This is a genomic window from Rossellomorea sp. GAMAL-10_SWC, assembly GCF_049568075.1.
Lineage (GTDB): Bacteria > Bacillota > Bacilli > Bacillales > Bacillaceae_G > Gottfriedia.
In genome coordinates, this window is record NZ_CP144911.1 from 1,960,826 (window position 1) to 2,018,496 (window position 57,671).

The window sequence follows — 57,671 nt, forward strand, 5'->3', positions numbered from 1 at the left end:
GAGTCGGTTTTAACGAGATATGTGCATCTACTTTATTCTTATGAATGGCTTCGATGACTTTCAGAATTTGTTCTCGAGCCTGGATTGCTTCTTCCTTTTTAAAGACAAATTCCCCTAAGTTATCGACCGTACATGAGATCCCATGTTTATTTAGCTCTTTAATGCTTTTAATTACTTCTTCAATATTTGTACCAGCTACAACACTTTGCGCCCCCATTTTTAAACCATACTTTTTAGCGGCACTGTTAAGAAATTGGTTTTGTGATAAGGCCATAAAAAAATCTTTCAATATCATATTGATTCCTCCCATATTTTACTGCTACCTAAATCTAGTTAAAACATTTCTGATGTCGTTTTTGCTTGCATATGAAGAATGAGGTAATCTGGTCCGCCGGCTTTAGAATCTGTACCGGACATATTGAATCCACCAAACGGCTGATAACCAACAATGGCACCCGTACATCCCCTGTTAAAATACAAGTTTCCTACATGGAATTCTTTTCTAGCCCGCTCTATATGTTCGCGATTGTTTGAAATCAATGCACCGGTTAAGCCATAGTCAGTATTGTTGGCAATTTCCATCATATGATCAAAATCACGTGCTTTACAAAAAGCCACAACTGGTCCAAATATCTCCTCCTGCATTAAGCGCGCCTTTTCATTAAGATCAGCAATAATGGTAGGTTGGATGAAATAACCTCGAGAATCATCACCTTCTCCGCCAGCCATTATTTTACCTTCACTTTTTCCAATTTCAATATAATTCATGATTCTGTCAAATGCCGCCTGATCAATGACAGGTCCCATATATGTTCCAGCCTCTTCAGGGCTACCGACGGTTAAGGTTTTGGTTAATTTCACTGCTTTAGCTAATACTTGATCATAAACATCATGATGAATTACGGCTCTCGATCCCGCAGAGCATTTTTGGCCAGAAAAACCGAAAGCAGAATATACAATGGATGCTGATGCAAAATCCAAATCTGCATCTTTATCAATGACCATTGTATCTTTTCCGCCCATCTCCGCTATCACTCGCTTTAGCCAAATTTGCCCAGGATGCACTTTTGCTGCTCGCTCATAAATACGGCAGCCAACCTCACGTGATCCAGTAAATGAGACAAAACGCGTTTTTGGATGGTCTACAAGATAATCGCCAATTTCCGCACCACTTCCAGGAACGAAATTCAGTACTCCTTGCGGAAGCCCCGCTTCCTCCATCACTTCCAAAAATTTCGTAGCCACAACTGGTGTGTTATTTGAAGGCTTAAGAAGAACGGTGTTCCCAGCCACAATGGCAGCTACAGTTGTTCCAGCCATAATAGCGAGCGGGAAATTAAAAGGAGAAATAATCACCCCAACCCCCAGTGGAATGTAATGAAATTGATTTAGTTCACCTTCCCGACTTTGCACTGGTACACCATTTTGAAGCTTGATCATTTGGCGTGCATAAAATTCAAGGAAATCGATAGCTTCAGCTGTATCGGCATCAGCTTCTTTCCACGGCTTTCCTGCTTCCTTTACAAGATAGGCAGAAAATTCATGTTTACGGCGGCGCATGATCGCAGCCGCACGGAATAGGATATCAGCCCGTTCTTCCGGTTGGAAATTTTTCCATGACTCAAATGCTTCCAATGCGGATTGCATTGCTTTTTCCGCCAAATCTTTGCTTGCTTTTGAAACAACCCCTACCACTTCATTTTTATTAGCAGGGTTAAATGATGTGATTTTGTAATCCGTTATAATTTTTTCCCCGCCAATGGTTAGGGGATATTCTTTCCCAAGCTGTGAGTTTACAAGATCTAATGCTTGATTAAAAGCGTTTATATTCTCCTCTTTTGAAAAGTCTGTAAAAGGTTCGTGTTTATAAGATAGCATGTTTTTCCCCCCTCAAATTCTTTGTTGCTTTATTTAAATGCAATTTTTGTGCCAACTTAAAAGACTACTTTATACTTGATTTTTCAAAAATTGTGTAAAGTATATATTTACAAAAGTGTAAACGGGGTGTAAAATATAAACACTTTTGTAAACCATTAAACAGTGATAAGGTGATTGGTTATGTTAAAAGAAAAAGTTTCACTTCTGTCCATTTCCCTTCCTATAGATGAGGAGATTCATACAGAAAAAATAAAACAATTCTCTGTCGACACCTTGCTCTCAGAGGTTGAAGAAATAGTTCTAGACCAAGATATTGTTCTTGTTGATGAAGCTGGAAGACAAGTGCGCATGGTCCCCTTTACTACATTAATAAATGCTATTTTTCAAGAGTGGCAAAAGCTTTCAGGTGTTTATCAGACGCTTCTGCGTGCCGTAGATAATGCCATTACAATAGTAGACAGCGATGGAAAAGTTGTTGCATGGAATCCTAAGGCAGAAGATTTGTATAAAACTTCTGCTGAAGAAATGATCGGCTCTAAAATTACAAATCGCTTTAAAGAGGATTCAGTAGTTTTAATGTCCACAATGAAGGAAGGAAAAGGGGTTATTCGGCATTATAACCAGCCGCAGGAAGATGTCCATGTATTAATTAACACCTTACCAATATTCATCAGGGATAAGGTGGTAGGGGGGATTTCCGTTGAAAGTGATATTACAGAAATTGTAAAACTAAATAATGAACTTACAACTACTACTGCATATATTCAAGATTTGGAAAATCAGATTGGGAACAAGGATATTATCGATCCCTTCCACAAAATAAAGGGAAGAAGCCAATCGATAAAAACTTCCATTTCTTTGTCTAAGAAAGTCGCCCATACAGATGCAACAGTCGTGATTACTGGTGAGAGCGGTGTTGGTAAAGAGTTGTTTGCACAGGCTATTCACAAAGCAAGTCCCCGTTCAAAAGGGCCATTTATTGATCTTAACTGCGGGGCCATTCCCTCGGCGCTTTTTGAAAGTGAATTATTTGGTTATGAAAAAGGTGCATTTACAGGGGCAATAAAAGAAGGGAAGCTAGGAAAAATAGGGACAGCAAAGGGTGGAACATTATTTCTCGATGAAATTGGGGAAATGCCATTAGAGCTTCAAGTAAAATTGCTGCGTGTCTTGCAGGAGAAACAATACTATCGAGTTGGCGGAAACCAACCTATTCCAATAGATGTGCGAATTCTTTCAGCAACAAACCGGGATTTGGAGAAAATGGTGGAAGAAGGTTTATTTCGTGAAGATTTATATTATCGGTTAAATGTGGTTACGATCCCTATCCCGCCCCTCAGAGAAAGAAAGGAAGACCTTCCCGAACTTGTCCAATTATTTTTAAAAGAGTTTTCCATCAAATACCGGAAGCCGGTTCCAGTCATTTCTCCGGAAGTGATGGTAACATTCATGCATTTTCCTTGGAACGGCAATATCAGGCAGCTAAGAAATATAATTGAGCGAGTAATGATATTTACAGATGATAATATAATCAAATCTGAACAATTGCCAAATGAATTTTTTAAAAGACACACAAATTCTCAATCGCCTATTCTCGGAGAAGCAGAATTACACGAAGGGGATGAAAAGTCACTAATAATACATGCCCTAAAAGTAACATATGGAAATAAATCAGCTGCTGCAAAAATGCTTGGTGTTTCCAGGGTGACACTTTATAACAAAATGAAGAAATATGGGCAGTTATAATGAGATGTAATTTTTAACAAAAAAAGTGATCGCCCAATAGAAATTTAGCGATCACTTTTTTCAAATAACATCTATTTTGTAGGAAAGTTATTTAGCTCTTTATTTTGGGGAGTACCAGTGGTTGTCACCACCCCCAGTAAGGAATAGCACCCAAGAGTGACGCGGCACTTCCACCTCTACCCTATTAAATTGAGGATTCTTTAAACCACTATGCTATCTTTTTGTACAAATTATTGTTGTGATAACAAATATTGGGCGTCTCTAAGTAAATATTCTGCAGCCTCAGTTGTGATGTGTTTACCACTTTGAGCCTTAACTTCATTCAAGAAGCCATTCAAAGGTATAATCTGCTTTATAAAAACGATCAATTATACGTTATTTATGTGTAATTTATCAACAATTAATCTGCTACACAGACTGACTATGACCTGTCGATATTTCCATTTCCACATTGTTTTTTGATTTCCATAATATAAAGAGTGAACAAATTACAAACAATATACAAAGTAAATAAACATTACGATACCCTGCTAATTGTGCAAACAGACCTCCGCCTAAATTTCCTACTAAACTTCCGATTGTGGAGCAATTCGCATAAATCGATGCAGAAAAGCCGGGTGAATTTGGTAGTAGGTCGTTAAAATAGCTTATACCATTACCCATTACGATAGCAATGTATGTTGCCTGTAGTAGCTGTGCAACGATTAACTCCCATGTATGAGTTGATATGCTTAAGGTTAAGTAATAGAGCAAACCAATAAAGCAACCGTAGATCATCAATGCATGATTTGAGATTTTTTTAGAAAGAACTCCCAACACAAGCATAATTGGAATTTCTAAACCTGCACATATACTTACGACTAATCCAACATCTGTATTTGTACCATGTAATTCATTGACGATAAAAAGAGGTGTGTTGATCCAATTTATCGAACTAACTGCAAATAATAAGATAAAAGCAATAAACGGTAGTCTAAGTTGTTTTCGTTTAGCGGCTGTGACTTTTGTCTTGCTTTTCTTTTTTATATTGTTCTGAACTGGCTTCCTCTTTTCTAAAAAGAAGAATACTAGAAGAGTAATCATTACATAAATGCTAGATGTTCCCCAAAAAAGTCCATGATAACCTTTTGCTCTTAAAATTAAAGTACCTATTAATGGTCCAATTAAAAATCCTAAAGAAACAAGTGATCGTAAAGTTGATAATGCTAAAGTCTTGTCTTTAGATAAACTTGTATTTGCGGACTCTTGTGCGGAAGCAAAAATTTGTGGCATGGCCGCTGCACCTAATCCATTAAATAAAGCAACAAAAACTAATAATAAATAGTAGTTATGAAATATTAAATACGATGCATAACCTATTGCTGATGAAATCATCGCAATCATAATAATCCATTTTCTGTCAATCCCTCGATCAGAACGTTCAGCAATAAATGTATTAACTAAAACACCACTTAATGAAATCACTGCCATGAAGATACCAAATGCTCCAGAGCTCATCCCTATATATTTTGTAGAATACAGTGATAAATAAGGAGTTGTGATTGAAAGTCCGATCCCTACAAATAATAAACAGATGACAAATAAACTATACCCCTTAATGGCAAATAGATTTTTTATCCGACTAACCAAAATTCAGTCCCCCTTACCATTCTAAATTTTAATCGATTAGTTAAAATAGACAAATAAAAACAACCTTGGATAATGTAACATACTCGTACATTTAACCAAGGAAAACGTTGCTTATTTAGATGTATTTAGATTTCTATACTATTATAGTACATTTGACTCTTTAAAAATATATTTTTCAAATGCATAAGCAACACCATTTTCATCATTACTTAATGTAACAACATCACATGAGAGCTTTACTTCTTCTTCAGCATTCCCCATGGCTATTGATAATCCGGCTATATAAAACATAGGTAGATCATTTTTTTCATCTCCAATAGCTATTGTATTTTCTAATGGAATATTAAAATATTTAGCCATTGCTTTTAAACCATACCCTTTATTTCCATTTAGATGTGTAATCTCAAGATTAAAAGGTGAGGCACTCGTAACAAAAATATCATCTATGAATCTTAATTTTTTTTCAAGTCTCTCCATTTGTTTTGGTTCAAGGGTTAAAATAAGAAACTTTTGAATCGTAAAATCCTCATTATCAATTATTTCATGAACTTTGTTAAAAAACGAATGCCCATATACATTTGGAGGTGTAGTAAACATTTTGAAGTGTCTGTTTAAGAAGTATTCTTTCGGAACACGCCCAGATGAAACAACCTGTTTAAATCGTTTATCCCAATTACTTGGGGCAAATATTCCCTTATTTGTAGAAATATTGTACGGTAAGTCTTCATTCTCAATTTCTGAGGCGATTTTTTGTATTTGAGTTCTCCCTATTGAATTTAGTTCAATTAATTTACCGTTCACATATAATGCCGTCCCGTTATGACCTCCAACTGGACAATTTAAGCCATACTTTGATAGTTCATCATTTACTGAACTTGGTGAACGCCCGGATAAAATCATCACGATATGTCCTGCTACCTGAGCTTTTTTAATCGAGTTTAACGTTTCTTCACTTATTATTTTATTACTGTTGAGTGTAGTACCATCCAAGTCTAATGCAATCAGTTTCATAGGAATCTCTCCCTTTATGGGTTTTAAATTTATTACGTAAAAGGTGAAATGATAATATTATAGTTTTGAAGATATGTTTGATATACTTAATTATGCGTTAAAATAAGCAGTGTTTAATAACACATACCTCCTAAATAATTGCCTAATCCTCTCAATTTTACAGATCCGAAAAATTTAAATGTTTCTATAAATATAAAGTAAGCAAGGAGGAATATATGTCTGAAATTAACGTTTCTTATCTAAGCGAACTAATCCAAATTATTGATCGCAATACTAGTCTTGAAGGTGTTAACGACACGTCAATTAACTCGTTATTTTTCATTCGAGAGTCAAATATTACTGATCCTAAATACAGGGTCTACAAGCCATCTCTATGTATAGTTGTTTCTGGTGTAAAGGAATTATTACTAGGAAATGAACGTTTTAAGTATGGCCCTGGAAATTATTTAGTAGCATCCGTTGATTTACCTGTTACTGGCCAAGTTATTGAAGCTACACCGAACGCTCCATATCTAGCTTTAAAAATTGAATTTAATCCAAGTCAAATCTTAGAAATTTTAACGGATACTGAATTTCCCACTAATTCAATGAAAAATGCAAAACGAGCGATTTTTGTCAACGAATTAGAAGGTTCAATTTTAGAAGCAGTGATTAGATTGGTCCGTTTAGTAGATTCAGCTGAAGATATTCCAATTCTTGCACCAATTTTTATAAAAGAAATTCTCTACAGAGTTTTGCGTGGACAGAATGGGAGTATCTTGCAACAAATTGCCATCGAAGGTAGCACTACTAATCGAATAAGTGAAGTCATTGAACAAATTAAAGCGAATTTTTACAAGTCTTTACGAATTGAAGAGCTTGCAGAAATAGCAAATATGAGTGTTTCTTCCCTACATAGACATTTTAAAGATGTAACTGCAATGAGTCCTCTACAATTTCAGAAGCACTTAAGATTACAGGAAGCGCGACTTCTCTTACTATCCGAATCTTCAGATGCAGCAGATGTAACATTCCGAGTAGGGTATGAGAGTCCATCCCAGTTCAGTAGAGAATACTCTCGATTATTTGGTTTTCCTCCAAAAGAAGATCTTAAACGAATGAGATCGAAATAATAGCGTGATTCATATTTTTACAATTTAATAAACCCAAGATTATTAGTGGTTATATCCCCCAAACTTTAAATAGATTACTAAAGAGGTGAAACGTTTCGTAAATTAATTGTTTATCAAAATGAATTCAATTAAAGAAGTTCCCCTAACGTGCCCATTCATTAATCCTAAATTTGTATATATTAGGTATACATACGAAAATTTAAATTTAGGAGTGTTAACATGGCTTCAAATAATAAGTTCGATGATTTTTTATTTGGTCGAAATAATGAGAGAAGCATTCATAAAAATGAATCGAATAGTGAACATGTAAAAGTAATTGTTAAGGGTTCTCGTCATAAGAATCGGAAAAGTGTTATTGCCAATCTCCCTCCAGTACCAGTCGTTTTGAACCCTATTCCATACCAGATTACGCCAATTGGAACGATTCCAATTTATTTCAAAAAATGTTAAAAACCAAAGTAGCACCTAGCTTTCTTTTTTGAACTGTAACTTTAATAAAAATGCAAAAGCCTCCGTTTTTATTAACGTAGGCTTTTTTTATTCACTAGGTATCAATCATAATATGAAACCAGGGTCAATGAACTTTATATTCCAAGTATAGGGTATATTTAATTGATCGATTTTTAAGAGGTAAGTATTTTGCTAGCGTCTATTTCTTGGTCTACCCCGTTGATCGTTTAAAACCGATAATACGGCTTCTTTAATTTCCTGATAACTAGTGCAACGACATATATTTGAACTAAGCCATTCTTCGATGACCTCTTCAGTTGCGTCAGGATGCTCGGTTACAAGTGCATGAGCGTTTAGGATAAAACCCGAAGTACAATACCCGCATTGAAAAGCCCATTTTTCCACAAAAGCACGCTGCATTGGATCATCATGTAAGCCTTCAATTGTTGTTAGTTTCTTTCCGACTGCATCAACCGCTAACATCATACATGTTTTTACTGGTAATCCATCCGCTATTACCGTACAAGCCCCACAATCACCGTTTTCACAGCCACGTTTTGCTCCTGTTAAGTCTAGTTTTTCCCTTAAAACATCTAAAAGCGTATCAGCCATTCTAATAGTCGCCGTTCGTTGTTCTCCGTTTATATCAAGATTTAATTTCTGTATCACGCTCTCACTCCTCCCAAATAAACTAATCCATCTAGAAGTAAGTTCCTTAAGACAAAAATACGATATTCCCTTGAACCACGTATATCACTTATGACCGGTGCTGGTATTGCAAGAATGGCCTGATTAATCCGCTCCAGGGCTGATAGATTCGTGTTATTTAAAGCTTGCTCCATCTCATAAGAACGAAATGGATACGCACATAATCCACTAATTGCTAACCGGTATGCGCGATTAACTTTTAATAATTCAAGTGTAATAAGAGGATAATCAACCTTTTCACTTTTCCTTTTTTTATCAATAAAGAAAGGAAACTTTCTATATATTCCATCAGATTTGGTTTGAACTAAAAATTCTCCCCGTTTTAAGCGTAGTTTTTCATTAAAAATTTCTTCTACTGGGTACTCTTTGACTCCATCAATGCCTGCTATCACTAATGTACTATTAGAAATCAGCAATGGAAGAATTGCTTCACGATAGATGATGTCACTAGCAAGATTACCGCCAAAAGTAATTTGATTCCTCGAAGTTCGATCAGCGATTCGCACACACGCCTCTCCTAGTAGAGGGAAAATTTTCGATTCAAATACTCTTGTTAATGTATGGGCTGCTCCAACGACCACGGAATTCTCCTTAATTTCTAGGGCATTACATTCAGGAATTCCTTTTATATCGATTACTGCCTTCGTATGAATCAGATTCAATCTTCCTAAAGTAGTAACCTCCGTTCCACCGCTAAAATAGATAGGTTTCTTTCCTTTTTTATCGAGTTTAACAAATAAATCTACTGCTTCCTTGATTGTAGAAGGTCGATAATAATCAAAATTGAAGTGGAGCATTAATACACCTCCCCAGCTTCTAGCCTTGATTTCCATATAAATTCCGGAGTTAATGGCAACTTTTGTAGTGAAACATTAGCAGCAAGAGATAAACTATTTGCGACCGCTGAAGGCATACCCATTAAACCGTGTTCTCCTAGACCTCGGGACCCATATGGAGCACCTTTTACTGGGTTTTCAACGAATCGAACAATATACTCTGGTTGCTCTCCAAAATGCATAACTTTATACGATCGAAATTGTGTCGTTAAGACTTTCCCTTCGTCGTCAAAAATAAATCCTTCCCTCGTTGCAAAGCTAAGTCCCATATTCATCGCACCTGTTATTTGTGTCTCCGCGCCTTTATAATTTAAAATTTGACCTGCATCCGAAACAGTTACTGCTCTTAATAACTTAAATGTATTATCCCTTCTGTCAAATTCAACTTCCACACCTTGTGCGACCACACCCCACTCAGGTCCTTGAACACCTTTTCCAGTAACTGGATTCATTTCTGTTAAGCCAGGAATCATATATGTCCCTCTTCCAACAACCTGATTTCCGGCTACTTTACCATTAGGATAAATATATCCAAGCGCTATCTCAGAAAAATCGATTGAAACAGATGGGTCCGTTCTTTTAAATACTTTTTTATTAGCCACATCTAATTCATCTTTCGGAACTTTAAGTACAATGGATGCAGTCCTTTTTAATTGTCTAATGGCATCATCACATGCTTTAAGCACTGCATTTCCAGACATATATGTTGTACGACTAGCAGCAGTTTCCCAATTATCAGGAGAATCCTGGGTCTTTACTTCCATTTGAATAAACACTTCATCTTCGTCCATGTTCATTTTTTCAGCAACCATTTGAGTTAATACGGTTTTAGTACCTTGCCCAATTTCTACAGCAGCACTAATAATATTAATACTTCCATCTTTGTTAAAAGTTAAAATAGTCCCCGCTCCCACTCCAGGAGGTGGATCCCCATTCTTCCAAGCACAACTAATTCCTTTTGTACGGACAAAGCGATCCGAAATTTCAATTCGTTGTCCTCTATCCCAATTCATTAGTTCCTTTAACTGCAACAAACATTCCGTTATATCTCCTAGATTACTTTTGTTCAAAAGTACTTGCGTAGGTGAAGTATCACCTGGCCGAATCGCATTTAATAGACGAAATTCTAAAGGATCTATCCCGAGTTTTTTAGCCATTATATCCATCGTTCGTTCTACGCCAAATGCAGCTTCTGTCCGTCCAAATCCCCGAAAATCAGTTACATACGGATGATTTGTATACATACATAATGAATCACACCAAACGTTATCTATTTTATATGGTCCAGTACTGTCAAATGCTGCAGCCTTCGTTATCGGAACAGACCTTTCAGCATATGCACCACCGTCAAATAAAAAAAAGAGTTTTAGAGCTTGTATTTTACCATCATTTGTACATCCCATCTTAACTGTTGCATGTAATCCGATATGAACTGGAGATGTAACAATATCTTCCTCACGACTATTACGAAGCCTAACTCTTCTTCCACCAACTGACTTAGAGGCTACATATGCTAGCGGTTCTAATTGCACACTTGTTTTAGCACCAAACGAGCCCCCGACTAACGGGATATTTACAAGTACTTTCCCTTCTTCAATATTGAATGTTTCACTAATTAAATCTTTCATTTCAAATGGTTCTTGGGAAGCAGAGTGAATTATAACCTCGCCGGTCTTTTTAATTTCTACATCCGCACATCTTGTCTCGATTGCTGTATGATCAGATTGGTTAAATGAAAATTCTTCTTCTACAATGACGTCACAGTTAGCAAAGCCCCGATCAATATTCCCTTTTCGGATTCCTTGTATGTTTGCTATATTTGTACCAGGTATAGGCTGGATTCCACCAGACGTACCTGTTAATCCAGATGATTCATCAATTAAATATTGTTCAACATTTTCATGTACGAGGGGAGCATCCTTTTCATATGCAGCTTCAGGTGAATTAACGACAGGAAGGGGTTCGTATTGAACACAGATTAAAGTAGATGCTTTAATAGCAATAGCTTCCGTATCTGCTATGACCATGGCAATTGGCTCACCATAGTAACGTACTTTTTCAAATGCAAGCAATGGTCGATCTTTTATCGTTGTACCTAAAAGCAGCGGATAGTCCTTTCCAGTAATGATCATCTGTACACCTTTGACCTTCCGCGCTTCCTTTGTATCGATATCACCTAAAATTGCATGGGCATGGGTACTCGTTACGAGTTTAGCATGTAGTGTGCCAACCTCTTGAACATCATCAATATACTTAACTCTTCCGGATACCTTATCCCAGCTTTCTTTTTTAGGAACACTTTTCCCAATAACTCTATAATGCTTCACACTTTCCCCCTCCTTTTTACCACTATAGAATCCTATTAATTGTTGTACATAAATAGAACTAATTACATGGAGTATGAATGGTAGAGAAAGGCTAATTGAAAAAAGATATATCACTTACTACATATCTTTTTCCAGTATCTTCTATAATCCGATTCGATCCCCTTTTTCAAGTCTTTGAATCTGCCTAGAACCGACTTCAGCTAATTCTTGAAATTGTAGGATTGTTTGACGCATTTTTGGCAAAGCTTCTTGTTTAAATATACTTATCGATTCAAACGCTGATATGACGTTTGTGAATGAAGTTTTTAGTGTTTCAACAGAAACCGCTGACTCCATGGCTTGCTTTTGAATTGCAACTCCTTGCTCCTTTAATAATCTAGAAGTACCTTCAATAATCGTATTTGTTGTTTGATTTAAAGCAGTGATTTTTTGTAAAACGATTTTTTGATTATATAAAGCACTTGCTACCGTTACAGCTGTATTCAGCGCAGAAATCGTTACCGTTTTTGCACGTTCAACACCACGAATTAATTCACGGTTATTCCGAATAACAACCTCATATGACATATCTCCTTGGTGATTGACAACTAACATTTGCTGTAGGTCCATGACTCGTTGTCGTAACGGATAAAGAACTTCTTCTGAGATGAATTTAATTTTTTCTTGATCTTCGCCTTCGATTTTTGCTTTTTCAATTTGGTTTTCAATTGACTCATCCATTAATGTTCCAAGTTGGATTTCCTTTTCTAGTGTTTTTGAAAGCATACGAAGTGATAATTGTTCATGCTCTAATGTCGTATTATCATTTTCAAGAATTTTTTTCCCCTTATCAAGTGACATTACGATATCTGCGATTGCGACATCTGCTTTTTCAAATCTTTGAAAATATGAACGAATAGGATTAAATAACTTACCTAAAAATCCCGATTTTGCAAAATTAATTGCACTAGGATCTAAATCCTTTAATTGAACTTGAAGCTCTGATAATCCTCTTGCAACTTGCCCACCTTCGTCTCCACTTTTAGCAAGTTGACCAAGTGAAACCTTTAGAAGAGAATTTTTATTCGAAGAAGATTTCATCGTTTGTAATCCAAATGATTCGATTGATTGAAGAATTTCTTTTCGTTTTTCGTACGTTTCCTTTGATACAGTGTCTAATTCCATAATCATCGCTACATTTGCATCCGCTGTTGCCTTTAATTTCATTAATTCCTCTGGTACAGGCTTTACTTGTTCTTCAATTACTGCCTTGATTTCCTCTTCATTTACAACTTGCATAGAAAATGACATTCTTAAATCCTCCTACTAATTAAAGTTGAACATTAAAGAGATTACGAATTTTATAGATTACGTCATCTGAATCAGCATTAATATTTGCAGCTTCGTTAATATTCGAAATACTTTCAAGCGCTTTAATGTTAGCGTTATAACCAATCGTATAAATTGGAATTTTATATGCTTTTATAATTCCTTTTACATTCTTCAATGAATTCCCATGATTGGTCTCGCCATCGGTAAGGACAAAAATGAGCGGTCTTACATTTGGATTTTTTTTCATTTCATCTTTTAGCATATTAATTGCTACAAGGATTCCATCGTTTGTTGCTGTATCTCCACTTGCATCGAGGCTAGATACGGCACCAACAAATTTTGATTGTTGATTTGCATCATATTTTGCAATTGGAAGATTGATTGTAACATCGGCAGAATATGAAATTAAGCCAATACTATTATCTCTTCCTAAATATTTTTGACCTTTAAGGAGTGATTCTTTTAGCTCATTTAATGGTTTACCATCCATACTACCTGAAACATCTGCTACAAAAACCGCAGCTATTGGATTTGAAGTATTTTTCTTTCCTTTCCAAAGTTTCTGTGCAGCACTTAAAGTATCCCCATCAATCGTTTTAAGCTCTGATTTGTAATTATTCAACCCATTAAACCCATCTTGTTTCGCAAGTGATTGAAGATTAGTTTGACCAGTAAATTCAGCAAACTTTTTCAAAATATCCATTTTCTCTTTTGGTAAGTTCCCTAAAGCATAAAGTGGACTGTCGTGACGCACTCCAAATGGTATAAATTCGTAACTATTTTTTAAATCAGGTGAATTAACAAATGTTTGATATTCTAAGACAAATGCATCTAGAACGCCTGATTCTGCTGCATCACTCATTTGTAGAGTCGTAGAAGCAGTGAATGGCACATTTGCTTGAAAGCTTTCAAACCCTCTCACAGCAGTATCGCTTAGTAAATCTTTTGAATCAAAGGAATTTAAAGTAGTAACTAAAAAATTTAGTCCCGTTGAACTAGTAAATGGGTCGGTATATCCCATTGATAGTTCGTTTTTTGTCATTGCCTCGATGACGGTTTTCGGATCGACTTTACTATACTTTTTCATTAACTCATTATATTTTGTCTTTGAAATGACAATACCAGGAACATTCCCAACTAATCGCGAGGAAATGGTTTCTGTTTGAACTCCACTTGCTGTAATCATTTGCCCCCAAAGTTCATTTGACGGTGTAAAGGCATCAGGAACATATTTACCTGATTTAATAAAGTCTGTTGCAGTACCAGATGCAATGTTTCTTATTTTTACAGATACTTGCTTACCATCTAGATTGAATTTTGCATCATTAAACTCATTTGCGACTTCGTTTAACCAGCCATTTTTTCCATCACTTGATTTTTCCGTAGATGAAAAAATTTCAACAAAACGATCAGTCGTATTGTCTACAGATACAGGAAATTTTGAAATATCAGGGAGTTCACTTGCTACATCAGCTGTATTTAAGTCAATTTGACCTTTTATTGGTTTTGCTTTCGAAATATTTATTTTTGAGATCATTTTAGCTAATTGCTGATTTTTATTTTTATCAGTAATTTTCACAGCTTTATCTTCCGAAGTCATATTAATTCCAATATAGACAAGAAGAAAAACTACAACGATCACTGCAATAGATGCAAAAAGAAACTTCTTCATTTTTATCATCCTTTCATTCATTGCCTATAATATTTTGTTTGTTGAATTAACGAATCGATTTCTTTCATACATTCCATTTTTTCAATATCATCAATTCCTATTTCATCTAGTCTTGAAATTTCTAAAATTAATTTATCAATATTAACAAGAATCTCTTCATTCATTTCAATTGCTCTTTTTACGAATTTGATATATTCATTAAAAAGATTTGTTTTTTCTTGAATTAATGACTTTGAGTATCGTAATCCATCTTTCCCCTTTATTTTTTTATAATCAAGTTCATCAAAAGTACTAACCTTGTTTAGAATGTTTCTTATTCTTAAATAAAATAATGTCTCAACCTCGTCCACAACAGATGCAAACTTGTTGTATGTAATTTCGGTTGGAGAAAATCGATCGGTTAATAAGTTATAAAATACGCCTTTTTTCTTTTTCATTCGTTCGATTTGCTCAATTGAAGTAATAATATCTTCTTTTAGTACTTTACTATTTTTATATCGACTTAAAGCAAGAACGAAATCTTCATTTGTTTTTAGCTGCTTAATTGGCTTATCTTTAACAGGTTTGAAATATAGTTGAAACATATTAAATAGAAGTACTAACAAATTCGCAATTATGAACGATACCCCAAATGCAGTTTGAAATGCACTCGCATTAATTAATTGGATTCCGATTAATCCTGGAGAGAATACAATCACATTCAAAATCGTAATGAAAGCGATTAGCCCCACTAATTTTAATCCCTTTATCATCCTTCACTCCTCCGCTATACTCTATTTATGCTCTATTACTCATTTATATTTATCATTCTGATGTTTTAGTTTAATAAAATTACAGAAATAATGACTTGGCTTAAAATTTTTTCATATGATTCTTTTTTAGCAAACAAAAAAACGACCGCTAAGCAGTCTTCAGTTTGTAAGCAAAGTACTAAAAGCTTGATTGATTATTAAAGTAAAATAACTATTCTCTACATTTCTTCCCAACCCCTTATTTAAGACATCATTTCCATTACTAAAAACTACCAAATATAAAAGTAAAAACCGCATTTCGGTTATTTTCGAATTGCGGTTTTATTATTTTTAAGATTCTTTTTTTATTTTATAGTTAACTCTAAACAAACCATTCTTAACTCCAAAATGATGATACTAGATAAATCAAAAAAATCTTCATCTTTAGGCTAATCATTACATCTTTTCAATTAATTTATCTACGATTGTATTTATTCTCTTATTTTTTTCCTCAATCATTTTTTGTTGTGTCTTTAAAGTTTCTCTATTCTCGTCAATTTTCTTTCTATTCTCATCTATTTTTTCAAGTGCATGATTCAAAAGTTCAGTTCTTATATCTAAAATTTCGAATAAACGGTCCATACTAGTTTTGATATCATGTAGTAATTGTACTTCTACTGGCTGTGTTAAAGGGGTACTTTCATTTATTCCTCTGCTTTTTTGAAATTTATAAATCGAAGCAGACACATTTACTTCTTTATTTTCTTCAATTACATTGCTTTCTAACCATTGAAGTTTAATCATGATTACACCATCTTTTAAATAGCGATCTAATACCTCAAATTTACCGCTAGCAGTCTCATGTACAGTTCCATTAGCATATTTCCTCGAAGGTTTAATTCCATCATTATTCATAATTTTTCCTCTCATTATTAAAAATATAACGATTCCCACTTTTCTTAACGTTAATTTAATTAAGTTTTACTTTTTTCAACCGGCATTTGCAATAAATAAATAGTAATGGACGATCTTTGGAAAAGTGGATTAGAAAGCCACAAAAAAATAAAGAAAATTCAAGTAGATGTACTTACTTATCGTCCTACTGATTCAAATAAGGAATTATCCTATTCAACTGTTAGACAAAAAAATGGAAATCTTTTAATGGATAATTTTTTATACTTATACTTGGAAATAATGGGATAAGCCTATATATAATGAACGATTAAAAAAATCATATTATAACTTGAAAGATACTTTCAAAAAGCAGATCCTATTAAATAAAACAACCAAATTAATGCCCTCGATTTTTCGGGGGGATTAGCATTCTCATTTTTTGTAAATTTTTGCATTAAGAATGTTCTTACATTTTCTAATCTTTTGTTTAATTTGCATATTTTCAAAGAAATATACTTCTGTACCTGACCAAATAAATACCCAACACACTATGCTTAATATGCCTCCGATATAGGCATGACTTTTTTGAAGCTTTAAATAAAACAGGCCAATGATAATACCAAAAACAAATAAAATAATTGTCTTTTTAATATTTCTAGCATAAATTCGTTCATCAGTTTTCATTAGAGTAGAAAATGAGTTCAACGTTGCAGTTTTTAATGAATTTTCATTAAAATTATTTTGACCAACAAATAGTAGCTCTATATTTTTTCTTTTAGCACTAAGTAGTTTAGATAATATAAAATCTTCTAAATCAGAGCTTAAGTGTAAATAGTCATCGCTATAATAACTTGCATATGGATTATCCGAATCTTTTAAAAAAATATTAATATTTATTTTATCTTCCATTTTAATACTCCTTTAACTTTATTCACTTGAAAAAACGCATTGATATTTTCTCAATGCGTTTTAAATTTAAATTTAATGAGGATTTTTAGGGTTAGGGACGATCGGATTTACAATATTATCTCCACTCTCGTTTCCTGGACCTGGCGTTGGATTACCTGGCTTCGTACCTTCTCCTGTCCCGTTTCCTTGCCCTTGCTCATTACCAGTTCCCTGTCCATTTCCGGTTCCTTGTCCATTTCCAGTTCCTTGTCCACCTTCATTTGCAGGTGGAGTAGTTGGTTGTTCAGTTGAAGATAAATCAACAGTAACTGTAACAGGTCCACTCTTACCTTCAGGACTAGAAGCAATAATCGTTATTTTTACAATATCTCCAGGGACAATTCCATTAATACTTGTTGCTGTACCCTGAATTCTTTGAGTTTGTCCCGCTGCACCATTTACAGTATAACTGACTTCAAATGACGTTTTTTGAAGCAGATTTGCAGGATACGTCCAATTTAAAGAAATATTACTTGTAACAGGGTCATAATTTGCCTTCACATTTTTTGCAGACTCAATCACTATATCTTTAGGAATATCATCTACTTTTTCTCCTCGAATGTATAATTCGTTTCGAATTTCTTCAACTGATGAAGGTTTTCTAAATATAGCGTTTCGATCTCCATTGGCCGCTAACATATCTCTTGCAATGAATTTGGCAATATTCGTTGAACCTTTACCAAGAAAATTATTCTTTTTATTCTTTTCATACCCTGTCCAAACAGCCATTGTAACATCAGAAGAATATCCAATAAACCAACTATCTCGAGTTGCGTTATCCGGAAATCCGTATTTTTGTTTTACTTCATCAGAGTAATTTGTCGTACCTGTTTTCCCTGCCATATCAAGACCTGGTACATTTGCTCTCTTACCAGTACCAAGTGGTGTTTTTACTACATCACGAAGCATATCTGTTACCATATATGCAGTATAATCACTCATTACTTGTTTAGGATTAGTTTCGAATACTTTTTCAGTTTTATCAGGATAAATAATTTTTTTAACAGAGTGAGGCTTATTAAAAATTCCACCATTTCCAAATGCAGCATAAGCTCCTGCCATCTCCATTGCTGATACACCTGTGAATCCTCCTATAGAATAAGATTCATAATATGTATTTTTCGAAAAATTAAACCCTAAACCATTCCCAAATTCTCTAGAACGATCACTTCCTACAGCCTGGAAAGTCTTTAATGCTGGAATATTTCGAGAATCGACTAATGCTAATCGAATTGAAATATTACCTTTATATTTTCGATCCCAGTTTCTAATAGGTGTACCATTAGAATATGCATAGGGTTCGTCAAGAATTTGATGATAAGTTGACCATTTTAAATACTGAATAGCTGGACCATAATCAAGAATAGGTTTAATTGAAGATCCCGGCTGTCTTTTAATATCAGTTGCAAAGTTTAAACCACCAGAACTTGTATTTCTACCTGCACCTACTGCTCGAATTTCACCCGTTTTCGTATCTAATAATACAAATCCAGTTTGAAATTCATCACTTGGATAGAAGTTATTACCTCTACTTAATATTTCATCTGCTTTATCCTGAGCTTTTGGATCTAATGTTGTTTCAATCGTTAATCCATCAGTATAAACATTTGCATCACTGTTTTTTTCTACTTCATTTACGACTACATCGATAAATGAATTGTATTTTGTCCCACCAGACTCATGAACCTTTACTAATGATTTCATTGAAATTGCTTTTGCAGTTGTATATTGTTCCTCTGTAATATAGCCATATTTTTTCATTTGACTTAAAACCGTATTTCTACGGTTTTGTGACTCAATAGGGTGCTTTGCAGGATTATAGCTATTTGGAGCCTTCACCATACCTGCTAAAGTTGCTGCTTCTGGTAAGGTAATTTTAGATAAATCTTTACTAAAATAAGTTTCACAAGCTTTGGCTACACCATATACGCCTCGCCCTTTAAGACCATTTGAAAAGTAAACTTTATTTAAATACATTTCTAATATTTGATGTTTGGAGTATCTTTGTTCTAATTTAAATGCTAAGTACATTTCCTGAACTTTACGCTTAATTGTTTTTTGAGAAGATAAAAATGAGTTCTTTACTACTTGCTGGGTGATTGTACTTCCACCTTGCGATCCAAAACCTCCAGTAATATTCGCTAAAACTGCACCGAATACCCTTCGAATGTCTACGCCTTTATGTTTATAAAACCGCACATCTTCAGTAGCAATAAATGCGTCTTCTACAACCTTAGGAATTTCACTGTAGGACACCTTTGTACGTTGTTCTCTACCTAACTCTGCTACAACTTTGCCATCCTTATCAACAATCGTCGAAGATAATGGTACTTTGAGTTTTGATTCATCTAATGCGGGTGCTCCGCTAACTAAATATGAAAATATTCCTACACCAATCAGTATGAAAACAATTACGATTGATAATAATGTTACAGTAATTTTTTTCCATAAGCCTTCTGGCTTATTGGAAATTTTAGAAGGCTTTTCCAGCCGTTTACGTTCCTCTCGCGAACGATATTCATTTGCCATTTTAGTTCGCCTGCCTTTTTAGTAAAATAGAGCTTTTGGGGCAAAAATTATACTTTTTATTTAAACTTTATAAATAATAGTATTTTCTACACGCTCTACTTTCATGTACTGAAGAATATCTTTCTCAAATAAAAAAACAGATAAACCGCTCTTTAAGGTTCATCTGTTTCACAAAATCTAATTAGTTATTTAATTTGCATTTGAAAACGTCTTTTCAATAAAATCAATTACTTTCTTCGTATATGGTTCCGGTTCTTCTATAAATGTTGTAATATGTCCATGTTCTGTAAGCCATAATGTTTTTTCGTTTTCATTAGGAATTTGTTCATAAATCATTTCACTACTACTGAATGGTACTTTCAAATCATTCTTTCCATGAATTAATAAATAATTTGTAGAATTTCCTTTTTGAACTGATATAACTGGAGATACTTCTTTTGGGTCGATCTTTAATAAATGTTTCATCGAACGTAAAATGATTGAAGTAAACGGTTTTTTAGGTAATTTTGACCAAACGCTTAAATTAGCTTCCAAATAAGTTTGTAAATCATGAAATGGGCTATCTGCAATAACTCCTTTAATTTGCGGATGAAGACTACCAACCAGTAAACAAGTCGCCCCACCCATACTCCATCCAAGCAAAACAATTTCTTGTTGATTTCGTTGGTTAATCACATATTCCACTGCCGACGATAAATCATGCTGTTCATAATATCCAATTCCTGTTGTTCGTCCACCTGATTTTCCACTATTACGGAAGTCAAACATCAATACATTATACTCTTTTTCATGGATTGATTGCACTATTCGAAGACCATTAATCTTTTTTTGACTTCGTTCATCTGTGTACCCGTGTGCAGTTATGACAGTTTTAGTTGTTGAATGTTTTGATGGTATCCACCATCCTCTTAGCACAACTTGATCAAGATTACTCTTAAATTCAACCTCTTCAAATTGCAAATTGTAATCTTCAGGCGTTTGTTCTGTTTTTCGTCTAAATGGATGCGTTAATATTAAACCGATTAATATCGGTATTAGGAAGAATAAAACCGGCGACAAAATTAACATCCAAATTATAAGCTTATTTATTTTTTTCCGTTCCATCTTGCACACTCCTTTTGTCTGTTAGCCAAATGGAAGTTCTTCTAATTAAAGTATGAATTATGTTAGACTTTGTTAGTCTTAATAAACTTTTATTTATGTATTAATTGTAACTTTATAAGTTCCTGTTAATCAATAGAAAAGGGGTGCCAAATTTCAGTTTACCGAATTTTTTGGCACCCCTTTTAATGAACTTTATAATTACTTAAAAAATTTACTTATGTGCTAATTTTGTGATGTCTTCCATTATACAATCTTGTGGTCCTTGTTTACATGTTAAAATAACTAAAGTTGTGATTGCGACTAGATAAAATAAAAGCATTGTACAAAATCCGATCACAAAAATCATAAGATTACCACCTTTTTGTTTGTTATGACTTTCACAAGTTAAATTTAGCAAATTAAGGTTAGAGTAAATTCTCTATCTTATGTATTTTTTGTGACAAAACTCACAATGTATGATCAGATGGAGACTGAAACAATAAGTTGCTATATAGTGTAATGGCAACGATTGCGCTAATTCGCTTTATCGTTGCCATCATCAATATATTACAGCTAAAAAGAAGTAACTGTCCTTCCCCAAGGACGTATTTGTCAGCCATATCAATACGGGTGTTGTGCTTAAGTTTCGTGTTACCAACACCAAACTCTTATTTATTTTACCCATATTATATAAGAATTTATCATTACTTCTATCAACTTATAAGTGATTACATAGCACTAAATTTATATTTAGACAAAGCTTTAATAAAAAAATTATTTCTAACTAAAAGAATTCATCTATTAAATCTAATATTAAAATTCGTACCATTTTCACTAGTTGTAAAATCAATCGTTGCGTTATTTCTCTTAGCATTTTCGAATTTAAATAGTAACATCCTTCGGCCATGTTATTAAAAACTTCATGTAAGTCAACATGATTAATAATTGGTTTTCTTCATTTAATGGTAAATTACTATTTGAAACCAAAGTCATCATACTCCTTCCTTTTTTGATGACTAAAAATCTAACCTACCCAGTGTATTTTAGAATATCATATTTCTGATTTTCGGAAATGAATTCCAGTCTTACTAATCAGTTAATAAAAACAATTAACAAATTGATTTCATCAAAATATATAAAGGAAATAAACAAACAAAACAAGGACAGTTTATCTGTTTTATTATTAATCACCAGATTGATTATTATATTCGAAGGAATTGCACCATAAAGAAAATTAAAAATTATCTCTAAACGCAAAAAATCCCCTCATATTTCCACTATTTACTATAGGGGAAATATAGAAGGACAAAATTTAAAATTAGTGTTATTTATACTTAAATAATTAAATCTTATTTATCATTGCAATTGCTTTTTGGACCGAGCGTATAATTCCTGTATATCCAGTACACCTACATAGATTACCCGATAATGCTTCTTTGATTTCATCCTCTGTTGGATTTGAATTTGTGTCGATGAGTGCTTTTACAGCCATAATCATACCCGGAGTACAGTATCCACACTGATACCCTCCTTCTTCTAAGAAAGCTTTCTGTATAGGATGGAGTTCTACATCTGCTATCCCTTCAATTGTACAAATTGAAGTATTATTTACTTGATAAGCCATCATTAAACATGAATTAACTAGTTTATGATCCATATGGACAGCACACGCACCACATCGACCAATTTCACAAGAAATTTTTGTTCCTGTCATTTTTAACTGTTCTCGTAAAATGTCAATAAGACGCGTTGTTGGAGCAACATATAGTTGTTTTTCCATATTATTTATTTTTAAATTAAGTTCAAGCAAATGAATAGGTTGATCTTGATCATATTTATTCATACCCATTATCTGATCTCCTTGAAGTTATTAATTTCAATAAATATTCTGGTGAAATTGGTAATTTATTGATCCAACAACCTGTTGCATCAAAAATTGCCCTAGCAATTGCAGGAGCAACAGCAACTGTTCCGATTTCCCCAACTCCTCTAGGTCCAAATGAATCTTCTTCATCAAGTTTTTCAATTGGTTCTACATTTAATTTACAAGGTACATCACAAATTGTTGGTATTAGATACGTATCAAAGTTATCAGAAACATAAACTCCATTTTCCATTAACGAATCTTCCATCAATGTATACCCTAAAGCCATTACACCTCCACCTTCTATTTGTCCTTTATACCCTAAAGGATTAACAACTGGTCCAGCAGCAACTACCTGGTCTAGATCAAGTATCTTAATTTTACCTGTAAGGATGTCAATCTCAATTTGTGCCAAAACAGTTGAGAACGAATAAAGATAGTGACTACCTCCGACAGATGCATCAGGACTTGTTGGAAAATCAAAAGAAGTTTGAACGATTATTTCTTGCTTTTGAGGCATTTTTTGAGCAAGTTCTTTATAAGACATAATAAATTTATCTTCTCTACCTTTACCTTTCAACCAAATGCCATTCGGTCCCATTTTAAGAATATTCATAGGTATTCTAGTAGCTTTTTGGGCTAAAACAAGAATCTGATTGTTAAATGAATCTTTCATTCTTTTTAGAGAATGCCACACCATGCTTGTAGCTCTAGAAGCTGTTGAAGAACCACTAATTGGCACTAGTTCAGTGTCGCCTATAATAATATTAATATCTTGGATTGTACAATTAAATTCTTCAATTAATAATGTTTGGATAACAGCGAGTAAACCTTGACCACATTCTTCAAATCCAAATGCCGCTTCAATTTTACCTTTTCTCGTAAACGATATCCGACCTCCAGCTGGATCTATTCTTTCATATCCAAGTCCCCCACCATGCATTGTAAGGGCAATTCCTTTTCCATATAACTTCCAATGCTGACAAAGATCTTTTTCATTATGATTATTTTGTATAAGTCTTTTAGATATTTGATTTAATACATCATAAGCACCATTTGTTGGTACAATCTTTTGACCTAATGGCCCTAAATCAGTTTTTTTTCTTAAATTTTTAAAACGAAATTCAATTGGATCCATTTTTAGTTTTTCAGCAATTCGGTCTATTTGTCCCTCAAGAGCAAACGTTATTTGATTTCCGCCAAATCCTCTAAATTCACCAGCAACTCCATTATTTGTAAATACTGAAAATCCTTCAATTTCGATATTAGGGATAATATATGGTCCAGGAGCATGCTCGATAGCAAAATCTAAAACAGCGGGACCTAATGTTGCGTATGCACCTGTATCGGCAATAATTTTTACTTTATGTGCCACAATTTCCCCATTTACATTTACACCCGTTTTCATTGTAATTTTCATTGGATGACGCTTTATGCCAGACTTAACAGATTCACTTCTACTTTGGTGAATTTTGACTGGACATTTAGTTTTTAATGCTAACAATGCTCCATATGGTTGAATATTTAGCTCATCTTTCCCTCCAAATGAACCACCCATTGGGCTGGAGATAATTCGAATATTTTCTTCTGGCATATTTAGGATTCTGGACAATTGAAAACGATCTTTAAAACCATGCTGTGTTCCAACATATACTGTTAGATTCCCACATGTTTCAGGAACTATGATTCCTCCTTCTGTTTCCATATAGGCATGCATTTGTCTAGGTAATTCATATGTTTCTTCTACAATCGTACTACATTTACGAAAGCCTTGGTAAACATTACCTTTTTGATATTTAGCTTGATGTAAAATATTTCCTTGTTCATGTAATTTAGGAGCGTCTTTGCGGAGAGCCATTTCAGGGCTATCAATAACAGGTAGCTTTCTATATTGGACTTTAATCAATTTCAATGCTTGTTCAGCAATTTCTTCTGTATCAGCGGCAATAGCAGCAATTGCATCACCGACATATCTTACTCGATCTTTACAAAAAACGGGTTGGTCAGGGAATATTAAACCAAAACCATTTAAACCAGGGATATCCTTATAAGTAACAATCGCTTTAACCCCCGAAAGTTTTTCAGCTTCATCAATTGATATAGATAAAATCTCTGCATGCGGCTCAGTGCTTCTTAATACTTTTCCATATAACATGTTTGGGAAGGAAAGGTCTGTTAGATATTTCATTTCACCGTTCACCTTTCTTAAACCATCCGGACGAACTCTTCTTTCTTTTTCTGTTGGAATCAAATTTTCACTCATTGTTCACCTCTTATTTACTAACTATTTTAGTAATCTCGTTAACAATAATATTAGTTGTAATCTCCTGTTTATAGTTTGAGGATGTAAAATGGTCAGAAGGAGGTTCGAATTCCTTTTTGATTGCTTGAGCTATTTCCTTTAATTGATAAGATGGTAGGTATAACTTTTTAATCATCTCTTCGGTGTCTACTAGCCTCTGAGGTGAAAAAGAGCTACCACTAACAGCTAGGTAAACTTGTTCAATCACCTTTTTTTTGCCAATTTTGAAATAACCAGATATACTCACAATACTTTGACAAAAACTCTCTCTTAATCCTATTTTTTTATAGAAATAATTTTCACTAGCTTTCTTTGTTTGTACAGGTATTTTAACGTTCACGAGAATGGAATTTGATAGATATTTCTCATCTTTTATACATTCTGTTAACTTTATTTCTCGCATATGATGTCCATCATATAATATAAGACTCGCATCAAGTACTAATAATGCAGGAATGACATCACCATTACCATTTGCAATATTTCCCCCAATTGTTGCTCTATTTCGAATAGCTGGAGATGCAATATTGCGAATGGCTTCAACTAATATTGGGACATTTTCAAGGAAAATTGGTTTACTCCTACAACAATCTAAAGTGGTTAATGCTCCAATTAGGATAAAGGTTTGACGATTATTTTTCATCAACTTATACTCCTGCAATTCTTTTACGTTTTCAATACTTATTAGATTTTTAGGATACTGTACTCCCTTTTCCCAATAAGTTTGTAAAAGAGTTCCACCTGCGATTATGCATGAGTCATTAAGGAATTCCTGTTTTAATTTGTATGCTTTTTCAAGTGTATCTGGAATCCATACAGCAGGATAATGAAAGTTTGCATGTCCTTGATTAATCACCATTAAGCTCAATTCCTTTCGCTACATCATACGCTTCTTTTGTATCGATATCGAAAAAATCCCACTTATTCTCAAATTCAACTAACAAACCTTCTAATTTAGTATGATTCCGAATAATTGCTCTTGCCCCTTCATCTCCATGTAACATGTATAAGTCAGGTATCATATTTGGCGATAGGATGATTGGGGGTCTAGGAACACCTTGAAAGCTTGCTGCTAAATAAGGAATTGTTAATTTGTCACTAATACGCTTTAAATAAGTTTGATGTAATTCATTAATCGTTTGGATCGATAAAAAAGGTTGATCTGCGAGAAGGATCATGACCCCTAAAGGCTTTGTTTTTAGGGCATGAGTTAAACCACATTTTAATGAATATGATTGTCCCTTGTTAGCATTTGTACATGGAACATGTGTCCATGAATCTTTATAAGGTTTTTGAAAAAGATCTTTGCTAATCCAATTTAGTGAATCATCTTCTTTTGTTACGACAAAAACATGGTCAATATTAGAATTGATAAATTTCCGTAAACCGAAACTTCCAATTGTACAATTACCTAAAGGAAGTGAAATTTTATTCTGCCCCATTCTTTTACTATTACCTGCAGCAAGTAAAATTGCAATGATTCTACTATTCTTCATGCTTAGATATCTTCTTTATTCTTTGTCGCTGAATTAATTCACTAACAATACTGATTGCAATCTCTTCTGGGCCCTCAGCTCCAATTTGTAGGCCAGCTGGACTATTTATTTCTGTATCTATTTTTTTACCTTCCAAAAGTCGTTGGATTCGTTTTTTCCCACCAAGAACTCCTAAATACTTAAGTTTACTATTTAAAATATGATTTAATATTTCTTTGTCTTTTTGGAATTGATGGGTAATGATGATAGCAGAATCAGAAGCAGTCAATTTAAGTCTTGGTATGATTTCACTCGGAAAGCCCACTAGGATTTGTTCTGCGTCTGGAAAGTATTCGTTAGAACATAGGTCCGCACGCCAATCGGTTATAGTTACAAAGAATCCTGCTAAAGATGCAAGTTTTACTAAAGGAATCGCATCCTTACCTGCACCAAACACGAATAATCGAGGCTTTGGATGAAAAGTATGTAAATACGGATTAGTTTCAAGCGGTTCAATCTTTCGTAACCCACTTTTTTGATTAGTATAATGTAATTCATTAAGTACACTTTTAATCTGATCTAATTTTCCTTCATTACAATTTCCAAAAAAGGTGTTTTCATCTACTAAGAATAAAGTTTCAACGTCATTACTATCATCCGACAAAATTTTCATTATCGATACACTCGTACCATTTAATAGGAATGTTTTTAATTTAGTTAGTAAATTAAACATAATTTCATCAATTGGCTCCAAAAGTACAGTAATAATTCCGTTACACCCTGCTCCATTGCCCCATGTTAAATCGTCTTCTGCACTCATGTCATAAATAACAGTTTGAGGTGTTTTTCGTTCTCTTGTTTCTTGAACTCGATATGACAAATCTGCTTCAAGGCAACCGGCACTTAGTAAGCCAACCTCTTTCCCATTCCCCTTAAATAACATGGAAGTTCCTTCTTTCCGGTACGCTGAGCCTTCTACATGAATAATTGTAGCTAGTACATCACCCTCTTTAGCTGATGTAATCTCATTTAGTATCTCATGGATACTTTCCATTAGATCACTCCTAAATATAAAATCAAAATCCAAGCGGCATTTTTAGTAAATATTAATATATAGTTCTATGATGAATGTGTTATGTCTCCATTCAAAATTAATTAACATAAGAAATAAAACAACAAAAAAAGATTAACCACAATCTATGGTTAATCGATAACTATAATTAAGTTAAATTAAAAAAACTTAATACAAAATTATTACTTTTTTATACCAAGCGCATTCCTTCCGATATTAGCTAGTACAGTTTGTCCATCTATTGTTGGATGTATATCACCCTGTCTTACATACGTTGCTTGTTTTTCATCAAACGCAGAAAAAGCATCAGCTATTTTTACATTTTTGTATTTACGTGCAATGCTAGCAATTTTAGGATTAATGATGAATGATAATAATTGATTTGATAGTTTATGCATCGGTTGATTATTTACTTGAAATGGATTATAGATATTGTACAAAACAATCGGAGCATCGCTAAGTTCACGAATTTCCTTAATTATTTTATTTAAATTCCCTGTTAATTTCGGCATCATTGAAGTAATTTTTCCAGGAAGTTGTTCTAAATGATTACTTTTTTTCAAAGTATGTAACAAATCATTATTACCTATATCCAAAGTAATATAGTCTGCATGTTTTATTGATTGTCTGAAATTGGTATCATATTTTATTGCTTGTAAAAGATTAGCTGTCGTCCAACCTGGAACGCCTAAATCACGAACTTCAAGGTTTGCGTTTTCACCAATAAGAAAAGGGAACGCATAATCTGATGGTATACTATTCGTAGTACCTAAATTAAATCCAAATGTTATGGAATCTCCAAGACCTACAAGATCAATCTTTTCATAAGTATTAACTTTATCCTCTTTTGCAAGTGCTGTATTTGAAAATAAAGAACCTGCTAAAGCAAAAGTAAGAAATGAAATAACAATTTTACTTCTTCTCAACAAATACGCCCCCTTAAATAAGTGTATTAAGATACTAAACTTCTTTTTATCATAAGTAAAAAGTAGTAATTCAAGACTTAAGTTACTAATTTTCAGGATTATACTCTTATTAACTTTACCTTTTTTATAGTTATTGTGTTTTAATTATTTGTCTAAAAGATCAAAAACATGTAACCATTTACTTAGTTTTGATAATTATAGAAGGATTTTTAGAAATAAAGAAGCTAACTGTTTTAGTTAACTATTTATCATGCTTTTGAAAAACAATCTTTTCAATTAATTTTCAAATTTTCGTATAAGGAGTAGAGTGATGTCTTTCCATTATAGGATGCTCGCTTTTCCTTATTGACTGTTTTATATTGCAATACAAAAAAGCTAACTGAACTAGTTAGCTTTTTTTGAATTAGCTTGATCCGATATAAATTAATTTGAAACTTCTATTCTCGGTTTAAATCTCAGCTACCTTTGAAGGGTTATTTAGTTTATATTTAACTTCTTTGTTTAATTTCTTATCTACTACTTTTCCATCAAATTGATAAGATTTACCTACCTCTAATTCAGCTGCTTTTAAAGTTTTACTCAACGAACACCAAGCATTTCCAATTATTAAATCCTGATCTCCTTTGACAGCTATGTTTTCCCAAATTACGATTTCTTCTTCGCTATCATTGAAATGATTATATTTTGTACTAAATTCTTTAACAGTGCCGTTAAAATGTGATTTATCAGTTGGTAAAGTAATTGAAACTTCCTCTTTCTTTTCTACTTTTTTCTTTGTAGTAGCTTTAGAATTACTTTCTTTCGACTTTGTTTCTGATTCTGTTTTCTTCTCTTCACTGTTCTTCGTATCACTTTCACCAACAGTGTATACTTTCTTAAAGCTTGGAGATTGCATTTCTTTTAAATAAGCAGGATGAATACATGTTAAATTGCCATCTTCAAATTCAATAATAATTGTATGATACTCATCCGTAACTCCATAAGTTTCATAACCAACAAGCTTTACATTTACTTGAAAGTCTTGCCCTTTGAATAAAAAATCATGTTTTGGATTTTTATTAAATAAACCCCAAGATCGTCCTTTTTCTAAATAATCCTCATCAGACAAAAATTTTGTAAATTCTCCTTTTGGAGGTATGTATTTTATTAACTCAGTTTTTTTATTTTGAACTATATTTTCTGTCATTTTATTTACTCCTTTGGGCAATCATTTTTATTTCCAGATTTTAGTAGTAGTTTTATTCGTTATATGTAGAAATTATAGTTTAGTTTGGAACTTTTTGTCCATCTTATCGTTAAAAGAAATATTTTTAGGAATATATTTCGGTACGTGAAATTTTATATTTGAATAGCTGTTCATTAAGTTTTATTAAGAATATTGAATTTTTAAGTTCTAAATTTGTTTTGCACATAAATTACGGTGAGTGAAATTTTTCCACTCTTATTTAACTAAAATACAAAAAACGCCGATTTTTTAACCGACGTTTTTAAAGATTAAAATTCCACCTTATCAAAATGATAACAATTTGTTAAATATGACGTATTTGAATTTACGACTAGCTTTTGGCAATAGTCTTCTAATACTTTTGGTCCAGTAACAAATTTACTCATCGCAAATGTACCTTTTCGATATCGGTCTGTTCGATCCCTTGAACTATCAAATCGATAATAAATTAATTTTCCATTATATTGATATTCTGTAATGACTGGATCACCTTTTGAAGTAAATTCTACAAATCGAATAAAGTCAGGCTTCTTATTTTTTACGTTATTAATAAATTTTTGAATTCGTTCATTATGGTTAGTAGTTCTTCCTATTATTAATATATCTCCATTTTTTAGCGCATCTTCTTTACTATAGGATGCCGGGATTTTGTTAGTTGCTTTTTCTCCGTAATTCTCGATTTCTTTTTTTAACATTTCTTTCGTAAATACACTAGCCTCTGCCACCATGAAATGATCGAAGGAAAAACCAAGAAAGATTAAAAGCATAAACGGTACGATTGATTTATACATTTTGCCCTCCAATAATACAATTAATAATATTGGTTAGTTTTTCCATTCCATTCTAACTTATGCAATTGAGAAAAAAATCCATCTTTGCTAAGAAAGGTGGATTTTTATTTAGGAAGAATAAGAGCTATATGAACTTGAATGTCTACGATGGTGGCGTACGGACGATGAGGAGTGTCTGTAATGATGCCTTGAGGATGAGTGATCATGACGTCTTTTATGTTTTCGGTTACGTCGATGGGAACTTCCAAATAAAGATTTAAAAAAGCCTAGCTGGAGAGTTTCTCCTTCAAGAGAAAATCGACCGACGTCAACAATTCGAACTTCTCCATCATTTGATAACATTAAATTATGATTATGTAAGTCGAATGCATTTAAACCTGCATTTTGAGCATCAAAGATCGCTTGATTAATCTCTGTTTCATATTGTTTACGTAAATTTTTACTGTGTCCATCTAATTGATAAAAAGTTTCACCAAATATTCGATCACTTACCATAAAATCATTCGTATATGCATGGACTTTAGGATAGTATATACTCCGCTTTAGAAGGTGAAGTTTCATTCCGTCATCTCGACTTTTGCCATCTTCCTTAAATACTTTTATTACATAATTATCTCTAGTATAAACATCTCCATCTTTTCCGCTTGCTAAGTATTCAAAATGATCTGCATGTTCACCATATAAAGTAAAATCATGAATTTCTTGCAAGAGTGATTGTTTCATTCATAAGCCCCTTTCAACTTGAAAATATTCTAAGTGATCAAGATTAAAATTTTCTTTACAAATATATTCTTTAAAAATATTCTTTTTACCTACCAGCCATTTGATTTACAAAAAAAGTTTTTCTTTAGTGGAGTACTTTGTATTAGCTAGGATTTTTGGGGATAATACCCTATTAACAGAGGAGATTGTTCATCAGTAATTTATGTATCAATCGACATACAAAAAAGTGTTGTACAAAAAGGAGTTAGTAAATATGCATGAAATAATTATGAGCTTAATCGCAGGTTTAATTGTTGGAGTTGTATTTACTCTCATTAAATTACCAATTCCGGCACCACCTGTATTTTCAGCAATTTGTGGAATTATAGGTGTGTGGGGAGGGATGAAATTAGTTCAGCTATTTATATAAAAAAACACCTTACATTATTTAATGATATTTTTATATTGATTGGAAACAATAAAATTGCAAATTAGAAATTTTTTTACGATTTTGTAGTTTGGAGGAAAATAAATGTCATATATTATCGCAATCATTGGCATTATCTTGATACTTATTATTTGTTGGCTAATGTCTAATGATAAAAAGCACATTAACTATAAAGCTGTTGCAATTATGTTAGTGGTTCAATTGATTTTAGCTTGGTTTATGCTAAAAACCTCAATTGGAAGAACAGCTTTACAAAAGATCGTCTCTTTCTTTAATAAAGTTTTATCTTTTGGTAACGAAGGTATCGCATTTGTATTCGGCGATTTATCGACAAAGGGTTATTTTTGGATTAATGTTTTAATGATGATCATATTCGTATCTTCATTATTATCAATTTTGACTTACACAAGAATACTACCGTTAGCAATTAAATATATCGGTGGTGCAGTTGCAAAAATTACAGGATTACCAAAGATTGAGTCATTCGTTGCTGTAAATAGTATGGTATTCGGTGATACAACAGCAATTCTTTCTGTTAAAACTGAATTACATAAACTAACACCGAACCGATTATTTGTTGTCGTTACATCTTCGTTAGTAGCGGTATCATGTTCGATTTTAGGAGCATATATGCAAATGATTCCCCCAGAATATGTACTAGTTGCACTGCCAATCAACGTGTTCTCTGGTTTAATTCTTTCATCAATGGCATGTCCTGTTACATCAGAACAAGATGAAGATATTAATGTCAAAGAAATGATTAAAGAAAAGTCATTATTTGAAGCCATCGGTAATGGTGCACTTGATGGTGGTAAAGTTGCCTTAATTGTAGGTGCAATGTTAATAACTTACATTGGTTTACTTGCAATGATTAATTTCGTATTCAATTCGATTATCGGAATGACATTTACTGAAATTTTAGGATATGTTTTTGCACCTGTTGCTTTCATCATGGGTATCCCAACAGATGAATTAGTACGATCAGGTTCAATTATGGGTACAAAAGTTGCTGCAAATGAGTTTGTTGCAATGCTTGATTTCCAAAAAATCATTCCTAATTTAACAACAAAAACGGTTGCGATCGTGTCTTCATTCTTAGTATCATTTGCTAACTTTTCATCAATTGGTATTATATATGGAGCGATTGCTGCAATTGATAAAAAACAATCGGAGCTTTTTGCTAAATTTGGTTTAAAAGTATTATTAGTTGCTACACTAGGTTCAGTTTTAACTGGAACGATTGTAGGATTATTTGTTCGATAATAATTTAATTCAAACGTATAACAAAACAGCTGAAACTTATTAAGTTTTCGGCTGTTTTGTTTTTTATTTATCTTTATCAACTTCATGAATATTTTTTACAACCAATTCTCCTTTAATCCATTGATCACAACAATGAGTATAGATTAGGCCATTGTTTTTCTAAATGATATATGTTTTTTGTCATTACACTTCAAGAAAATACAAACAATTTCACCTCAAAATTAATAATCTCCTCTATATTTTAATGCATTTTTTAAGCAATATCTTTAGTACTTTGCACTTCTTTTTCTATCTCACCAATTAACTTTATATTATTAAAAATAAAATACGGTACGTGAAATTACAACGAATTTCAAAAACATTTTAATATTTGTATTGTTAGTATTCATTTTGAAATAAATTGTTCAAAAAATAACATATTAATCAAACCAAAATCTCGTTAAAATAATCGAAGTAGAAATCTAATTTAGTTATGACTGATTGATTATGAGCTTTCATATTCACATTTTATAAATGACGTAACATACAAGTTTTAAGGAGATTTAATTATGCAATTTGTTACAATACTCACCCTATTTTTATGTACCTTCTTCCCAATCTTACATATGATTAATGCACTTCCAATTTTTTTAAATCGTAAGAAACGAAAACAAAACATAGTACGATCTAATAAAAGCATTAGCATACTCATACCATGCTTTAACGAAGAAAGCATTATCGAAACAGCTATTAAAGGTATTAATAGATTAGATTACTCAGCAAAAGAAGTGATTTATATTAACGATGGCTCTCAAGATGAAACCATGAAAATTTTACATAAACTTCTTCGTCTAACACCGGAAGAGCGAAAAATATCAAATCAGTTAAAGCGTAATAAAATCAAAAACTTCTATAAATCGACTATTTACCCTAATGTATACGTAATAGACAAAGTAAATGGTGGAAAACATGACGCCTTAAACGCTGGAATCGAATACTCTAAAAATGAATTAGTCGTAACTTTAGATGCAGATAGTATTCTTGCAAACGACGCATTGGATGCCCTGAATGAAGTTTTCCAAGATCCTGATGTATTAGCAGCAGGTGGAATGGTGCACCCCCTTCAAGGTGTTCAATTTAATCAAAATAATATCGATCGTACTTTAAAAATAAATCATGTCATTCGATTTCAAATTTTTGAATTCATAAAAGGATTCTATATTAATAGAGTTTCTCTTGCGAAATTCGATGCACTCTCTGTTATTTCCGGAGCATTCGGAGTTTTTAATAGAGAAATTTTATTTAAAGTTGGTGGATATAGAAAGACTTTAGGAGAAGATATCGACATTACATTAAAATTTCAACAATACATTTTAAAAAATCCTGGAAAAAGAATGGTTTTTGTCCCCAATGCTGTATGTTATACAGAGTGTCCAGAAACCTGGAAGGATTTATTTAAACAAAGGATTCGTTGGCAAAAGGCATTTATTGATTGTGTCATTTATTATTTTCCAATGCTTATAAAGACCTTTTTATTTCGCACTGTTTCTTTCTTTATGTTAATCGATTCTTTTATTTTAGGTACAGTTGCTATTTATTTTACGCTTTTTAATTTTGGCTATATGTTGTTTACAAATATAGGACATGCTCAAAATCTACTATTATTCTATCTGATTGGTGTTGTATCTTTAAATTTTATTTATAGTCTATTTGCTATGTATTTGGCCAATTATTATGGCGTTAAATTTAAAGGCAAAGAAATGATCAGATTGATGGTTACAATTATTTTAGACTTATTTGTCTATCGTTTTGTAACATTATTTTTTGTACTATATGGAACTATTTCCTATTTTATAAACCGTAATGATTGGAACAAAGTTTCACGATCTGGGAGAATTTATGAATTAGAAAAGGATAAAGGAATGAAGAACGTTGGATAAAAAACTTGTTATCGTATATGCTGTTCTAATTTCATCATTTTTGATAGCATATCCATTTATGAAAAGTAGTGCATCTTATTTGTCACAACCAAAACCACAAAATAATTTGCTGCAAACTACTAATTGTAAAAATTTGCAAAGTAAAGTGCAAACACCAAAAGAAATTCAAAAAAACCAAAATAAAGCTAACATTATTTTTACAATGGATGACGGATGGGAAACGCAATTTACGAAAGGTTTTCAAATCTTAAAAGATAATGAAATTAAAGGAAGTATTGCTGTTATTCCATCGAAAATAGGTACTAAAGGATACATGTCATTACGTCAATTAAATACTTTATATCGTTCTGGTTGGGATTTGATGAATCATACAAATACCCATCGACATTTAGCAAGTTTAAATAAACAAGAGCAAAAGAATGAATTAAACGATGCACGGGAATGGCTTGATCAACACTGTTTTACAAGAGCAAGTAATATCGCTGTTTATCCATATGGGTCTTTTAATCAAGATACTTTGAAAACCTTGCAGGACGAACATTATCGAAGTGCTCGTACCATAAAGGATGGAATACAAACAAACAATATCAAAAAATATGAAGTTCGTACGATTAATTTACTTCCTAGTACCGACATTTCATGGGTTAAAGATCAAATTGACTTAGCAATTAAGACGAAACAATCAATTGTATTTACTAACCATCGATTTGAAAAAAAAGCTGATAATGCTCAAATGAATTTTGATCCAGAAAAGTTTAAAACGATTGTCGGTTATGTCGTAAGTAAAAAATATGAACTAAACATTTTGACATATTCTGAATGGCTAGATTTAAAAGAGATTAAATAACTTAATCTTTATTTTTACTGGAACAACTCTTAAAAAGCTGCTTTAGCAGCTTTTTTTATAAGTCTCTTTTCAAATTAATTGTTGTTTAAAATAAAAAAGACTTAATTGTATATAAGGTCTTAACTTACTAGTGAATTATCCCCCTTTTTTCGTTCTTTAGATTACCATGATTTAACCACACGTTCTTTGTAATATTAAAAATTGTAATTAGTCGTTCCGTCAAAAATCGGTTTTACATCCTTCGTGTACAATTCTTTATTTGTCTAAACATTAGTATTCGTCTTTAACTTGAAATCTTCATACCATGTTGTTGTTTTATAATATTGTCCAGCATACATTTTAGGAAATCCTTTTGTTGTATTCGTTACACTTCTTAAGTTTGATATTTTTTTATACCCTTCCCAAACAACTAGCACTACAGCTTTTGCAACTTTCCCTCCAGGTGCAGCGAAAGTAATCACTACATCTGCTCCAACATCACAAACGATATAGGCTGATGCAGCTTCTTTTTTGGTAACCGTATGATAAGAAACTTTCTTTGAAGTAGGTACATTAAATACACTTTTAGCAAATTTCTTATCTGGATAACGACCGCTTAAATAAACATAGATGTTTTCTCGACCGATTAGGTTTACTTTTGGCTTTGGAACTGTAAGTGAGTATGTACCTTTTTTGTTTTTAGTATTTACTTTTTGAGTGTCACTTTGTCTATACATCGAATCCTACTCGTATCCAATTGATATCCCCCCCGCACTCGAATCAATACTTCTTAAGACTGTATAATTTACTTTTACCGTTCCATCCGAATTTCGGCTCACAGAATTCACCTTCACATAACTTCCTACTACATCTCCTGTTTTTGCAAATACATTCTGAGTTACCATAGTTGACATGATGAGCAATTTAATTAAAATTATTAATAACATACTTTTAGGAAATATTGTTTTAATCCTTGGTTTTGTAGTTTTAATTCTTGCTGGTAGCTATCGTTTAGGTTATTTCTCCAAAGAAGTGTACATCATTTTAGATGTACTCTCAGGTGTATAAATCATTGCTGGAGTAATATTACGTCAGTCCAAACGCTCAAAACAGAGCAAGATGAGCAAGAACTAAAAATTGAGCATGCTATATGCTCTTTTATATTACCAAATTTTTCCACCTTTATTTCTATTATAATCGTTTCATTTTTCATTTCCCCCATTATTATTCGAAATTGTTCTTGATTAAGGTGCATTTCAAGTTGAAAAGCACTATATTTTTCATAGAAAATTTGTATTGATATAGTACATTTCTATTTTTTTTACCATTCTAGCAGAAAGGAAAACAAAAAAATAAACCTATTTCAAATTTGAAATAGGTCGGATATTTATATTTAGAATGCTTGAATAATCTTTGTTCTTGGCTGTTTTCGTAAAGTTTGTAGCTTTTATAAAATAATGTATTAGTAAAGGAAAAGCTCGATATGGTCCTGTTTCGAAAAATCAGTAAAATCAATAAACATGTTCCATCATTGAAAAAGCACCCCCCAAACAAGTACCTTAGCACCCTTTAAGCGTATAGTTAAAATAGCAACAATCTATGTGAAAACACCCTTTTATAAAATATTAATAAAATAGGAGAGTGGGAAGTTAGTTATCTTACTTACCTCCCACTCTCCTATTATAGAAACCTTATATGAAATTAACTAACTTGAATATCAGATTCATTCATTTCCGATTTGTTTAATTTTGATTTATTTGTTACAAACTGGATGATGATACAGACTATAAGAACACCTAATAAAATAGCAGATGCGATTTGTGTACCGTTCTCTAATCCTAACCCGCCTTTTTCTTGAGGTTTAATGAGGAAATCTCCAAATGTTGCTCCGAATGGTCGTGTGAGTACGAACGCTAGCCAAAATAAAAATACTCTATTTAAATTTGTAAACCAGTATGCTAAAAGAATTAATAAAATTAGACCCCCTGTAATCATTGCCCCTTGAGCAATAGTTAGTCCTAATCCTTGTTCTAGGTAACTGCCTCCACTTGCTAATGTACCTACTCCTTCAGATTTATGAGATAAAAAATCACCTGCTGCAGTCCCTAATGTATTAGAAACAAGAATAGCAACCCAATATAAAACCTCTACTCTTTTCGTCGCAATATTTTTCACGTTTAACGTTGGCTCTGTAAAATACCAAAAAATAAAAATGATAGCAAGTAAACTTATTAGAATTAGTGAGCCTTTCATATAACCTAACCTTAATGAACGATCCATATAATCTGAAAACGCTGTACCTGCAAGACTAGTAGATAGAATAACAGTCCAATAGACGGTTGATACATATCTTTTTACAAACAATTGAATCGTTAAAAAAACAGCGAATACACCTACGAAAAACAGAAAAGGAGTTAAATAATTATCTTCTGTTCCAGGTACAGTAACTAAATCACTACCTGTTTCTCCTAGGGTTGTTGCAGAAATCTTCATGATCCAAAATAACAATGTCAATTGTGGTATTTTACTAACTGACGACTTTAAAACTTCTTTTGCATTTGACATTAAAATATCATTCCCTTTCATATGTAATTTAAATACAATTTATAATCCCATACAATTATGAAAGGAAAATGAAAATGGTAATTTTTTGAAAAAGTTTTCACTGTTTTTTTAAAATTATCCTTTACGTAATTTTAAAATTATTAATAGATTTTTACTGATTTTTCAAAAAAATAATTCAAAGCCCATCCAGCAATTCCACCAAAAATTCCCAAAATTTTTTAGGCCAATCCATTATAATATTTTAGCCATAATATATTCATCAAAGCTTTTACCATCTATTATCAAGGAATTTATTTTTGTTCCTTCGATTTGATAACTCATTTTTTTATATAAACCTACTGCTGCTTCATTCTGTTTTATAACAGTTAATTCTAATCTGAATATACTATGATTAATTGCCCATTCTTCTAATGCTTGAAATAATTTTGTCCCAATTCCCTTACCTGTAAATTCCTCTAAAATTCCAATGACAAGATAGACGGAATGTTTTTTCCTTTTTGCGGTACTTCCAATTACAAACGCAAAACCGACTAACTTGCCAGAAGTTTCTTCCGCAACAAATATTGTAGAATTTGGGGATTTTCTAATCACTTCTAACTGTTTAAGTTGTTTTTCAATTGTTATATTCCTCTCCCCTGCTCCATAAAGCATGAAATCTGCCTGGTTTTCAACTTCTGAAATTAGTTTTGCTAAACTTTCTGCATCCTCTACTTTGATTTCTCTAATTTTCACTGTCTATCCACCTTATGTATTGATTTTTACTCATAATTAAATTGGTTTATACGAATTGTTCTTTAAATATTCTAGGTGAAGTTATTGAATCCCTTTATTTCAAAGAACTGAAACCATACCAAATAGTGTAGATCGTGACTCATTTAAAAAAGGAGCCGAAATTGCGATCCTTTGAAGTTGGCGTTGTTAAATGGTATTGTTGTTTTTCAGGCAAAAAATATGGGAACGTCTGATTTGGACGTTCCCGATCTTATTTCGCTAAATCACCTGTTAATGAAATAAGGTAATTTATTTAATATAAACTTACCAGTGTACTTGAAGTTTATTACCATTTGGGTCATAAAAGTGGAAAAAGGCGTGACCATTATCTACTTTTATATCCTCGACCTGAACTTGATGATCAATTAAGTGTTGATGAAATTTAGTTAATTCTGGACTTGTAAAGCCAATACTAAATTCTTGTTTATTATCAATTGAAAAATGTGCAATGGTTTCATCTACTGTAGGAACTAAGATAAGTAAGAAAGGTCCTTCATTTACTTTTAAAATCGCTAGTTCCTCAGTATTGTTTAATAACAGGAGCCCTAATACATCTCTATACCATTGAGCAGAAAGTTCTAAATCATTTACAGGAATTCTTATATAATGTACTTGTTCAATAAATGATTTACTCATAGCCTTCTCTCCTTTATGTAATATGATATATCAAACAATTCCCTTTTTATCTACCATTTTCCTTCAGATAATTGAATTAACCTGCCTTTGATTTGATAAATTTTATCCACTAATACTATTAAAACTCACTCGCTCCCAGTTATTTTTACAACCGTTCGAGTAAATCAAATAACAACATTATTCATTAACTAATCCTTTAAATTAAATCGTTTTATTTAGGAATTTACCTAATGCCACCACTATCAGATTGTGATCTTCTTCTTGTGCTAAGCCTGAAACAGTAATGACGCCAATTACGCCTGATCCTTCAATTTTAATAGGAAATGCCCCACCATGTGCAGCAAACTCAGAAGGACTGGCCGAGTAAAATTCATTATAGGATCTATTTTTCATCTCATTGTAAAGTCTCATATAATAAGAGCTGCAATGATGACGAAGAACAATATTAGATTTTCTCTTGATCCATAGATCTTGGTCTGGTGATGTATGATCCATTGCATAATGGAAAATACTTTGACCGTTTTTTAAAATATTTATCGCAACTGGTTTATCCAACTCTTTAGCTGCTTCAATAATTAATAAACCAATTTCTAAAGCATCTTTATTTGAAAAACTATTTAAGATTAGCTTTTCTTCTTGGTTTCTTACCACTTCAATTTTTTGTTGAATAGTTATTTCTGCCATACAACCTCCAATTATAAATAGATCACTTTCTTTTCTTTACTACTTTTCAGTGCTGCTTCAATGATTTTAATAACAGATAACCCTTCTATACCTGTAACGGGAGCATTGGAACCATTTAGAATACTTTCAGCAATTTTCTTGTAATATGTTGTATACGAACCTGGAATTGTTTCAATCGTTTCTTCTATTTCTTTTTCTCCGTCAACGGTATAGAGCTTTCCATAGAATTGTGGTTCATCCATTCCCCATGTTTGTACAGTAGGCTTTTTACCTTCTTTAAGTGCATCTTCTTGTCCATCTAATCCATACTTTATAAAGCTCCCTTTGTTTCCATGAACTTGAAAGCGTGGTCCGTTACTTGGGATGATGGAACCAGAATGTAAGATTACACGTAGTTTGTTATATCCTAAAATGATATGGAAATAATCATCTGTTTCTGCATTTTCTCTTTGTGCAAACACATCCGCTGAGATGAATTGAGGTTGTCCAAAAAGACTTAAAGCTTGATCAATTAAATGCGAACCTAAATCATATAACATACCAGAACCAGGACCTTGCTTTTCTCTCCATCGATTTCTTACTTCTGGTCTATATCGGTCAAAATGAACTTGATATGTATTGATTTCTCCTAATACACCTTCATTTATTAATTTTTTAACAGTTAAAAAGTCATTATCCCATCTTCTATTATGATAAACGCTTAGTACTCGATTCTTTTCTTCAGCAATCTTGATTAACTCTTCTGCTTCCCATGTTTCCACGACCATCGGTTTTTCTAAAATGACATGTTTACCAGCTTCTAAACTTTGTTTTGCCATTTCATAATGCATACTACTTGGCGTAGTAATGACAACTAAGTCAATTAATTCATCTTTTAGTACTTCATCTAAACTACATACTACCTCTACATCTCCTAAATCTCTTTGGACATCTTCCTTTTTTGAACTAACAACTTTTGTTAATTCAAATTCTTCTAGAACACTAATAAATGGTGCATGAAACGTAGCTCCTGAAAAACCATATCCAACTAAACCAACCTTAATTTTTTTCATCTGAGACCCTCTCACTTTCCTCTTCTTCTAAACTAATTAAATGAATATTGTACTCGATTATTTTTCTTTTAAATTCTTCATCTGGATCTTTGTCTGTAATAATGATGTCGATCCCCTTCATATCACTTACCTTGTGCAGAAATACTTTTTCAAACTTTGTATGATCTGCTAATAAAACTACTTGTTTTGCAGAACTGATCATTTTTTTCTTTAAAAACGATTCCTCTTCATCAGGTGAAGTTATTCCGTCTGCGCTAATTCCACAAGCACCAAGAAATAGCTGATCAACTTTGTAGTCATTTAATGTTTCAATTGTCCTAGGGCCAACTAAATTTCTATTTTTCCGATTAAATTTTCCTGGTAGCATAAAGGTTTGAATTTCTTCATACTCACCTAATAAATCTACTATATCAATTGAATTTGTAATCACATTAACTTGTTTGCCTGACATAAATTTTGACATGAGAGCACAAGTTGAGGATGTATCCATCAATAAGTCACTAGTTTCGCGAATAAGTAATGATGCTCTTTGCGCAATTTTCTCCTTGCCTTCAGTGGCATTTCGTTCTTTATAATCGGTTAAATTTCGATTAGAAGTTGGAAGTGTTGCTCCACCTTTAATTCGGATAATTTCCCCGCGTTCTTCAAGTTTAACGAGATCTCTTCTTGCTGTATCCTTTGAAACGCTAAGCATATTACATATTTCTTCTAAAGTAATCTCATTATTTGAAGCCAAATACTTTATTATCAAAGCTAATCTTTGTTCTTGATACATCGTTTAGAGCCCCTTTATCTATTCCCTTAAGATTGAATTCTAAAGCTATTATATATAATTAATTTAATGATTACCACAAAAAAACTTAAAAAACTTAATTTAATTACGTTATTTAAGTTCACTTAAAGATTATATGTAACAAAAAGTAAAAAAAGACGGTATTAAACTTTACCGTCTTTAAAACCTGTTTTATAAAAATTTAATTTGGTGGAATATATGATTTTTTCCATTCCATTCGATTATAAATTCTTCAATCCCTAAAACTGCAGTTTCTGGTTTTGATACTTGATGATCAATCCATTTCTTAAGTTTAGGTAATACATCATTATGAAATTGAGATTTCGCCTTCTCTGGATATATAGTTTGGGAGATTGGATAGAAATAAATTCGAATATCCTTGTCTCTATTACAAGTAACAGAAGCTACAACAGTACCGCTGATTTGTGGTGGTCTTGCACAACGATTATCAAATTCAAACTTTCTTGTTAGGCCAAATATAACACTAGCCTCTTCTTTACTAGGAAGATTCAACTTTATTTGTTTTCTATTTGCAGCATATGTTTCAATTTTATTAAGATTTCTAAAAAAAACAATCTTCAATTTTGCACCTCCTAATAATAACCACAACAAATATAATTTCTACTTCATTTAATTTATGCCTCTACTAATAATCATATTGACCTACTTGGAAATAATCACAATAAAAAATATCGACAAAAATGTGGATTTATGTTCAAAACTAGTAAACTATTTGAGTAATGATTGGAATTAAGTCAGTGAACCACTCCCACCACTTAGCTAACGCTTGAAGTGGGGGCTTCTCGATTTCGTGACGAAAGCAACCTTTCATCTCCACGAGCGTTACTTCCCACAGTTCCTGCGGTAGATGTCCAACGAATGGAGGTTCTTTCGTTACCTTAGTTATTTTACGAGTAGAAGGGTGACTGGCTTGGTTTTCGCACTATGTCATATTTGTCCACTCAATCTTATATAGCTACTGATCAACATATAACCATATGTTTTTCGATCGTCAAAAGGCAATTCATCTCCCACCTACCGTTGGGCTAAAGTCCTTCACACGCTTGAGGAAGGAGACTTATATTCAAAGGAGAAGTACTAAATCCCTTTAATATTTTATCCACTTATCATTGACTCAACTAATTTCCAAAGAAAATTTCCAACTAACAACGACAATCCAAGATACAGTACAAAAATGAGAAGTACTACTAAGAACCGTTTTAACTTATTGAACATAGTATTCCCCCATTTTGTAAAAGAATAGGTGTCAAATTAAGTAGATTTATATAATTTTATACTGATAATGAGGAGAAAGAACTTAAAATATAAATTAAAATAACCTCTCATAATAGAGAGGTCATTTATCAGCTTTGAGATTATAAACCGGTTTCATGTAGAAATCGATCTCAATCTGTTCAGTAATATTTTCTAATATTAATTTAGGCTTTTTATATACCATTGGTGATTCATCGACTGTATGTTTGTTAACAGAGGTTGTATATACGCCCTTCATTGCTTTTTGATAAACATCTAAGTCGACTTTATAAGCAGCGTCTGTTCGACTCATAATTCGTCCTGCCCCGTGTGGTGCTGAATAATTGTACTCAATTGAACTTTTACCTTTTCCTACAACACATCCATATGCCATATTAAACGGGATGATTATTTCTTCACCCTCACTAGCTGATATTGCGCCTTTTCTTAGAATATTGTTTTGAAGGTCGATATAATTATGTACCGATTCAATTTTTTTAATTGAATCAAAATCAAGTTTAAAATATTTTTCAATGATGATTTTAGCAATTGTTTCTCTATTTAACGAAGCGAAATGTTGAGCAATTGATAGATCTCTTAAATATGCATCCTTGTCTTCCTGTTTTGATAAATATTCGAATCCTTTGTAATTTTCACCGAATAATTGTTTCATATTTTCTTTAGCGACATTCATATGATGTTTTGCAATTTCAAATCCGAAATTTCTTGAACCTGTATGGATTACAAGCCAAAAATGATTATTCTCATCTTTATCAATTTCGATAAAATGATTTCCAGAACCTAGCGTTGCAATACTATTCATTACATACATATAGTTCAGATTAAGTCTCTCAATCGCTTCTGCAATTTCTACCGGTTCAATCACCGGTTCCTCATGAATATTTGAACCTATCGGGATATTTTTTCGGATGAACTTATCAAGTTTTTCACTCTTTATTGATTTCATACGCCCGAGATGGTATGCACTAACTCCACATCCAATATCTACACCGACGATCGAAGGAATAATAAAATCATTCAACGTCATCGTAAAACCTACCATGACGCCTCCACTAGATATATGACAATCTGGCATGACAACAATGTTTGAATTTGCAAAGCATTCAGTATCCAAAATTGTTTTTAATCGTGTAATGACATTTGTATCAACATAATCAAGTAGTATTTTTCCATTATTGTGTTTTCCATTGAATTCTAACATGCATGATCCTCACTTGTGTTTTTCTAAAACTGCTTTTAAATAAAGTCACGTCCAATAACCATTTAGTGGAAATAACTTAGAAATATTATATCATCTCTCATTCTACGATTCTTTAATTTCCTGAAAAATAAAGAATGATAGATATCTTTCACCCTATTCAATTACAGCAATTTTTAGAAGAATACTAAATAGAAATATCGAGTATAAAACTACTTCTTTCCTTTTTTACAATCAGTTATCTCTAATCAAGTATTAGACTAACATTAATTCCATATTCTTTTTACTTCAACTAATGATTCGCCCTCAAAGGTTAATTTATAAATATCCGGCATAGCAAGTTCATTCCAAAAATTGAAATCATATTTTTGATCAAAATAATTCATAATTAGTACCATCAAATTACCATGCGTACCAATAACAATATTTTTACCGGAATAATTTTTTAATAGTTTAGTAATAGCTTCTATTCCTCTTTTTTGGGCTGTATAATTTGACTCTCCACCATTCAACGATTGATTAAAGTCCATCCAAACTTCTCTTATTACTTTTTCAAAATCCTCAACAGGCTCTAGTGATAGGAGTCGCTCTTTAAAATTTTCTTCTATTATAATTTCTAAATTTAATGGTTTGGCTATCTCTTCAACGGTTTGAATTGCACGTTTATATGGACTTGAAATTACGAAGTCGATCTTTTCTTTTAATAGTAGTTTAGTAACAATAATTGCATCAGTAAATCCTCTATTAGATAAAGGTCGGCCCAATTCATCAGGAGTATAAATTGAATGCGCATGTCTGACTATGTATAAGTTCGTTAACATTTGGCACAACTCCTTATATATCAACTTCATAGTTATATAACTTCGATTTATTAAAAGAATACATTTAAATAATTTTACTTAAACTAAACAGTAAAAATTAACACAAGGTGTGAATAGATGAAAAAAATATATATTACAACTATTTTGAGCACTTTCATTTTTTTAAGTACTTCTCAGTTAACGCTAGCAGAAAAGTTGAATGAAGTTTCTTCAACACTTACAGTTCAAGTTAGCCCTACAGCTGACCCCTCTGGAGAAACTGGTCAACCTATTAAAGGCGCTAGAGTTATTGTAATCAATTCATTAGGTAAAGTTTTAGGTACGGAATTAACAGATTCAAATGGAATTGCAAAAATTAATGTAACAGTGAAGAAGGACCCTCTTTTTCCGAAGAAGCAAATGGGGGAGGTTACAATAATTACTGTAGCAAACGGATATAATGAACAGATCGACTTTAGTGTACCAATAAATGAATTCAATGATCATATGGCTAAAGACTCGGTGTCACTATTGCAAGTGGATCCAAAAAGAAGAAATGAACCACGTTTTACCAATGGTTCGTATCATCGGTTAACCGTTTTTGAAATGTTAGATGATTATGCTAAGAAGGTCGGATTAACAAAACAAAATATTACGGTGAATCCAGGTGCAGAACCACCTTGGGGACCAAATTTGAAAAAACAGTAAGATTGAACAATTTCATTTTTATTTATAGTTTATTATTATAAAATAGACTGTTTCCACTTAACAGTCTATTTTAAACTTATATTCATTAATTCTAAAGTGTTAAAACGTAATTCAAGCTAGAACTAAATCTGAATAACAAAACCTAGTTTCTCCTGTATAAACATCAGCAATTAGCTTCTTTTCTCCAATGCCAAACTGGATAGGATATTTAAAAATAGGACCATCAAATACAAATGAATGGTATTCTCCATTCTCACCACAAGGATCAACCTCTTTTGGGAGTTGGTTGATTAAATGATAGTCTATTTCTTTACCAGAAAATTCTTCTGATAATCTAGTTAAATCAACACAAGTAATAATCGTTTTATAGCCTAAGGAAATAAAGCGTTCAATCACATTTGTCGTCCCTTCACCCCATAAAGGAAAGATTGGATTAATGCCTAATGGTTTAACCATTTCCTCTCGATACTTTCGTATGTCTTCAAGAAATAAATCTCCAAATGCAATATTTTCAATCCCTTGTTCCTTTAGCTCTAAATTTACCTTTGTCATAATTTCTTGATATTTTTGATTAGAACAATTTTCCGGAATCCAAATTTTCTTTAATGGTATACCGATTGAATCTGCTTGTGCCTCCAATAATTCAACCCTAACTCCATGAATGCTCGTACGATTGAATCCTTCAGTAACTGATGCGATTAGTACTACTACTTCAAATTCATCAGAATGCAAAAGATCATGCAATGCCAATGTTGAATCTTTACCACTAAATGATACTGCTATTTTTTTCTTATTAATTGCGATTACCACCTTTTTTATAAACTATTCTATTAATTAATAATTTTAAGAGTCTCCTATTTGAAATAGGTTCCATCATCTTCCATAAAAAATTATAGCATTTTTCAATCAATTAAAATTGATTTAAATAACATAAAACCGATAATATGATTAATCTTCAAAAAATAAATAATAAATTTTTATAATATGGCTAATAAATAACGAAGAATGATTCACCGAAAAATAAAATTGACATACAACCATAAGGTGTTATAATTTAAATAACACCTTATGGTTGTATAAATTATTTATAGGAGGCAACAAGAATGGACAAGCAAGGTCAAGAAATGTTTTTAAATTTCATTTTACAAAGAGTTCAAGAAGGTAAAGAAGATGAAGCAAGGGAAATTCTTTTAGAAAACTTCAGAAAACAAGATGAAGGTACTTTTTCATCAGAAGAAGTTCAACAATTTGTTCCTAAGATGATTACTTTATTAAAGCCAGATAAACTTGAGGAAGTTAAAGCAGTTGTAATGCAATTCGCTGGAAATTTTGGTAAATAAAAAGAAAAAACTCTGTCTATCAGAGTTTTTTCCTTTATTTCACTATTTATTTTTTAAAACTTCCCACCAAATAGCTCCCTTAGCCTTTTCACCTTCAATCGATACTTCTACTTCTCTAAATGCCTTTCAAAAATAAAAAATGAGTATAGTCTATACAATATTGCGATCAGCGCTAAAACTGATAAATAGATCATCGAATTATCATCAATAAAAAATGATGCGATAAAAACCGCAATTGCTAGTAATGTTAGAAAGTTACCAGAGAAACCATTAATTGGTTGATTGTTTAACAAAAGTGTTTTGGCACCTTTTAAATCTTTTGCATAACAATCTTCATGATAAGGAACAACTTGAAAAAACATCGTAACAGTAACGAGATCTCCTCTAATCCTTATTTCCTTTAAACACCGATCGCAATGGATAGATTTAGTCAAATAACTCACCCCATACTTTTCAATTCAACTTTAATCATTAATTCGACCTTTTTTAACCGTTTCCTCGTAAACGTTAAATATTTCAACAAATAAAAAATAAGAACCATCAATGCTCCTATTTTATACTCCTTATCTCTTTAAAATATCCCCTTTTTAATACGATATTTTACTAGAAGCCTTTTACACTTTGGATTGTTGGACATTTCCATATTACAGTTGGTACACCTGTTGCAATGACATTTTTCGGATTAACCTTTTGGCTTATTCCGTATTTAACAGGAAAAAAACTAACAAAATCATTCCAAAAATTAGCGTTTATACAGATTTTCACATGGGCTATCGGTATGTTTTTAATGTCGACTACAATGCATATTCTCGGAATTTATGGTGCTCCTAGAAGAACCTCATACACTGATTATATGGGTCATCCTGCAGCAGCTAAGTGGTTTTCTGATATCTCCAATTATTGTGATCTCAAATAAATTTTTATTTCTTTTTAGAATTTCTTCTATACAACGAACTCCTGCCATTCCATTTCCAATCATCAATAATTTTCTTTTCATCGCTACTGTCCCCCAAATACTAATTGTGAAATTTTTCACATATTACACTAAAAAAAATCAACTTCATCATTCATTATTTATTTATTCCTATTAAATACAAGCTTAGTATAACGGATAAAGTATTTTATATACTGGAAAATATTTGACAAAATTTTGAACCAAATGATCAGTTCTTTTTACTAAAAAACCTCCAAAGCTAAAATTAGCCTCAGAGGTTATGAACTTATTTTTTCTTTTTTAATTTTTCTTCAGCTTTTTTAATATCTTCAAGTTCTCTATATTTTACAATCTTTTTTATCAAATCAAATGGAAGTGGATCGTTTATCGGGAATTGTACAGAACCCTTAGCGCCTTTATAAACGGATAATTCTTCTTTAAATGCTGCAATTCCACTTGCACCAGGGTAAAATCCAATATGATTTTTAAATGCTGCAAAATGTACTAAATTTTTATTTAGCGCGAATGTAGGCATTTGATAACTAATTCTCTCTACCGCATTTGGTACAACCTCTTTTACAAACTTTCTTAAAGCTTGTAATTTTTCCTGAACATCAGGCTGAAATTGTGAAATATATTCATCAATCGTTTCAAATGTTTTTTTAGTATTTTCCATAAATCCTCCTTAACAAATTATCCTGCTTTTTCTGTTTTGTCTCCAGAAAGTGAATTAATTCTTCTAAGTGAAGGGAATAAATACATCCAAAGTCCAGCAACTACTATCGTTCCAAGTCCACCTACAAATGCAGCTGGTACGGCACCAATTAATCCAGCCATTGTTCCAGATTCAAATTCGCCAAGCTGATTTGAAGTTCCAATAAATAGCGAATTTACAGCATTTACTCTGCCTCTCATATCATCCGGTGTCTGTAGCTGAACAAGCGAAGAACGGATTACTACACTGACCACATCTGAAGCTCCAATTATAAATAATGCAATTAATGAGATGACTAAGTTTGTTGAAATTGCAAATAGCATTGTTGCCAATCCAAAAATACATAACGCTGCAAATAATATCGGACCAAAAGATCTTTTAAGTGGGAAATAAGCTAAAATTAGAGACATTATTAATGCTCCAACTGCTGGTGCAGTACGCATCAAACCTAAGCCCCAAGCTTCTGTATGTAAAATATCTTGCGCATAAATTGGTAAAAGTGCTGTAGCTCCACCAAGTAAAACGGCAAACAAATCAAGTGATATCGTTCCTAAAATGATTGGATGCTTATAGACAAATTCTAACCCCATAAGCATTGTACGTAAAGTGACTGGCTCAGCTTTACGGATAAATTCACTATCTAATTTTATAAAAATTGTTAAGATTGATGAAAGTAATAAAGCAATTGCTGAGGTTGCATATACGTATGCAGGTCCTACTGAAAATAATACACCACCAAGAGATGGCCCAAGTATTTGTGCTGTTTGACCTGCAGATGTACTCCATGAAATAGCTTGTTGTAAAATGGATTTTGGCACAACTTGAGGTAATAATGCCGAAGAAGCTGGTCCTTCAAATGATCGACAAGCACCGAGTATAAAAGCAGCAATTAATATTTCCTCTCTGCTAAGCCAATTAGCAAAATTACCATATAAAAGAAGGCCAGCTATTAAAGCTTCTACCATTTGGCATATGAAAACAATTTTCCGACGATCAACTCTGTCAGCAACTTGACCAACTACTAAAGTAAGTAAGACCATTGGAATAAATTGTGCTAAACCTACTAGCCCTAGACTAAACGCGTCATGTGTCAAATCATACATTTGCCAACCAATTGCTACCGATAGCATCTGAAATGATGTAGAAGTAAACATTCGTGAGACCCAAAAATTCGTAAATGAAGTCCCTTTAAAAATCGATTTTTTTGATGCAGACAAATTCAAACTCTCCTCTTTTTAACTCTAACAAATAGCAAATAGAATATTTATACTATTAATGAAATTTAAATGCAAATCATTATACTATTTTTACTCTGAATTTGTGGATTAATTCAACTTACATTAAATGATTTTTAATAATTGGAGGACTGTATTATACTCCCACTCTAACCATTTATGAGTAGGATGTTTTCTTCTTTTTGCGTTTTACTTTCTCATGAGTAAGCATATTACATCTTTTTCCTTTATTACATCCTCATGAGGATGTTGGCTAAACTTGTTCAATTGAATTTAAAGAAAATCTGAAAATAGATGATAAACTACTCTCTGTAATGAAACGAATTGCTTGGAGTGAAAGCACAAATGAAATGGCAGATTCCATGAATACTAGTGAACTTACAGTAAGCAATATATAAAATCTGCAATAAAAAAACTAGGTGCCAATAATCGCTCTTATGCTGTTGGTGAATTAATTCGAAAAGGAATTATTTCCTAAAGACATTATTGAAACGTTTAAACTAAATAAAAACACTAATCCTTTTATGTAAAAGATTAGTGTCAGAGTTTTGAATAATAAAACGGTCTATAGGGAATACAAAATTTAGTGGAATAGGATTGAAGTTAAAATTCATTTTTTTATATTTATTAACGATTTAAATGTTAAAGTGTTTCAATAATTTTAATTTTACCTACAAACGATCGTAATTGTTTTTTAAATTTTAGAGCGAGCATATTGTAATGGAAATCAACATCACTCTACTCCTTTTACGAAAATTTGATAATTATAATTGACTAGAGTGTTTTCAACAGCGTGACACCGATCTTTTAATGTATATGATTATTGTTTTTTTAATCAAAAGAAATCCAATTATTTTTAATTGCAAAAATCACAGCATTTAATCGATCAGATACCTGTAATTTTTGGATTAAATTTGAAACATGATTTTTAACAGTTTTACTTGAAATAAATAATTCAGCTCCTATTTGAATATTGGAATATCCTTGAGCTAAAAGTTGTAAAATTTCAATTTCTCTTTTCGTTAAAAGATTATTCATAGCTTCATAATCTAGTTCATTCTTTTTCTTTCCATTCTCAAGCAGTCGTGTATTTTCTTGAATGATTAAATTTGTTAATCGAGAATCTAAAAAGAATTGACTACTTTGAACTTGTCTTACAATATGAAGTAAATATTGTTCATCAATGTCAGTTAAGCAAATTCCATTTACCCCAATTTTCATCAAACTCTCAATTTCATTATAATCTATATTGTTTTTAATGATTACAATATTAATGTTCTGATCAATTAACCTTAAAAGCTGAGATTTTGCTTCCATCTCTTCATTTTTCACATGACAAATAAAAAATGATTCATTTAAATTGCTTGAATTTATTTCATGGAAATCTATTTTTCTAGCATCTAGATTATGATGTAATAAAATAGTACATATTCCAGATACGAAGAGAGTATTTTCTACAAAAATAAATGTTTTATTTTCGTGGTGTTTAAACTCATGGTTAGTAAACATTTTTATTCCCAACTTTCAACAGTAACTAGATTCAATCACTGATATTTCATTTCATGCCGCTTCAGATTCATCCTCTTTTATTTTTTGACCCACTAGATATCATGGTACTAATCATTATTCATTTTTTAAGTGGATCGGCTAAAAAGTACTACAATGGATGGTTTAAGTTTTTACAGATTTTTTATAATCAATAGGTGGAAACAATCCCCGAATTCAAAACGTCATAAGATTAATCCTAATTAATCCTATAAAATTATAAGGAATTAAATAGTATTTTACATCGTTTCCAGAAGAAATTATATTTCATATATGTTAAGCTATTGTTAAGTAATACTTAACATTGTAAAGCACTTAAATATATTAAACTATTGATATGCTAAGTTAGTTTTTATATTAGGAGGTTAATATGAACTTTGAACAACTAGAATATGTTGTAAGTATCGCAAATGAAAAGTCGATTTCAAGGGCAGCAAAAAAATTGCATATTTCTCCTTCTGGCGTTAGTCAAGCCATTAGTCAACTTGAAAGAGAATTAGAAATAAATATATTTAATCGTTCTAGAGGCGGAATTACCTTAACATTTGAGGGTGAGTTAGTATTATCTAGGTCAATTGAGATTTTAAATAATTTAAAAGAATTGAAAGAACAGCTTTCGGATTTTAAGGAAACTAGAATAAAACATATGAAAATTGCATGTGCACCTACTTTTACTTATACAATTCACGAAGTGTTAAAAAAATACTCTGAAAATAACAATGGCGCTACGATTGAATTAATTGAGCAAGGTACACCTCAGATTCTTAACAATTTAGCAAAAGAAGACTATGACTTAGCGTTAGTAGTATCTTCAAAAGCCGAATTAGAAAAGGAAAATAATATTAATTTCGAATTTTTAAGTAAAGGAAATGTGTGCATTATAGTAGGCAAAAATTCTCCTTTATATGAATTAGATTATGTTACAGCTGAAGATTTACTTTTTCAAAAAGTTGTCATGTATACATTTTCTAATAAAAATTTTCTACAATTAGCTAAGAAATTTAAAAATGAGGTCGTTCTTAAATCAAATCGTACGATGACACTTATTGAAATTATTAAGGAAGGACGTGTATTTACTTTTGTCCATAATACAACTATAAGATATTTACCTGAAATATTAAGTGGCGAATTAAAAATAATCCCAATTAAAGAAACAGATTATATTTATCAAGACTTTTGGGTAATATCTCCAATTTCCAAAGAACATACAAGTGACAAAAATGATTTTATAAAGTGTGTAAAAGATCATTTAAATGGTATTTCTTAATAAAAAACGCTAAATAATACAAAACGAATTTGTATAATTAGCGTTTTTTTTATTTTTATTTAAGCATTAGGAAATATCTTTTTTAACGATTCCTTCATATCAGGATTCGATTTAATTGTTGGACGTATAAACCTGGCCATTTCTTCAGCTTCTTCAATTGTTTCAGCTTTGTTTAGTGCAATTAATGCTCCTATTGCCACTGTACCTGCACGGGTATTACCACCACCACAATGGAAATACACTTTTTGATCATTTTGATAAGCTTCTACTACATGATCAATCGCTCTTTTAAGGGTTTCTGCTTGTTCTTCTTTATCATCAACAATCGGACTATGTACACGGTTAATTTGAGGGTCAACCTCATAATTTTTTACTCTAAGATCAAAAACAATATCTGCATTTTCGTTTTCCATCATCTCTTTAACGTCATCTGCCCCACCGAAAAAGACACGATCTTTTATTAATTCTTGATAATTCTTGTTGCTCATTTTTTTGCCTCCAAAAACGATTTTTTAATATTATTTTTATCGAATGATTTCACTTAATCTTTCTTTTATATTCCCCTCAAATAATCCACCATGATAACAGATCACTTTTTCAATATCAAATGACAATAAAGCCTCAAGAGATTTTATCGATTGTTCAATATCATATGTAAATTGTGGGTTTGAAGGGTTTAATTGCCCGTTTTCAATCATTAGTGCATCTCCTGCAACTAATGTTTTCGACTCCTTATGATAAAAGCTTATATGTCCTGGTGTATGTCCAGCAGTGTCAATTACAGTAATACCACCACAAATTTCCAAATCATTTCCGAGGGTAACAATATGGTTAACTGTACCTTTTGGCGGGTTTTCTAATCTGTTTTTAAATGCTTTTCGAAATTCATCTGTTGTATCCGTTGGTAAGGATGCTACAGCTTTTGCAATTTTTTCAGGTGTAATTTTAATCAGTAACTTTTCACCTTGAATATATGGTTTTTCTATTTCACTCGCATAGACTTCAATTTTGTTAGTAGATTCTTCTACGATCACAGAAAGACTTCCAATATGATCAATATCTTGATGAGTAATCAGTATTTTATTTAGTTTTTCAAATGGTACTCCAACAGCTTCAAAGCAATTTTGAAACTCGTTAAATTGTCCTGGGTATCCTGTATCAATTAATAACACATCTTCTTCATCCCAAATTAGTGTTGGATGAATTGTATTTTTCATACCATTTGAATTCATCGTAATGCTTAACATTTGGATCTTACTTTTACCAAGCATAAAATCACTCCTGAACTATATTGTATAATCATTTCCAAGTACTATCGTACCGATCACAGCTCACCCAGTCAACACTAAAATATATTATTATAACACAAATATTTTTATTTGTCAATAGTTCAGTTGTTTTATTATAATGTAATTTTTAACATTTTCTAAACAAAAAACTAGATATACTAATCTTAAAGTATATCTAGTCATTTAGTTGTATTAAGGACTTATTACCTCAATATTCAAAGTATAGGTAATTTAGTGAAGTTGATTTCCACTACAATCCCCTAACTTTTATAGAGGGATATTTCCATGTTTCTTCTTAGGTCGTGTTTCACTTTTTGTACTTAACATTTCTAACGATTGTTTTAAGACTTTACGAGTTTCTCTTGGATCAATCACATCATCGACCATGCCGTGAGAAGCAGCAACATATGGGTTTGCAAACATTTCTCTATATTCTGAAATTTTTTCAGCGCGAGTTGCAATAGGATCGATACTTTGGTTAATTTCTTTTGCAAAGATAATATTTGCTGCTCCTTCTGGTCCCATTACGGCGATTTCTGCATTTGGCCAAGCGTATACTACATCTGCACCGATTGCTTTAGAATTCATTGCTACATAAGCCCCGCCATATGCTTTTCTTAAAATTACTGTAATTTTTGGAACTGTAGCTTCTGAATAGGCATATAAAATTTTAGCTCCGTGACGAATAATTCCACCATGCTCCTGGTTTACACCTGGGAAGAATCCTGTTACATCTTCAAATGTAATTAAAGGAATATTAAACGAATCACAGAAACGGATAAATCTTGAAAGTTTATCAGATGAATTAATGTCAAGACCGCCTGCCATTACTTTTGGCTGATTTGCTATGATTCCAACACTATGTCCATCAATTCGACCAAATCCAATAACAATATTCTTCGCAAAATTTGGTTGTACTTCCATGAAGTCTCCATTATCAAGAATTTGCTCAATTACTTTTCTTACATCGTAAACTTTCGTAGATTCGATTGGAACTAAGTCAATTAGATCTTCTCTCCAATCATCTTTTTCGAAGAATGGAACTCCTTCTGGTTTTTCATTATTATTTTGAGGTAAAAAGCTGATTAATCTGCGTACCTGTTCTAATATTTCTGGTTCTGATTCTTCAGTGAAATGAGCTACTCCGCTAATCGAAGAATGAACTTTTGCCCCACCAAGATTTTCTGTTGTAATTTTTTCTCCAGTAATTGTTTCAATTACTTTTGGACCTGTAATAAACATTTGGCTTGTCTTTTCAACCATAAAAACAAAATCAGTAATTGCTGGTGAATAGACTGCTCCACCTGCACATGGTCCCATTATGACAGATATTTGCGGTATAACGCCAGAATAGATTGAATTCCGATAAAATACATGACCGTAACCGTCTAATGAAACTACTCCTTCTTGTATTCTAGCACCACCAGAATCGTTTAAACCTATAAACGGAGCACCTACTTTTGCAGCTAAATCCATAGCTTTTGCAATTTTTATAGCGTGCATTTCACCTAATGCTCCACCAAATACTGTAAAATCTTGTGCAAAAACATAGATTAAACGTCCATGGACTTTACCATAACCTGTGACAACACCTTCACCTGGGCTATCCATTTTATCCATTCCAAAATTCGTAGCGCGATGTTTAATAAATGGATTTAATTCGACAAAAGTATCTTCATCTAATAAAAGATTAATTCGTTCTCTAGCAGTTAATTTTCCTCTATTATGCTGTGAATCTATTCGTTCGTCTCCACCGCCTAGTTCAATGACTCTCTTTCGATCCATTAATTCATTTATTTTCTCATACGCTGTCGTCATAACTTTATTCAACTTCCTTTCTTAGTAACACTAGTTGATGGTTGGCATAGCTCAAACAATACTTTATTCGTTGAATTTGGATGAAGGAAAGCAACTAGGCTATCGTGTGCACCCTTTTTTGGAACTTCATTTATTAGTTTAATTCCGTGTTCTTTCATCATTTTAAGTTGTTTCTCACAGTTTTCTGTTTCTAATGCAATATGGTGAATTCCTTCGCCTTTTTTCTCAATAAACTTTGCGATTGGGCTTTCTGGACTAGTTGCTTCTAAAAGCTCAATTTTCACTTCTCCGATTTCGATAAATGCTACTCGTACTTTTTCACTTTCAACTGTTTCAATTCCTTTAAGTTTTAAGCCAAGTACATTCGTATACAATTGAATAGAAGTTTCTAAATCTCTTACTGCTATTCCAATATGATTAATTTTTTTAGGACTAGTCTCATTCATTACAATGTCTCCTTCCTATTGCCTTCAAAAATGGATAATAAATAGTTTGCAGCTGAAGTTGCTGTTAATTCTCCATTTACTATTGAGCTTTCAATCGTTTTTAAATTTAGTTTCACACTTTCATGATTCATAAAACTTAGTTTCAACTGTTCAAAAACCATGTTGTACATCCAATCAATCATTTGTTTTTGACGGCGCAAAGAAAAATAGCCAGACTCAGTTGTTAGATCTTTGAAAGCATTAATTTCATTCCATATTTCTTCAATACCTTCACCAAGTAACGCGGAAGCTGTATATGCTTTACTAGACCAACCAGGAGTTGAAGGTTGTAATAGGTGAAGTATTCGATTAAATTCAGCCTTAGCCGCGTTGGCCTTTAATTTGTTTTGTCCATCGGCTTTATTGATGACTATTGAATCTGCAAGTTCCATGATGCCTTTTTTAATTCCTTGTAGCTCGTCTCCTGCTCCAGTTAACATGACTAAAAGAAAAAAATCTACCATTGAACGAACCTGTACTTCACTTTGTCCAACACCGACAGTTTCGATTAAAATCACGTCATAGCCTGCTGCTTCGCATACTAGCATTGATTCTCTTGTTTTACGTGCAATCCCACCAAGAGAACCACCTGAAGCAGAAGGTCTAATAAATGCATTAGGATTCTTTGATAGTGAATCCATTCTTGTTTTGTCTCCTAAAATACTTCCTTTTGTAATTGTACTACTTGGGTCGATTGTTAAAACGGCTACTTTATGTCCTTGCTCACACAAATATGTTCCAAAGCTTTCTATTAAACTACTTTTACCGGCACCTGGAACCCCAGTTATTCCAATCCGAATCGAACGACCTGAATGAGGAAGTAACCTTGTCAACACATTTTGTGCAGAATTCATATGTGCTGACGAATTACTTTCTATAAGGG

The 57,671-nt window shown here is 32.4% G+C and carries 56 protein-coding genes and 1 pseudogene (2 of these 57 running past the window's edge); 12 read left to right on the forward strand and 45 right to left on the reverse strand.

What is annotated here, in order from left to right; genetic code table 11:
• Positions 1–295: the start of a proline dehydrogenase family protein gene (locus V5E38_RS09505; protein ID WP_499213083.1), read on the reverse strand. Its footprint begins 701 nt before the window's first position; the window shows 295 of its 996 coding nt (coding positions 1–295); its start codon is at positions 293–295; its stop codon lies beyond the left edge, outside the window.
• A 38-nt stretch (positions 296–333) separates the two neighbouring features.
• Positions 334–1,878, reverse strand: coding sequence for an L-glutamate gamma-semialdehyde dehydrogenase (pruA, locus tag V5E38_RS09510; RefSeq protein WP_499213084.1), 1,545 nt, complete (start codon positions 1,876–1,878; stop codon positions 334–336).
• A 180-nt stretch (positions 1,879–2,058) separates the two neighbouring features.
• On the opposite strand from pruA, the gene V5E38_RS09515 reads away from it, so the two are divergent.
• Entirely contained in the window at positions 2,059–3,624 is a 1,566-nt protein-coding gene (locus V5E38_RS09515) for a sigma-54 interaction domain-containing protein (RefSeq protein ID WP_499213085.1), read from the forward strand.
• Between the two features lie 408 nt (positions 3,625–4,032).
• Here V5E38_RS09515 and V5E38_RS09520 read toward each other — a convergent pair whose 3' ends face one another.
• Both V5E38_RS09520 and V5E38_RS09525 read right to left on the reverse strand, forming a co-directional pair.
• Positions 4,033–5,253 carry a sugar efflux transporter gene (locus V5E38_RS09520; protein ID WP_499213086.1) on the reverse strand — a complete coding sequence of 407 codons (1,221 nt, stop codon included), beginning with the start codon at positions 5,251–5,253 and terminating at the stop codon, positions 4,033–4,035.
• Between the two features lie 141 nt (positions 5,254–5,394).
• Entirely contained in the window at positions 5,395–6,264 is an 870-nt protein-coding gene (locus tag V5E38_RS09525; RefSeq protein WP_499213087.1) for a Cof-type HAD-IIB family hydrolase, read from the reverse strand.
• 215 nt (positions 6,265–6,479) lie between these two features.
• On the opposite strand from V5E38_RS09525, the gene V5E38_RS09530 reads away from it, so the two are divergent.
• The gene (locus V5E38_RS09530; protein ID WP_499213088.1) at positions 6,480–7,376 is read left to right on the forward strand and encodes an AraC family transcriptional regulator; all 897 of its coding nucleotides are present in this window, start codon (positions 6,480–6,482) and stop codon (positions 7,374–7,376) included.
• 219 nt (positions 7,377–7,595) lie between these two features.
• On the forward strand, positions 7,596–7,826 hold the full coding sequence (locus tag V5E38_RS09535) for a hypothetical protein (RefSeq protein ID WP_499213089.1): 231 nt from the start codon (positions 7,596–7,598) through the stop codon (positions 7,824–7,826).
• A gap of 192 nt (positions 7,827–8,018) precedes the next feature.
• Here the strand turns inward: V5E38_RS09535 and V5E38_RS09540 are convergent, their stop codons facing one another.
• From V5E38_RS09540 to V5E38_RS09635, 20 genes are all read right to left on the reverse strand, one after another.
• Positions 8,019–8,495 carry a (2Fe-2S)-binding protein gene (locus V5E38_RS09540; RefSeq protein ID WP_499213090.1) on the reverse strand — a complete coding sequence of 159 codons (477 nt, stop codon included), beginning with the start codon at positions 8,493–8,495 and terminating at the stop codon, positions 8,019–8,021.
• A complete protein-coding gene (locus V5E38_RS09545; RefSeq protein WP_499213091.1) occupies positions 8,492–9,331 on the reverse strand; it encodes an FAD binding domain-containing protein in 840 nt (279 codons plus the stop codon). Before V5E38_RS09545 ends, V5E38_RS09540 begins: the two co-directional genes overlap by 4 nt.
• Positions 9,331–11,697 carry a xanthine dehydrogenase family protein molybdopterin-binding subunit gene (locus V5E38_RS09550; protein ID WP_499213092.1) on the reverse strand — a complete coding sequence of 789 codons (2,367 nt, stop codon included), beginning with the start codon at positions 11,695–11,697 and terminating at the stop codon, positions 9,331–9,333. The genes V5E38_RS09545 and V5E38_RS09550 overlap by 1 nt, the downstream gene beginning before the upstream one ends.
• 141 nt (positions 11,698–11,838) lie before the next feature.
• Complete coding sequence (locus tag V5E38_RS09555; protein ID WP_499213093.1) at positions 11,839–12,987, reverse strand: toxic anion resistance protein; 1,149 nt, start codon at positions 12,985–12,987, stop codon at positions 11,839–11,841.
• Between the two features lie 19 nt (positions 12,988–13,006).
• Complete coding sequence (locus tag V5E38_RS09560) at positions 13,007–14,689, reverse strand: vWA domain-containing protein (RefSeq protein ID WP_499213094.1); 1,683 nt, start codon at positions 14,687–14,689, stop codon at positions 13,007–13,009.
• Between the two features lie 8 nt (positions 14,690–14,697).
• The gene (locus V5E38_RS09565) at positions 14,698–15,432 is read right to left on the reverse strand and encodes a hypothetical protein (protein ID WP_499213095.1); all 735 of its coding nucleotides are present in this window, start codon (positions 15,430–15,432) and stop codon (positions 14,698–14,700) included.
• A 435-nt stretch (positions 15,433–15,867) separates the two neighbouring features.
• On the reverse strand, positions 15,868–16,326 hold the full coding sequence (locus V5E38_RS09570) for a hypothetical protein (protein WP_499213096.1): 459 nt from the start codon (positions 16,324–16,326) through the stop codon (positions 15,868–15,870).
• 411 nt (positions 16,327–16,737) lie between these two features.
• Entirely contained in the window at positions 16,738–17,214 is a 477-nt protein-coding gene (locus V5E38_RS09575; protein WP_499213097.1) for a hypothetical protein, read from the reverse strand.
• 72 nt (positions 17,215–17,286) lie between these two features.
• Positions 17,287–19,782 (reverse strand): transglycosylase domain-containing protein, encoded by a 2,496-nt coding sequence (locus tag V5E38_RS09580; RefSeq protein ID WP_499213098.1) that lies wholly within the window; start codon positions 19,780–19,782, stop codon positions 17,287–17,289.
• Between the two features lie 189 nt (positions 19,783–19,971).
• The gene (locus V5E38_RS09585) at positions 19,972–20,886 is read right to left on the reverse strand and encodes an alpha/beta hydrolase (protein ID WP_499213099.1); all 915 of its coding nucleotides are present in this window, start codon (positions 20,884–20,886) and stop codon (positions 19,972–19,974) included.
• A gap of 211 nt (positions 20,887–21,097) precedes the next feature.
• Complete coding sequence (locus tag V5E38_RS09590; RefSeq protein ID WP_499213100.1) at positions 21,098–21,232, reverse strand: hypothetical protein; 135 nt, start codon at positions 21,230–21,232, stop codon at positions 21,098–21,100.
• Positions 21,233–22,207: 975 nt separating this feature from the next.
• Complete coding sequence (locus V5E38_RS09595; RefSeq protein WP_499213557.1) at positions 22,208–22,708, reverse strand: (2Fe-2S)-binding protein; 501 nt, start codon at positions 22,706–22,708, stop codon at positions 22,208–22,210.
• Complete coding sequence (pucD, locus tag V5E38_RS09600; protein WP_499213101.1) at positions 22,701–24,992, reverse strand: xanthine dehydrogenase subunit D; 2,292 nt, start codon at positions 24,990–24,992, stop codon at positions 22,701–22,703. Before pucD ends, V5E38_RS09595 begins: the two co-directional genes overlap by 8 nt.
• Positions 24,993–25,002: 10 nt before the next feature.
• Positions 25,003–25,890: an FAD binding domain-containing protein gene (locus V5E38_RS09605; RefSeq protein ID WP_499213102.1), complete on the reverse strand. Its 888-nt coding sequence runs from the start codon at positions 25,888–25,890 to the stop codon at positions 25,003–25,005.
• A complete protein-coding gene (locus V5E38_RS09610) occupies positions 25,880–26,527 on the reverse strand; it encodes a glycosyltransferase family protein (RefSeq protein WP_499213103.1) in 648 nt (215 codons plus the stop codon). The genes V5E38_RS09605 and V5E38_RS09610 overlap by 11 nt, the downstream gene beginning before the upstream one ends.
• Positions 26,517–27,560 (reverse strand): XdhC family protein, encoded by a 1,044-nt coding sequence (locus V5E38_RS09615; RefSeq protein WP_499213104.1) that lies wholly within the window; start codon positions 27,558–27,560, stop codon positions 26,517–26,519. The genes V5E38_RS09610 and V5E38_RS09615 overlap by 11 nt, the downstream gene beginning before the upstream one ends.
• A gap of 200 nt (positions 27,561–27,760) precedes the next feature.
• Positions 27,761–28,504, reverse strand: coding sequence for an SGNH/GDSL hydrolase family protein (locus V5E38_RS09620; protein ID WP_499213105.1), 744 nt, complete (start codon positions 28,502–28,504; stop codon positions 27,761–27,763).
• A gap of 448 nt (positions 28,505–28,952) precedes the next feature.
• On the reverse strand, positions 28,953–29,690 hold the full coding sequence (locus tag V5E38_RS09625) for a hypothetical protein (RefSeq protein WP_499213106.1): 738 nt from the start codon (positions 29,688–29,690) through the stop codon (positions 28,953–28,955).
• 308 nt (positions 29,691–29,998) lie between these two features.
• On the reverse strand, positions 29,999–30,520 hold the full coding sequence (locus tag V5E38_RS09630) for a DUF4362 domain-containing protein (RefSeq protein ID WP_499213107.1): 522 nt from the start codon (positions 30,518–30,520) through the stop codon (positions 29,999–30,001).
• A 108-nt stretch (positions 30,521–30,628) separates the two neighbouring features.
• Positions 30,629–31,243 carry a hypothetical protein gene (locus V5E38_RS09635; RefSeq protein ID WP_499213108.1) on the reverse strand — a complete coding sequence of 205 codons (615 nt, stop codon included), beginning with the start codon at positions 31,241–31,243 and terminating at the stop codon, positions 30,629–30,631.
• A 253-nt stretch (positions 31,244–31,496) separates the two neighbouring features.
• Here V5E38_RS09635 and V5E38_RS09640 point away from each other — a divergent pair, with 253 nt between their 5' ends.
• From V5E38_RS09640 to V5E38_RS09655, 4 genes are all read left to right on the forward strand, one after another.
• Positions 31,497–31,652 (forward strand): XapX domain-containing protein, encoded by a 156-nt coding sequence (locus V5E38_RS09640; protein ID WP_025671048.1) that lies wholly within the window; start codon positions 31,497–31,499, stop codon positions 31,650–31,652.
• Positions 31,653–31,754: 102 nt separating this feature from the next.
• On the forward strand, positions 31,755–32,933 hold the full coding sequence (locus tag V5E38_RS09645; RefSeq protein ID WP_499213109.1) for a NupC/NupG family nucleoside CNT transporter: 1,179 nt from the start codon (positions 31,755–31,757) through the stop codon (positions 32,931–32,933).
• 548 nt (positions 32,934–33,481) lie between these two features.
• Complete coding sequence (locus V5E38_RS09650) at positions 33,482–34,852, forward strand: glycosyltransferase family 2 protein (protein WP_499213110.1); 1,371 nt, start codon at positions 33,482–33,484, stop codon at positions 34,850–34,852.
• Positions 34,845–35,699: a polysaccharide deacetylase family protein gene (locus V5E38_RS09655; RefSeq protein WP_499213111.1), complete on the forward strand. Its 855-nt coding sequence runs from the start codon at positions 34,845–34,847 to the stop codon at positions 35,697–35,699. The genes V5E38_RS09650 and V5E38_RS09655 overlap by 8 nt, the downstream gene beginning before the upstream one ends.
• Before the next feature lie 263 nt (positions 35,700–35,962).
• Here the strand turns inward: V5E38_RS09655 and V5E38_RS09660 are convergent, their stop codons facing one another.
• Positions 35,963–36,415, reverse strand: coding sequence for a hypothetical protein (locus V5E38_RS09660; protein WP_499213112.1), 453 nt, complete (start codon positions 36,413–36,415; stop codon positions 35,963–35,965).
• 178 nt (positions 36,416–36,593) lie between these two features.
• Here V5E38_RS09660 and V5E38_RS09665 point away from each other — a divergent pair, with 178 nt between their 5' ends.
• Positions 36,594–36,746: a hypothetical protein gene (locus V5E38_RS09665; protein WP_499213113.1), complete on the forward strand. Its 153-nt coding sequence runs from the start codon at positions 36,594–36,596 to the stop codon at positions 36,744–36,746.
• 633 nt (positions 36,747–37,379) lie between these two features.
• Here the strand turns inward: V5E38_RS09665 and V5E38_RS09670 are convergent.
• The 9 genes from V5E38_RS09670 to V5E38_RS09710 form a co-directional block, all read right to left on the reverse strand.
• On the reverse strand, positions 37,380–38,243 hold the full coding sequence (locus V5E38_RS09670; protein ID WP_499213114.1) for a COG4705 family protein: 864 nt from the start codon (positions 38,241–38,243) through the stop codon (positions 37,380–37,382).
• Between the two features lie 231 nt (positions 38,244–38,474).
• Positions 38,475–38,975 (reverse strand): GNAT family N-acetyltransferase, encoded by a 501-nt coding sequence (locus V5E38_RS09675; RefSeq protein WP_499213115.1) that lies wholly within the window; start codon positions 38,973–38,975, stop codon positions 38,475–38,477.
• Between the two features lie 303 nt (positions 38,976–39,278).
• The gene (locus V5E38_RS09680; RefSeq protein WP_499213116.1) at positions 39,279–39,650 is read right to left on the reverse strand and encodes a VOC family protein; all 372 of its coding nucleotides are present in this window, start codon (positions 39,648–39,650) and stop codon (positions 39,279–39,281) included.
• 201 nt (positions 39,651–39,851) lie between these two features.
• Positions 39,852–40,334: a heme-degrading domain-containing protein gene (locus V5E38_RS09685; RefSeq protein WP_499213117.1), complete on the reverse strand. Its 483-nt coding sequence runs from the start codon at positions 40,332–40,334 to the stop codon at positions 39,852–39,854.
• Positions 40,335–40,345: 11 nt separating this feature from the next.
• Positions 40,346–41,386: an oxidoreductase gene (locus V5E38_RS09690; RefSeq protein WP_499213118.1), complete on the reverse strand. Its 1,041-nt coding sequence runs from the start codon at positions 41,384–41,386 to the stop codon at positions 40,346–40,348.
• On the reverse strand, positions 41,373–42,161 hold the full coding sequence (locus V5E38_RS09695; RefSeq protein WP_499213119.1) for a DeoR/GlpR family DNA-binding transcription regulator: 789 nt from the start codon (positions 42,159–42,161) through the stop codon (positions 41,373–41,375). Before V5E38_RS09695 ends, V5E38_RS09690 begins: the two co-directional genes overlap by 14 nt.
• Before the next feature lie 189 nt (positions 42,162–42,350).
• On the reverse strand, positions 42,351–42,761 hold the full coding sequence (locus tag V5E38_RS09700) for a hypothetical protein (RefSeq protein ID WP_097977039.1): 411 nt from the start codon (positions 42,759–42,761) through the stop codon (positions 42,351–42,353).
• 775 nt (positions 42,762–43,536) lie between these two features.
• Positions 43,537–44,655, reverse strand: a complete 1,119-nt coding sequence (locus V5E38_RS09705; RefSeq protein WP_499213120.1) for an RtcB family protein — start codon at positions 44,653–44,655, stop codon at positions 43,537–43,539.
• Between the two features lie 263 nt (positions 44,656–44,918).
• On the reverse strand, positions 44,919–45,473 hold the full coding sequence (locus V5E38_RS09710; RefSeq protein ID WP_499213121.1) for a histidine phosphatase family protein: 555 nt from the start codon (positions 45,471–45,473) through the stop codon (positions 44,919–44,921).
• A gap of 117 nt (positions 45,474–45,590) precedes the next feature.
• Between V5E38_RS09710 and V5E38_RS09715 the strand changes: the two genes are divergently transcribed.
• Positions 45,591–46,160, forward strand: coding sequence for a hypothetical protein (locus tag V5E38_RS09715; RefSeq protein WP_499213122.1), 570 nt, complete (start codon positions 45,591–45,593; stop codon positions 46,158–46,160).
• Positions 46,161–46,271: 111 nt separating this feature from the next.
• On the opposite strand, the gene V5E38_RS09720 is transcribed toward V5E38_RS09715, so the two are convergent.
• Entirely contained in the window at positions 46,272–46,970 is a 699-nt protein-coding gene (locus V5E38_RS09720) for a Dph6-related ATP pyrophosphatase (RefSeq protein WP_499213123.1), read from the reverse strand.
• 293 nt (positions 46,971–47,263) lie between these two features.
• Between V5E38_RS09720 and V5E38_RS09725 the strand changes: the two genes are divergently transcribed.
• A complete protein-coding gene (locus V5E38_RS09725) occupies positions 47,264–47,500 on the forward strand; it encodes a hypothetical protein (protein ID WP_499213124.1) in 237 nt (78 codons plus the stop codon).
• Between the two features lie 107 nt (positions 47,501–47,607).
• Here the strand turns inward: V5E38_RS09725 and V5E38_RS09730 are convergent, their stop codons facing one another.
• Positions 47,608–47,934 (reverse strand): hypothetical protein, encoded by a 327-nt coding sequence (locus tag V5E38_RS09730; RefSeq protein ID WP_499213125.1) that lies wholly within the window; start codon positions 47,932–47,934, stop codon positions 47,608–47,610.
• Between the two features lie 182 nt (positions 47,935–48,116).
• Here V5E38_RS09730 and V5E38_RS09735 point away from each other — a divergent pair.
• Positions 48,117–48,392: pseudogene (locus tag V5E38_RS09735) on the forward strand (cbb3-type cytochrome c oxidase subunit I); the annotation flags it as partial.
• Here V5E38_RS09735 and V5E38_RS09740 read toward each other — a convergent pair.
• From V5E38_RS09740 to V5E38_RS09755, 4 genes are all read right to left on the reverse strand, one after another.
• Positions 48,339–48,497 (reverse strand): hypothetical protein, encoded by a 159-nt coding sequence (locus V5E38_RS09740; protein ID WP_499213641.1) that lies wholly within the window; start codon positions 48,495–48,497, stop codon positions 48,339–48,341. The pseudogene V5E38_RS09735 and the gene V5E38_RS09740 overlap by 54 nt on opposite strands.
• A gap of 223 nt (positions 48,498–48,720) precedes the next feature.
• Positions 48,721–49,110 (reverse strand): iron chaperone, encoded by a 390-nt coding sequence (locus tag V5E38_RS09745; RefSeq protein ID WP_335448850.1) that lies wholly within the window; start codon positions 49,108–49,110, stop codon positions 48,721–48,723.
• A 17-nt stretch (positions 49,111–49,127) separates the two neighbouring features.
• Entirely contained in the window at positions 49,128–50,366 is a 1,239-nt protein-coding gene (locus V5E38_RS09750) for an MFS transporter (protein ID WP_499213126.1), read from the reverse strand.
• 849 nt (positions 50,367–51,215) lie between these two features.
• The gene (locus V5E38_RS09755) at positions 51,216–51,893 is read right to left on the reverse strand and encodes a response regulator transcription factor (protein ID WP_499213127.1); all 678 of its coding nucleotides are present in this window, start codon (positions 51,891–51,893) and stop codon (positions 51,216–51,218) included.
• A 406-nt stretch (positions 51,894–52,299) separates the two neighbouring features.
• On the opposite strand from V5E38_RS09755, the gene V5E38_RS09760 reads away from it, so the two are divergent.
• A complete protein-coding gene (locus V5E38_RS09760; protein WP_499213128.1) occupies positions 52,300–53,196 on the forward strand; it encodes a LysR family transcriptional regulator in 897 nt (298 codons plus the stop codon).
• A 59-nt stretch (positions 53,197–53,255) separates the two neighbouring features.
• Here the strand turns inward: V5E38_RS09760 and V5E38_RS09765 are convergent, their stop codons facing one another.
• From V5E38_RS09765 to meaB, 5 genes are all read right to left on the reverse strand, one after another.
• The gene (locus V5E38_RS09765) at positions 53,256–53,684 is read right to left on the reverse strand and encodes a protein-tyrosine phosphatase family protein (protein WP_499213129.1); all 429 of its coding nucleotides are present in this window, start codon (positions 53,682–53,684) and stop codon (positions 53,256–53,258) included.
• 36 nt (positions 53,685–53,720) lie between these two features.
• Complete coding sequence (locus V5E38_RS09770; protein WP_499213130.1) at positions 53,721–54,467, reverse strand: MBL fold metallo-hydrolase; 747 nt, start codon at positions 54,465–54,467, stop codon at positions 53,721–53,723.
• A 285-nt stretch (positions 54,468–54,752) separates the two neighbouring features.
• On the reverse strand, positions 54,753–56,303 hold the full coding sequence (locus V5E38_RS09775; protein WP_097977018.1) for an acyl-CoA carboxylase subunit beta: 1,551 nt from the start codon (positions 56,301–56,303) through the stop codon (positions 54,753–54,755).
• Positions 56,304–56,311: 8 nt separating this feature from the next.
• The gene (mce, locus tag V5E38_RS09780; RefSeq protein ID WP_499213131.1) at positions 56,312–56,749 is read right to left on the reverse strand and encodes a VOC family protein; all 438 of its coding nucleotides are present in this window, start codon (positions 56,747–56,749) and stop codon (positions 56,312–56,314) included.
• Positions 56,749–57,671: the 3' portion of a methylmalonyl Co-A mutase-associated GTPase MeaB gene (gene meaB / locus V5E38_RS09785; RefSeq protein WP_097977014.1), read on the reverse strand. Its footprint extends 97 nt past the window's final position; the window shows 923 of its 1,020 coding nt (coding positions 98–1,020); its start codon lies beyond the right edge, outside the window; the stop codon is at positions 56,749–56,751. The genes mce and meaB overlap by 1 nt, the downstream gene beginning before the upstream one ends.

Excerpts from the sequence above, each read along its gene's own strand:
- pruA (WP_499213084.1), bottom strand. The coding sequence starts at position 1,878 with ATGCTATCTTATAAACACGAACCTTTTACAGACTTTTCAAAAGAGGAG.
- V5E38_RS09515 (WP_499213085.1), top strand. The coding sequence starts at position 2,059 with ATGTTAAAAGAAAAAGTTTCACTTCTGTCCATTTCCCTTCCTATAGAT.
- V5E38_RS09525 (WP_499213087.1), bottom strand. The coding sequence starts at position 6,264 with ATGAAACTGATTGCATTAGACTTGGATGGTACTACACTCAACAGTAAT.
- V5E38_RS09530 (WP_499213088.1), top strand. The coding sequence starts at position 6,480 with ATGTCTGAAATTAACGTTTCTTATCTAAGCGAACTAATCCAAATTATT.
- V5E38_RS09535 (WP_499213089.1), top strand. The coding sequence starts at position 7,596 with ATGGCTTCAAATAATAAGTTCGATGATTTTTTATTTGGTCGAAATAAT.
- V5E38_RS09545 (WP_499213091.1), bottom strand. The coding sequence starts at position 9,331 with ATGCTCCACTTCAATTTTGATTATTATCGACCTTCTACAATCAAGGAA.
- V5E38_RS09555 (WP_499213093.1), bottom strand. The coding sequence starts at position 12,987 with ATGTCATTTTCTATGCAAGTTGTAAATGAAGAGGAAATCAAGGCAGTA.
- V5E38_RS09560 (WP_499213094.1), bottom strand. The coding sequence starts at position 14,689 with ATGATAAAAATGAAGAAGTTTCTTTTTGCATCTATTGCAGTGATCGTT.
- V5E38_RS09565 (WP_499213095.1), bottom strand. The coding sequence starts at position 15,432 with ATGATAAAGGGATTAAAATTAGTGGGGCTAATCGCTTTCATTACGATT.
- V5E38_RS09570 (WP_499213096.1), bottom strand. The coding sequence starts at position 16,326 with ATGAATAATGATGGAATTAAACCTTCGAGGAAATATGCTAATGGAACT.
- V5E38_RS09575 (WP_499213097.1), bottom strand. The coding sequence starts at position 17,214 with ATGGAAGATAAAATAAATATTAATATTTTTTTAAAAGATTCGGATAAT.
- V5E38_RS09580 (WP_499213098.1), bottom strand. The coding sequence starts at position 19,782 with ATGGCAAATGAATATCGTTCGCGAGAGGAACGTAAACGGCTGGAAAAG.
- V5E38_RS09585 (WP_499213099.1), bottom strand. The coding sequence starts at position 20,886 with ATGGAACGGAAAAAAATAAATAAGCTTATAATTTGGATGTTAATTTTG.
- V5E38_RS09590 (WP_499213100.1), bottom strand. The coding sequence starts at position 21,232 with ATGATTTTTGTGATCGGATTTTGTACAATGCTTTTATTTTATCTAGTC.
- V5E38_RS09595 (WP_499213557.1), bottom strand. The coding sequence starts at position 22,708 with ATGAATAAATATGATCAAGATCAACCTATTCATTTGCTTGAACTTAAT.
- pucD (WP_499213101.1), bottom strand. The coding sequence starts at position 24,992 with ATGAGTGAAAATTTGATTCCAACAGAAAAAGAAAGAAGAGTTCGTCCG.
- V5E38_RS09605 (WP_499213102.1), bottom strand. The coding sequence starts at position 25,890 with ATGGTGATTAATCAAGGACATGCAAACTTTCATTATCCTGCTGTATGG.
- V5E38_RS09610 (WP_499213103.1), bottom strand. The coding sequence starts at position 26,527 with ATGAAGAATAGTAGAATCATTGCAATTTTACTTGCTGCAGGTAATAGT.
- V5E38_RS09615 (WP_499213104.1), bottom strand. The coding sequence starts at position 27,560 with ATGGAAAGTATCCATGAGATACTAAATGAGATTACATCAGCTAAAGAG.
- V5E38_RS09625 (WP_499213106.1), bottom strand. The coding sequence starts at position 29,690 with ATGACAGAAAATATAGTTCAAAATAAAAAAACTGAGTTAATAAAATAC.
- V5E38_RS09630 (WP_499213107.1), bottom strand. The coding sequence starts at position 30,520 with ATGTATAAATCAATCGTACCGTTTATGCTTTTAATCTTTCTTGGTTTT.
- V5E38_RS09635 (WP_499213108.1), bottom strand. The coding sequence starts at position 31,243 with ATGAAACAATCACTCTTGCAAGAAATTCATGATTTTACTTTATATGGT.
- V5E38_RS09640 (WP_025671048.1), top strand. The coding sequence starts at position 31,497 with ATGCATGAAATAATTATGAGCTTAATCGCAGGTTTAATTGTTGGAGTT.
- V5E38_RS09645 (WP_499213109.1), top strand. The coding sequence starts at position 31,755 with ATGTCATATATTATCGCAATCATTGGCATTATCTTGATACTTATTATT.
- V5E38_RS09650 (WP_499213110.1), top strand. The coding sequence starts at position 33,482 with ATGCAATTTGTTACAATACTCACCCTATTTTTATGTACCTTCTTCCCA.
- V5E38_RS09660 (WP_499213112.1), bottom strand. The coding sequence starts at position 36,415 with ATGTATAGACAAAGTGACACTCAAAAAGTAAATACTAAAAACAAAAAA.
- V5E38_RS09665 (WP_499213113.1), top strand. The coding sequence starts at position 36,594 with ATGAGCAATTTAATTAAAATTATTAATAACATACTTTTAGGAAATATT.
- V5E38_RS09670 (WP_499213114.1), bottom strand. The coding sequence starts at position 38,243 with ATGTCAAATGCAAAAGAAGTTTTAAAGTCGTCAGTTAGTAAAATACCA.
- V5E38_RS09680 (WP_499213116.1), bottom strand. The coding sequence starts at position 39,650 with ATGAGTAAATCATTTATTGAACAAGTACATTATATAAGAATTCCTGTA.
- V5E38_RS09685 (WP_499213117.1), bottom strand. The coding sequence starts at position 40,334 with ATGGCAGAAATAACTATTCAACAAAAAATTGAAGTGGTAAGAAACCAA.
- V5E38_RS09690 (WP_499213118.1), bottom strand. The coding sequence starts at position 41,386 with ATGAAAAAAATTAAGGTTGGTTTAGTTGGATATGGTTTTTCAGGAGCT.
- V5E38_RS09695 (WP_499213119.1), bottom strand. The coding sequence starts at position 42,161 with ATGTATCAAGAACAAAGATTAGCTTTGATAATAAAGTATTTGGCTTCA.
- V5E38_RS09705 (WP_499213120.1), bottom strand. The coding sequence starts at position 44,655 with ATGTTAGAATTCAATGGAAAACACAATAATGGAAAAATACTACTTGAT.
- V5E38_RS09710 (WP_499213121.1), bottom strand. The coding sequence starts at position 45,473 with ATGTTAACGAACTTATACATAGTCAGACATGCGCATTCAATTTATACT.
- V5E38_RS09715 (WP_499213122.1), top strand. The coding sequence starts at position 45,591 with ATGAAAAAAATATATATTACAACTATTTTGAGCACTTTCATTTTTTTA.
- V5E38_RS09725 (WP_499213124.1), top strand. The coding sequence starts at position 47,264 with ATGGACAAGCAAGGTCAAGAAATGTTTTTAAATTTCATTTTACAAAGA.
- V5E38_RS09740 (WP_499213641.1), bottom strand. The coding sequence starts at position 48,497 with ATGAAAAGAAAATTATTGATGATTGGAAATGGAATGGCAGGAGTTCGT.
- V5E38_RS09745 (WP_335448850.1), bottom strand. The coding sequence starts at position 49,110 with ATGGAAAATACTAAAAAAACATTTGAAACGATTGATGAATATATTTCA.
- V5E38_RS09755 (WP_499213127.1), bottom strand. The coding sequence starts at position 51,893 with ATGTTTACTAACCATGAGTTTAAACACCACGAAAATAAAACATTTATT.
- V5E38_RS09760 (WP_499213128.1), top strand. The coding sequence starts at position 52,300 with ATGAACTTTGAACAACTAGAATATGTTGTAAGTATCGCAAATGAAAAG.
- V5E38_RS09765 (WP_499213129.1), bottom strand. The coding sequence starts at position 53,684 with ATGAGCAACAAGAATTATCAAGAATTAATAAAAGATCGTGTCTTTTTC.
- V5E38_RS09770 (WP_499213130.1), bottom strand. The coding sequence starts at position 54,467 with ATGCTTGGTAAAAGTAAGATCCAAATGTTAAGCATTACGATGAATTCA.
- V5E38_RS09775 (WP_097977018.1), bottom strand. The coding sequence starts at position 56,303 with ATGACGACAGCGTATGAGAAAATAAATGAATTAATGGATCGAAAGAGA.
- mce (WP_499213131.1), bottom strand. The coding sequence starts at position 56,749 with ATGAATGAGACTAGTCCTAAAAAAATTAATCATATTGGAATAGCAGTA.